This is a genomic window from Alicyclobacillus sp. ALC3, assembly GCF_028751195.1.
Lineage (GTDB): Bacteria > Bacillota > Bacilli > Alicyclobacillales > Alicyclobacillaceae > Alicyclobacillus_L.
Genome location: NZ_CP066784.1, coordinates 3,513,709 through 3,571,379 on the forward strand (window position 1 = coordinate 3,513,709; position 57,671 = coordinate 3,571,379).

Here is a 57,671-nt window from a genome sequence, read left to right on the forward strand (position 1 = left end):
GAACGTATGAAGTTGACGTATCACGTTGTTAGTGTGTTTGTCGGCACTGTGTTGTTCATGGGCCTGTCCGGCCCCGCTGCTACCGCCACCGCCACTGCCACCTCCAACGCCACCGGCGTTGTGCAGAAGCCGGTGGTGTACCGTGTGGCAGCGCAGCAGCGTGAGGTAGTTCAGGCGGCGCCGTCGCTGCAGTCCTGTACGCGGTTCTCACCAACCGGCCAAGAAGTTGTGGTGTACGCACAAAGGTTTCTTGGCACCCCGTACGTGTGGGGGGGTGAATCGCCGACAGGCTTCGACTGCTCTGGACTGGTGCAGACGGTGTACAGACACTTCGGCGTCTGTCTGCCTCGCACAGCGGCGCAACAACACGCTGCAACAATGCCTGTCAGTGTCCAGACACTCCAACCTGGGGACCTTGTTTTCTTCGACACGACGGGCGCCACTTATTCGCATGACGGGATCTACATAGGGCATGGCCAGTTTTTATCCGCCACGTCATCAAGAGGTGTCCGCATTGCAGACCTTCATGACCCATATTACTGGGGCGTTCGTTTTACAGGTGCCACACACCCGCTTCACCCGTAGCGTATGGCCTTGAGTCTGCTATCCTGTTGGTAACCGGGTGAAGAGGAGTGCAGACGAGATGAGCGCATCATACCACGCTGTGCTGCCGCGGGAACTTGAGATTGCGTGGCTGGACGAGTCTCGGGGTCAACAGGTCAACATGGACCTTGAAGACGAGTACGCCATGGAAGTGGCAAGCGGTCATCGCCCGCCACTGTTGCGTCTCTGGAGTGGCGGGAATGTGCGTGCTATCGGAGTGAGCCGCAAGGATATCCAAAAACCGGCGGGACAGCGTGCAGCCGCACAACTCGCAGAGGCTGGATGTAACGTGTTTGTCCGGCGAACGGGTGGGACCGCCGTTCCGCAGGGGCCGGGTGTGCTGCTGGTCTCACTGATGCTGCCACGCTTGCCGCTCCACGCTACAACTGACGATTACTACCGGATGCTTTGCGACCTACTAGCGAGTTGGTTGGACGGTTACGGCCTCAGAGCGACAACAGGCTCGCTGCCCGGAAGCTACTGCGATGGGAACTACAACGTTCTAGTCGGAGGACGTAAACTGGTTGGAACGGCGCAAGCGTGGCGAGGTGGTTTGGCAGGCACAGCGTCGAACCGTCCTGGCTACGTTCTGGCGCACGCCTGTGTACCGATTGCCATAGACATGGCTGACGCAAGCGCGTGCATCAACCAGTTTTACGCATGGTCGCAAGCGGATTATCGCGTGGACCCTAGTACTGCGGTGTCGCTTCGGGACCTACTGCCGAATTGGCCGGCACACGTTCTGCCGGGCGTCGAAGACTGTGAAAGGTCAATCTGCAGGTTGGCTGCAGATGACCTCATGGAAGCTGCTGTGTGCCACTTTACAGCACTCGGCGTAAACTGCCAGGTGGCCAGGTGGCCGGTCAAGCCGCAATCGGTAGACTGACAGTCACGGTTGTGCCTGCACCCGGGTGGCTGTCAATGTGGATTTTGCCGTGGTGTGCATCGGCAATCCACTGAGCGATTGAAAGACCGAGGCCGGTACCTTGCTCGTCCCCTCTGGCCCGGGCCTTGTCAGCGCGGTAAAAGCGGTCAAAGACGTGCGGCAGGTCTGCGCTGTCGATGCCGGGTCCATCGTCTGCCACGCGCAGCAGAACGTGGTTTTTCTGAACAGCAGTGGACACAATCACGTGTCCGCCGCTTCCCGTGTACTTGCACGCATTGTCGACCAGAATCACGATCAGTTGGAGCAGACGGTCATGGTCTCCGCGGACGGTAGCTTCAGCGAGGTCGCCTGTCTTAAGCTCCAGCCCCTGCATATCCGCCACCGGTTCAAACATGTCGACCACGCGGCGCACAACATCTGCTACTGCTACCGACGAAATTTGCAGGGGCGCCGTTTGCGCGTCACTGCGTGCAAGTGTAAGTAGGTCATGCACGAGGCGCGCCAAGCGCCTCGCCTCACTCTGCGCGTTACCGACCCACTCCAGGTTGTCTTCGACCGTTTGGTCTGCGTGATCGAGCACTAGGTCGAGGTTTGATTGGATCACGGCGAGCGGCGTCCGCAATTCGTGGGACGCGTCCGAAACAAACCGCAACTGTTTATCCCAGGCTCTACGAATAGGGTGCAGCGCCCGTCCCGCCCAGACGAAGCCGGCGCCGGCCGCGATCAGGCTTCCGGCGATGCCGACCAGTAACATGACGCGCTCCAGAGGAATCAGCACGCCTAACTGCTGGCTCATGTCTTCCGCAATTAACACCTGGTATGAACCGCCGCTGGGGGATTGCGGTAAAGAGTAAACCCGATACGGCTGCCTGTCCGGACCAATCCAGTTGGTAAACCAACCTGTGCTGGTAGAATGGCGAGATGCCAGACGCTCCATGCCATGTATAAACGTGGGGGGAGCATTCGTGATCACATTGTTGCCGATCTGTGCGTAAACGTACACGAAACGAGCCGCTGGCAGTTGTCCGTCTGCCTCCACGTGGCGCGCTATGTTGCGGATGTTTTGGTCGACAGTGATAATGGCGTGGTGCCTCACGATGGCATAGATTGCGGCGGAGGACAGGGCGTACAGTAATACGAACAGAGCCACTGTAATCAGGGTCAGTCGGACTCGCACACGTTGAAACACCGAAGTTGTCTCCTTTGCTGCACCTGTGGTGACGGGCTGCAGACTGTCGTGAAATCTCAAGAGTGAATCACCTTGTGCTCATCAACTGGCAGAGGTATCGTCAGACTGCCCCGCTTTAAAGATATAACCGACGCCGCGAACGGTTTCGATAAATGACGGTTGTCCGGTGACATCAATTTTTTTGCGCAGAAAGTGCACGTAATTTTCCACCGCGTTACCAATGACGGGTGCCTCTGGGCCCCATACACGGTCGAGTATAAGTTCTTTTGCCAGAACTCGGTTGTGGTTCCGCATTAGTAGCTCAAGCAGTTGGAATTCCTTGGCGGTGAGCGTCAAAGTGTGCTCTCCTCGCTTCGCCACGCGTTGGGTCATATCGATGGAGAAGGGACCTACTTCCATCACATCTGTTCCGGTCAGAACGCCCTGTCGCCGCGTCAGGGCCCGTATTCGGGCGAGCAACTCGCGGTTGGCAAACGGTTTGACAAGGTAGTCGTCCGCTCCTGTATCGAGACCAAGGACGCGGTCTTCCACTGCATCTCGCGCGGTTAGCAGCAAAATCGGCACGTCAAGACCCGCTTTGCGCACTTCCTTGACAATCTCCAGTCCGCTCATTTTCGGTAGCATGATGTCGAGCACCAATACGTCGTAGCTGTCTGTCAAGGCAAAGTCGAGCCCCGTTTCGCCATCGTGCGCGACATCCGACACATACTGTTGGTCTCGCAATACCTGCTGTAAAGCAGAAGCGAGTTTACGCTCGTCTTCCACTAACAAAACTCTCATCGTCTGCACCCCCGTACGGTCGTCACAGTGTTCACATGAGGCAAGCCGCCAGCTTCTAGCAACAGTTTCCTGCAAGGGGCGCTTGCCTGCAACTATCTGCCTCGCATTGTAGGCAGAATTTCTTGAGAGCGTATTGAAAGTGGAGTGGCAACTGTGTAGAGTACATTGGGCGTACGCGAAGGAGGAAGCCAACCATGAGTGCCATCCGAGTGCAACTTCGTGCAGGGCGCGAGCCGATTCCCGGACCTGTTTGGATGCTCGGCATTGCGTGTTTTCTCAATGTTGGCGGGCTCTCCTTACTGTGGCCAGTGAACGCGATTTACATCCACTTACATCTGCATCAGTCAATGACTGTGGTTGGCTTGGTGCTCATGGTGTATTCCGGCTTTGGGTTTATTGGTAGCTTTGTTTCAGGTTGGCTATATGATCGAATCGGGTACTTGCCCGTTCTGGCTGGCTCCATTCTGCTCTCTGCTGCTGTTATCATTGTTCCAGCTTTTTTGCAGGGATGGTGGGTGTACGTCAGTGTTATGGCGGTCTTCGGCGCTACTTGTGCTATGCCATTTCCTGTGTTCAACGCTCTTGCAGGGCACACGTGGCCATCCGGTGGGCGGCGGGCATTTAACTTCCTATATGTAGCGAACAACATCGGAGTGGCGTGCGGAACAGCCATCGGCGGTGTCGTAGCCGGCTGGTCGTTTCACGCGGTGTTCTACGGCATTGCGGCCGCATACCTCGTGCTGCTAGCGACAACAGTGTTTGGACTTAGACCAAGCCTATCTCGGGTGGCACCGACCGCAAAGACCGAGTTGCCTGAGAGCCGCGGCGAAAGTGTGGTCAGCAATGGGCCGCTCGTTGAAGTACCTCGGTCCATGTTGCCTACCGTGCCATGGGTGCCAATTGGCGTGCTGCTGTTGTCGTTCATAGCGAGTTGGGGTGTTTACGTTCAGTGGCAAAGCACGGTCTCTGTCTACATGCAGGCGATTGGCTACCCACTCACGGCTTACAGCTTGTTATGGACATTGAACGGGTTGCTGATTTTCTTTGGTCAGCCGATTATCGGGTGGGTTGTCAAACACGTGAACTCGTTATCGATGCAAATGGTCGGCGGCGTGACGCTGTTCGCTGTCGCCTTTATGATTCTCACCTCGACATTGCACTATGTCGCGTTTGTTGTCGCGATGGTGGTCACGACGCTTGGAGAGATGTTCGTGTGGCCTGCCGTGCCGGCCGCGTTGGCAAAAATGGCGCCCAGCCACAGAATGGGTCTGCTCCAGGGGATGGCGGGCGGCAGTGCGACACTCGGGAGAATGGTCGGACCACTCCTCGGCGGGTGGTTGTTCGACCGTGTCCCGATGCACAACCTGTTGTTGATATTTGCATTGGTTTGCAGTGTGCCGTTCGCTGGCTATTTGCTGTTTAGTAAACTGTCGCGCACGCCGCTTTTTCGGTGGCACGAGGTACCTGATTCATAGGCGTAAGAACGGGTCTTCCAGCAAGTCCCCATTGTTTGTCTCCTCAAAGTTTTCTACAATGTGAACATCCGGTTCGCAAATCTTGCTAGTTAGCAGACTGAGTTAGGAAAACCCGGAATTATAGTGTCGATTTGTGTCGTTATTTGTCGAAATTAGTCGATTTAATGCCAGGAAGCACTCTTTACAAATTGGAGATGCGGGCCATACAATGTTCTTCGGCATCGCATTGTTTGACGGCACAGGTTCCCATGTACTCACACACAATTCAGATAGAAGTCTTCTAGCAGAAGGTTACTTTGGGGAGGGCTCGTGATGGCTGAACCTCTTTTGGCAGTTCGCGATCTGAAAACCTACTTTATCAGCAAAGACGCCGAGGTTCGGGCCGTCGACGGCATTGACATCGACGTTTATCCCCGGCAAGTAGTCTGTATCGTGGGCGAGTCGGGTTGCGGCAAGAGCATGACATCGCTATCAGTCATGCGGTTAGTTCCGAAGCCGCGTGGGAAAATTGTCAGCGGTGAGATTAAGTTCAACGGCAAAGACCTGCTGAAATTGACCGAGCGACAGATGACCGACGTCCGCGGCAACGATATGTCGATGATTTTCCAGGAGCCGATGACAGCGCTCAACCCGGTGTTGACGATCGGTGATCAGATTACAGAAGTGTTGATTCGCCACCGTAACATGAACAAGCGGGAGGCCTTAGCGAAGGCAGTGGACATGCTCCAAGTCGTCGGTGTTCCACGTGCGGCCCAAATTGTTCACGAATACCCGCACCAGCTGTCGGGCGGATTGCGCCAACGCGTGATGATTGCGATGGCGATGGTGTGCGAGCCAAAGTTGTTGATCGCTGATGAGCCGACGACTGCTCTTGACGTTACCATTCAGGCTCAGGTGTTGGAATTGATGAAGAAAATGCGGGACGAGTTTGATACTGCCATTATCCTCATCACACACGACCTCGGCGTTGTCGCGGAAATGGCTGACCACGTGGTGGTCATGTACGCTGGACAAATTGTCGAGAGTACGAATGCAGACGATATCTTCCATGACCCGCAACACCCATATACAAAAGCCTTGCTTGCGTCGATTCCATCCCTGGAAGAAGAAAAGGAGACCTTGTACTCCATTCCAGGAACAGTGCCAGATGCGGCGGCCTATCCGGTCGGTTGCCGATTTGCAGACCGTTGCCCGATTGCCCAGGCAAGTTGCCGCGAGAAGGCTCCAGAACTGCGCGAAACCTCGCCCGGACACTCGATCCGTTGCGACTTGGTGTAGAGGAGGTGTGACAAGTGGCAGAGAATTTGCTGGAAGTCCGTGACCTTAAAAAGCACTTTCCAATTACAGCGGGTGTGTTCAAACACACCGTTGGTCATGTCAAGGCTGTGGACGGGATTTCGTTCAACGTCAAAGCAGGCGAGACGCTAGGTATTGTCGGCGAGTCAGGGTGCGGCAAGTCGACCGCTGGCCGGATGATTATGCGCGTACTCGAGCCAACTTCGGGTACGATACGTTTGGAAGGTCAGGACATTACGAAACTGGGCGGTTCTGCGCTGCGTAAAATTCGACCGAAGTTCCAAATGGTGTTCCAGGACCCGTACGCGTCGTTGAACCCGAAAATCGCCGTCGGCGACATCATCGCAGAGCCGCTCATTGTAAATGGAGTGGCGACGGGGAAACAAGCGCAAAAGCGCGTCGCAGATCTGCTTGAAACCGTTGGCCTGCGTGCGGAGGACCGCGTGCGTTACCCGCATGAGTTTTCCGGCGGGCAGCGTCAGCGCATCGGCATCGCGCGTGCTTTGGCGCTGAACCCGAAATTGATTGTAGCCGACGAAGCGGTTTCCGCACTTGACGTCTCAATTCAGTCCCAGGTCCTGAACTTGATGGTGGACCTGCGCAAGCAGTTTAACCTGTCCTACATCTTTATCTCGCATAACCTCGCAGTTGTGCGCCACATCAGCGACAGGGTAGCGGTCATGTACTTAGGCCACATTGTTGAGATCGCGGATAAACACGACCTCTACGAAAACCCACTGCACCCGTACACAACTGCACTGTTGTCAGCTGCGCCGGAACCCAAGCGGGAGGGTCGGCGGGAACGCATCATTTTGCAAGGAGATGTGCCAAGCCCAGCAAACCCGCCGACGGGCTGCCCGTTCCATACGCGCTGCCCGCAAGTGATGGATATCTGCCGTGTTCAACGCCCTGAACTCCGGGAGATCACGCCTGGCCACACAACAGCCTGCCATTTACACAACTAAGAGGCTGGCAATTCTGGAGGGTGCTGGTTTGCCGAGTGAAAGGTCGCTGAAATAAAAAAAGCTTCACGACATCTAAGGGGGTCACAGTATGAAGAAGCTGTCTAGGGCAAGCATAGCGACAATTGCTTTGGCGGGGTCGCTGACTGTTCTCGTCGCCGGTTGTGGCGCGGCAAACACAACAGGCGGCAGCGGTACAGGCGGCAACACCACGACGGCATCAGGCACGCCAGTGAACGGTGGGACGCTCAGCATTGGTCAGTTCACAAAGTGGAGCGACAACTTTATCCCAGGCATGGACAGCAGTTTGTACACGGCGAATGTCTACAGCTTTGTGTTCGATCCGCTGTTCAGTTTCAACAACAAGCTGGAACTCACGCCGTGGTTGGTTCAGTCGTACAGTTACTCGAACGGCAACAAGACCATCACGATGCACCTGCAGCCGAACGCCAACTGGTCTGACGGACAGCCCATTACATCGCAAGACGTACTGCTCTACATGAACTTTGTCGGTTCCAAGACGTACAACACGACATTGCAAGGACAGTACGGGTATCTCGTAGGTCCAGTCAAGGGCTCAGCCGAGTTGCTTAGCGGCAAGGCGACATCGTTCACGCAGACAGGCGGCTTCAAAATCATCAACAGCAAGACGTTCCAAATTAATTTGACAACTGCCGACGCATCGGCCCTTGCGGCTGATTTGTCGAGCATTACACCTGTTCCGTACCACATCCTTGGCAAGGTGCCGTTTAGCCAGTGGAAGACGAACGCTGAGAACACACTGCCGAAGGTTGTGAGTGGTCCGTACATCCCGACGGCTGCGGATGGCGCCGGCTCGCTCGTGCAATTGAAGGCAAACACGAAGTACTGGAAGGGCGCCCCACACATCTCGAACATCAACATTAAGTACGTCAGTCAGAATACTGAAGGCAGTCTGGTCATGAGTCATCAGCTCGGCTTCGCTCTGAACGGCTTGACACCGACCGACTATCTGACACTGACCAAGGCCAGTGGCGTATCCACCAAAACGTTGCCGGCGCTTGGTTTCGAGTACCTTGGGTTGCACGACAACAGTGCGCCGTGGAACAACGCAACGCTGCGCCAGGCTGTGATGTACGGCATCGACCACAAAGCCATCATCAACAACATCGAGAAGGGTCTCGCGAGCAAGATTGTCGGCCCCATTCCGTCTGTGAGTTGGGCTTATACCAGCCAAGGGATGAACCAATACAACTACAGTGTTTCGAAAGCAAAGTCCCTGATTCAGTCGCAGGGCTATAAGATGGGGTCGAACGGTTACTATCAGAAGAACGGTCAGACCCTTGGCTTCACAATTACGATTGGCCAGGGATCGACGACTGGCCAAGAAATTGCCGACTTGATTGCGAGTGACTTGAAACAAGTGGGTGTCAAGGTGACGGTGAACACGCCGCTTGCTTTCACCACTCTGATTACGGACCTGGAAAACAACAGCAAGAGCATTCAGGGCTGGATTGCCGGCTGGTCGCTCGGTACTGACCCAGACCCGCGCGGACTGTGGGGCTCCCAAGATGCTATGAACTTTGAACGTTGGGTCAACCCGCAAGATGATACGCTGATTAAGAACACGTGGTCTCTGCCGAGTGACTTCACGCAGGCTGGCCGCAAAGCAGCGTTCGCGCCATGGGAACGCCTAGTCAACCAGCAGGTGCCGCTGATTTTCCTGTATGAGAACAACAACAGCTATGCATTTACAAGCAAGCTGAACATCCCGGCAAGTGATTGGACATCGGCCGGTGAACTCCCACTCAACCCACAACAGTGGTGGCTGAGCAAGTAACAACTGGGTGGCTGCGGGACCTGCAGTGCGGGTCCCAGCAGTTCTTCACTGAACTTTGAAAACTATCTGCGACGTCAATATATTGTGTCGCAGTTGCGGATAGATGACGAGCTATGAATTGCCCACATGAATTAGGCCCACGGGGCTCAGTTGATTGAAAAGGAGGGACCGAAGTTGACGACGTATATCATTCGCCGCATACTCATCATGATCCCGATGCTGCTCGCGATTAGCATCATTGTTTTTCTCATGATGCATGCGGCCCCAGGAAGCGCTATAGATGCGGTTTTGAATCCGCACATTCAGAACCAGGCGCAGCTCATCGCAAACCTCAAAAAGCAGAACGGCTTGAATTTGCCGTTACCTGTCCAGTACGTGCACTGGGTCTGGGGCTTTGTCCGCGGGCAGTGGGGTTATAGCTTCGCACAGAGTGAGTCTGTCACGAAAGTCGTCTTTCCGGCCCTGAAGAACACCCTGCTTCTTGCCTCCATGGCAGAAATCATGATTCTCCTCTTCGGCATTCCGATTGGCATCCAGCAGGCCCGGCGCCCCTATGGTGCTTACGACAACACTGCGTCCGTGTTCTCGGTCGCCTTCTTCGCGATTCCGTACTTCATCGTCGCGATTTTCCTGCTCTTCCTGTTCGCAATTCACTGGCAAATTTTCCCACCTAATGGTGCGATTGGCACGGGGCCAAACAGCGGGTCCTTTCTTGACCACGTGCGTCATGCACTTTTACCAGCTATTTCGCTTGCCATTACTGCGATTGCAGTCTACAGCAGGTACACGCGGTCGTCCATGCTCGACGTCTCTCGTCGCGACTTTGTCCGCACCGCGTATGCCAAAGGATTGCGCGAAGGTGAAGTTTTTACCAAACACGTGTTTCGCAACGGGATGATTCCAATTGTCACCCAGTTTGGCTTGGATGTCGGCGGCCTCGCAGGTGGTGCGGTCATCTTGGAGGGGTTGTTTGCTTACCAAGGTATGGGGTACGTGACGCTTCAAGCGGCATCGCAACGCGACTACAACGTGATTATGGCGACCACCATGATCATTGCAATCATGGTGTTACTGGGTAACTTGCTTGCAGATATCATTTACGCGATGGTGGATCCGCGGATCCGCTACGACTGAGGAGGGGACTGGAGATGGCAAGTGAAATGGCCCTTCGGGACGCGCCAGACCAGAAACCATCGAGTGGTCGCGCGAGCAAGAGCCCGACGCAACTGGCGATTCGCCGCTTCATGCACAACAAACTTGCAGTGGCAAGCATGGTGGTGCTCGCTTTAATTGTGTTGGCTTGTTTAGGCGCGCCCCTGCTGACACATTGGGGACCGGTACAACTGGACTTCAACAACACGATGGCGCCCCCATCGGCACAGCACCTTCTGGGCACCAATGGTGAAGGCGCGGACTACTTTGCAATGGACCTCTACGGCGGCCGAGTTGACTTGCTGATTGGCCTCGTCGGCACGGTATTGATTCTAGCGATCGCGATTATCCTTGGTGGCCTTGCTGGCTACTACGGCGGTTGGGTCGATAACATCATCATGCGTGTCTGCGATGTGATGCTGAACTTCCCGTTCCTGCTGCTGATCATCGTCATTTCTTCGATTCTGCAGCACACCAACGTGTGGCTTTTGATTGCCGTGATTTCGGCGACAGGTTGGCCGGCCGTGACCCGTTTTGTCCGTGGCTTGTTCCTCTCCATGCGAGAGAGTGAGTTCGTCTTAGGAGCCAAAATCGCGGGCGCAGGCACGTGGCGCATTATTTTGAAGCACTTGTTGCCAAACGCGATTGGTCCACTCATCGTCAACGCGACATTCTTGGTTGCGAACCTGATTGGCGCCGAGGCTGCGCTGTCCATTGTCGGCTTTGGCGTGCAACCGCCGCAACCGTCTTGGGGAGACGTTTTAGCAGGCGCTGACGACTTCATTACGATGCAGACACAGCCGTGGGCGTGGTTGCCACCGGCGCTCGCCATCTCGGTTACAATCCTTTGTATCAGCTTTATCGGAGATGGCTTACGCGACGCGTTTGACCCAAGCTTCGAGAAGTAGTAGCAAATGTCTCGATCGCTCCGCTCACACCCTTTCGGTGGAGCGGAGCGGCCTTCGATATGTGCGTGGTTGTGCAAAGATTTCCTTTACAGTTTGGAGATTTTGTATATACAATAAGGTGCGGGATAAGAACCTATTTTGGTCAATAAACCGTAAAAAAATTTCACTTTTATTGTCGCGCTATTAAGGATTGTGAGAGGAATTAGACGGTAGGGACGAGCCTGATATCTCAGACAGACTTCTCTGTATTGTTGCAGGGGGATTCGTCACTGCTAGCTCAGCGGTCTTCAAGACGCCGCGGTTGCACGCGGTTAGGCTGCAGAACGTCCGCCCAACTGATGCACCCAAGGCGCTGAAGATAAATTGAAGGTCTATTTTTATCAAGGGGGCAAAGAAATGAAGAGAATGACGAAGGCAGGCGTGGCGACCATCGCGTTGACCGGAGCCATGACCATGCTGCTTGCGGGGTGCGGAGCTTCAACCAGCACTACCTCACCAGGAAGTACCACAGGCAACAGCACTACCTCGTCCGGCACCCCAGTGAACGGTGGGACGCTCACAATCGGTCAGACAACCAAGTGGACCGATCAGTTCATCCCTGGCATGGACGGTAGCTTGTACACGGCAAACGTCTACAGTTTTGCTTTTGATTCGATTTTGAACTTTAACAACAAGTTGGAACTCACACCGTGGTTGGTCAAGTCGTGGAGCTACTCCAATGGCAACAAGACCATCACGATGCACCTGCAGCCACACGCAAACTGGTCTGACGGCAAGCCCATCACTTCTCAGGATGTTTTGCTGTACATGAACTTCGTCGGCTCCAAGGTCTATAACACGACCTTCCAAGGTCAGTACGGCTATCTCGTACAACCAGTCGTGGGGTCCGCTCAACTCCTGAGTGGTAAAGCCACCTCTTTCACACAGACTGGCGGCTTTAAAATCATCAACAGCAAGACGTTCCAAATCAACCTGGCGACGGCAGATGCCTCGGCTTTGGCGGCTGACCTGTCTGGCATTACACCGCTACCGTACCACATCCTCGGCAAAATCCCGTTCAGCCAATGGAAGTCGAACGCCTTTAACACACTGCCTCAAGTCGTGTCCGGCGCCTACATTCCAACGAAGGCGGATAAGAGCGGTACACTGGTCGAATTTACGGCGAACAAGCACTACTGGAAAGGTGCCCCGCACATCTCCAACATTGATATCAAATACGTCAGCCAGAGCACAGAGGGCAGTTTGGTCGAGAGCGGCCAGTTGGGCTTCGCGCTCAACGGTCTGACGCCAACGGACTACTTGACGCTGAAAAAGGCGAGCGGCGTGACGACTAAGACTCTGCCGGCTCTTGGCTTCGAATACCTTGGCCTGCATGACAACTCGGCACCGTGGAACAACGCAACGCTGCGCCAAGCGGTGATGTACGGCATTGACCACAACGCCATCATCAACAGTGTTGAGAAGGGTCTGGCCAGCAAAATTGTCGGCCCGATTCCTTCCGTCAGTTGGGCATATACCACACAGGGTATGAAGCAGTACAACTACAGCGTCTCCAAAGCCAAGTCCCTGATTCAGTCCCAGGGCTATAAGATGGGGTCGAACGGTTTCTACCAGAAGAGCGGGCAGACCCTCGGCTTCACCATTACGATTCCGACGGGTTCTCAAACGGCGACGGAAAATGCCGACCTGATTGCGCAGGACATGCAAAAAGTCGGCGTGAAAGTGACCGTCAACACGCCAATCAATTTCACAACCATGATTACAGACCTCGAAAACAACAGCAAGAGCATTCAAGGCTGGCTCGCTGGTTGGTCGCTGGGTACCGACCCAGACCCACGTGGACTGTGGGGCTCGACAGACGCCTTCAACTTCGAACGTTGGGTCAACAAGACGGACGATACCCTCATCAAGAACACGTGGTCCTTGCCGAGTGACTTCACGCAGGCTGGCCGCAAGGCAGCGTTCGTGCCTTGGGAACAGTTGGTCAACAAGCAGGTACCGCTTATCTTCCTGTACGAGAACAACAACAACTACGCCTTTACAAGCAAGCTGAACATTCCGGCAAATGACTGGACGCCAGCTGGAGAGTTGCCGCTAAACCCGCAACAGTGGTGGCTCAGCTAATAAGGTTTGGCCAAGTGTTTTAAAGGGGTCCGCCGTGCGGACCCCTTTTTCTCGTTGTGGATTAACTTTCAATTTCAAGCTGACACGCTACTGGGATTAGCTGTGGGGAGTCACTTGCGCTGTCCACCGTTCCCAGGGAACCAGATTTTCAAGTAGCACGGAAAACAGGATTCCGACCAACATCCCGTTCGCACAGATGCCCTGCGCAAAGCCGGGCAGACTTTGAAAGACGGTTGCGGGCATGCTCAAAATCGCCAGTCCAATCAAGACGGGACCGGCGATACGAAACACCGTTCGAAAGTCGATCGTCAGTCCTTGCAGGTTATGCAGCGCTGAACCAAACAACTGAAAGTAGGCAATCACAAGGACCGCGTCGCCGATGCTGATGGGCAGTCGCGAGAAAAATCCGGCCAGTTGCGGGATCAGGCCAAGCAGTGTAAACAGAGCTGCCCCGACGATAAAGGGCGCACGGCTGAGCAGTCGTGTGGTGCGTAAAAAACCGATGGAAGATGTGTATGGGGCATACGGGACGACAGCGAGAGGGCCGCTTGTAAATGTCAACATCCCCGTTAGCAGAAACGACCTCCGAAACTGTGCGGAAGTCACGGCTGAATTGAACAATGGTTCACTCGCGCGCAACGTCGCAATCGTGTTCGTCGTGTTGATCAGTGCAGTCACGACTGTGGCCGTGACAATCCCGGCGTTCCACGCGGGATGACCCCAGGCGAAGGTTTGTGTCACATCCTGCAAGTTAGGCCGCACGACTGGCGAAGCAGCGTGGATGAACAGGTGGTAAGCGAACCAGCCAAGGGTAATCCCAATAAGAATCGAGAAGTTGCTGAGCAACCCCCGCCCCGCAATCGTCAACACGGCGACCAAAATAGATACCGCGATGGCTAGGCCGGCAACGCTTGGAGTCAGGTGCCCGTTGGCATCGATGCCGAGCATCCCGCGAAAGAAGATGTCCACGAGCTGAGAGGCGAGCAGCATCAGGAGCACGGCCATCACAATCGGCGTAAACAACCGGTTCAAGACTCTGTACAGGCCAAACACGCCCAACAGCACAATCGCCAGACCGCCAAGCATCATGCCGCTCTCCATGCTGCCGCCGACTGTAGTCAGTGAGAGCCCCGAACTGACGCCAATGTTGGCGAGACTGAGGATGAGCCCCCACCATAACCCGGACTGACCCTCCATGAGCGGGAGTTTGTGGCCGAACAGGACCTGCAGCAGACAGGCAATACCTGTGACGATGAAGGACCGTGCCATGTCACCGCTGACAGCCGGGTCTGACAAGTGAAACGCAGCGCCAATTGACAGTGGGATGACTACTGTGTTGGCGAACATAAAGCCGAGCCATTGCACACCAGCGAAGCCTGTGATGACAATGCCGCTGGCGCGAACTGAATTGTTGCGGGGAGTCGGGGCCAAACAGCGTCCTCCTTTTCATGTTTACTTCTCTATTTTACATTACGACAAGGCGTAGTACGATGATGAACAGGAGTGTGATGTGGTTGAAAGCATACGATGTCATCTTCTTTGATCTCGACCATACGCTGGTCGATACCCGTGGTCAGTACAAAGAGGGACTTGCCGTTTCACTCAAACAGGTGTACGCGGACAAAGCGCCGGCGGGGTTTGCGGACAAGTTTTTGCGCCACCACGAAGCATTGTGGGGCCAATACGACCGCCGTGAGATTACCATGCAGACGTTGCGCAGACAGAGGTTCTTGCGCGCCTGGCGCGACTACGGCGTCTCGAAGTCGGACGACGAAGCAGACCATTTTCACGAAGTGTACAATGCAACTTTTGAACACACGTTGCATCCATTTGCGGGAGTGCTCGACCTCGTGCAGACGCTTGCAGGCGACCACCGACTAGGTATTATCACCAACGGATCTCCGGACCTGCAGTGGCGCAAACTCGGCATTGCCGGGCTGCAGCCGTATTTTGCTCAGGATGCCGTCGTGATTTCCGAAAACATCGGCAAAGCGAAACCTCATCCCAGCGTTTATCAGGCCGCGTGTGACGCGCTTTCTGTGGCCAAACAAGACGCACTGATGGTCGGGGACAACTTTGTTGCCGATGTCCAGGGTGCCCGTAACTTTGGCCTCGATGCCCTCTGGTTTCTTCCGGATCCGCAGGAACCGTTGTCTGCCCTGACATGTACATACGGTGAAACCCCGATACTTCAGGCCACAGAGGTGGCTGCAGCCATTTCCGCCCTTGAGCGCCAGCGCAAAAGTTCCCCCCGCTGATTCTCTTCCCAGTATGAATTCGCACCGAATTGAAGATTTTCAAACAGGCGTATGATGCCAAACGAATCGGGGATCCTGAAACGCGAGAGACTGCGCTGGTTTGCCCAGCGCGGTTCGCTTCCGGATCGGCTGTCCTTTCTGGATGTCGGTAGAAAGGAGTGCTGCGATGTACGCCTCTTTCTGGTCGTTGTTGCCCTTTCTCATGGTGATCCCGATTGCGTTGTGGACGCGACAGGTGTTGCCAGGTCTGATGGTCGGCTTACTGGTAGGCTCGTACATGACTCATCCAACTCTGCTGGGTGGCATTTCTGCCACGCTCGGTTACATTCTCAAAGAGCTCGCCATCCCAGATAACCTGAGGTTGCTGGTGTTCCTGTACGGATTTGGCTCATTTGTCGGCCTTGTGCGAGTCACTGGTGGAGTGAGCGGGTTTGCAGCTTGGGTATCCAAGCGCATCCGCACGACCCGTGCTGCCTTTGCCATGACTTGGCTGTCGTCGTTCGCGACCTTCATGGCGCCGGATTTTCGAATCATCACGGTTGCACCCGTGATGAAAAGTGTCTTCGAGCGACTGCATGTGTCCACAGAGCGTGTCGCCTACGTAATCGACCTGACATCGACTCCGCTGATTGCCATTGTTCCGATTGGTACAGCGTTTGTCGGCTACATGGTGGGCCTGCTGCAGACGTCGTCGCGCCATCATGGACTCGCGTTGACATCCTTTCAGTTGTTCTTGCAAACCATCCCGCTGAATTTTTTCTCGATCGCGATGATTGCCTTAGGCCTCTTTCAAACGTTCTGGCGCAGCTCGCCGGAACGTGCGCCTGCTGCCGCTCAGAATGCAGCACCGGAGGAGCGCGAACAAACCAACCGCGACCAGACGGGGGCGGTTTTTGGACCCGCGCGCCCAACTGTGTACGCTCGCGGACTGGACCGGCGCGAGCGGCCCATTGGACGCCGCGGCTGGCGGGTGTCAACCTTCCGCGCAAAAGTGATTGGGTATGCCCCCGTAGAAGCAGGCGACGAGTTGACACCGGCCCGCAGTGCACCTGTCGCACAAGCCACGGCGGCCAGACAAAATTCGGAACGTCGTGCAGCTCAGACTGACACAAAACAAGCGGTCGCACAAGAAACAAAGACAGATGTCACTGCGGCCCCTCAAGTGACACCGCCTGAGGCTCTTGAAGTTCTGTCCGAACAGGCCCGGCCAAACGTCTGGAACCTGGCCGTTCCACTCGTCATCTTGCTGGTACTCACGCTGTGGTTGACGTGGTGGAATGGGCACTTTCACAGTCCGACCTTGTTCGGCGCCTTAGCTGCAGCCAACGCCTCGCAAGCCATGCTTCAAGCGCTCCTGATTACACTGGTCGTCATGGTCGTTTGGTACTCTGTAGGGCGCCTGCCAATCAGCCGGACGATGTTCGGGTTTGTCGCGGGCGGCAATGAAATGATGAGCGTACTGCTCTTGTTGGCATTGGTGTGGGCAGTCTCAGCCGTGTCGACGGACCTTGGATTCTCGGTGTATGTGCAGCGTGCTATTGGCCACTTGGTGCCAGGTGCGTTCATCGCACCCGCTCTGTTTGTCTTCGGTTGCCTCATCTCGTACGTGATTGGGTCGTCGTTTGGCACGTGGGGCATTTTGTTGCCATTAGGTTTTACGCTTGCCAACAGCACGCATGCCTCACTCGCCCTTGTCGCAGGGGCGGTGTTTGCAAGTGGGACGTTCGGCGGTTTCGCGTCTCCGCTCAGTGACAACACCGTTGCCATGGCAACCGTGATGAAACTGCCCACCATGGCATATGCGCACTACAAGTTAAAACCAGCGTTGCTTGCCGCCGGTGTCTCTACAGTGGCGTACGGGCTCGTTGGCTGGCTCGCACCGGGCGTGTAGTCTGTGAATTCAATGGAGGTGAACGACAATGGAGTTGACGGAAACCGCACGTCAAATCGGCGTTGAGGTGGACGGGCAGTCTGTGCTCGTTGCAGACAGGGCCACTGTGTTGGACGCCGTTCTCGCAGCGACGGGAGATTTTCCGCACGTCTGTTATCACCCTGCGCTCAGTCCGATTGAGACCTGTGACACGTGCATGGTTGAGATCGGAGGGAAGTTGCTTCGGGCCTGCTCGACGCCTGCTGCGGATGGTATGCAGGTGAGAAGCAAAGCTGTAGCAGCACGGTTTGCCCGCAAAGAAGCGATGGACCGCATCTTGCATAATCACGAGTTGTACTGCACAGTTTGCGACAACAACAACCAGAACTGTACGGTGCACAATACAGCAATGATGATGAGGATTGAACACCAGAAGTATCCGTTTGAACAAAAGCCATACGAACAGGACAACTCGAACCCATTTTACCGCTATGACCCCGACCAGTGCATACTCTGTGGCCGCTGCGTGGAAGCCTGCCAAAACCTGCAGGTCAGCGAAGTGCTGTCGATTGACTGGGAGCGGGAACGTCCGCGCGTCATTTGGGACGATGACCGGCCAATCAACGAGTCGTCCTGCGTGTCTTGTGGGCACTGCGTCACGGTCTGCCCGTGCAATGCGCTGATGGAGAAGAACATGCTTGGCGAAGCAGGCTTCTTAACTGCGATTGCCCCACCAGTGTGGGAATCCATGATAGACATCACGAAAGACGTCGAACCGGGCTATGGAGCCATCTTCACCGTCTCCGAAGTTGAGGCAGAAATGCGTCAGGCGCGCATTGAAAAGACGAAGACAGTCTGCACGTATTGCGGCGTGGGGTGCAGCTTCGACATCTGGACGAAGGGCCGAAAAATCCTGAAAGTAGAACCGCAGATGGAAGCGCCTGCGAACCAGGTGTCGACCTGCATCAAGGGGAAGTTCGGGTGGGACTTCGTCAACAGCCCGGACCGGCTGTTACAACCCCTCATTCGCAAAGACGACACCTTTATCCCCGTGTCGTGGGACGAAGCACTGGAGTACACCGCGACGCGGCTTGCCGAGATTCGCGACAAGCACGGTCCGAATTCTATCGGCTACATTTCCTCTTCGAAGTGCACGAACGAGGAGAACTACCTGATGCAGAAGTTTGCCCGCGCGGTGATGGGAACCAACAACATCGACAACTGCTCTAGATACTGCCAGACGCCAGCGACCGAGGGTTTGCGTCGGACGATGGGGCTAGGCGGCGATACGGGGTCGATCAAAGACATCGAGAACGCCGAACTCGTGATGGTGGTTGGCGCGAATCCAGCGGAGTCACACCCGGTGCTGTCGACACGCATCAGGCGGTCCCACAAGAAGCGGGGGCAGAAACTGATCGTCGCCGACCTTCGCAAGAACGACCTGGCGCAGCGGGCAGACATTCTCTTGCACCCGGCCCCTGGCAGTGACCTCATTTGGCTGTCGGCGGTGACCAAATACATCATCGACCAGGCTTGGCACGACAAAGGATTTCTGGCCCGACGCGTCGATGGGTTCGAAGACTATGCGAAGTCGCTCGAACAGTTCACACTCGACTACGCGGCCGAGCACACCGGCGTCCCGAAAGAGACACTCGTCGCGACTGCTGAGATGATTCACAACGCCGGGTCGGTTTGCATTTGCTGGGCGATGGGCGTGACCCAACACATGGGTGGCAGCGATACGAGTACCGCGATCTGTAACTTGCTGCTCGTTACTGGCAACGCGGGGCGGCCGAACGTTGGCGCGTATCCGCTGCGCGGTCACAACAACGTGCAGGGCGCTGGCGACATGGGCTGTGCACCAGCGTATTTCCCGGGTTACGAGCGTATCGATGACGACGACGTGCGGGCGAAATGGGAGCAGGCCTGGGGAGCAAAGCTGCCCACAACCCCTGGGTACGACAACCACCAAATGGTCGAAGGCATTCACAAGGGCGAGGTCAAGGCGATGTACCTGTTTGGTGAGGAGATGGCAATCGTCGACTCCAACGCCAACCACGTGCAACAGGCGTTCGAGCAACTCGAGTTTTTTGTCGTACAGGATGTGTTCTTTAGCAAGACGTGTGAGTTTGCCGACGTGATTTTGCCAGCGAGTCCGAGCCTCGAAAAGGAAGGGACGTTTACCAACACGGAGCGTCGCATCCAGCGGCTGAACCAAGTGTTTGAGCCGCTCGGTGAGTCCAAGCCGGATTGGCGAATCATCACTGAGTTGGCCAACAGATTGGGCGCGAACTGGACGTACACTCACCCCAGCCAGATCCTCGAAGAGGCATACAGCAGCACAGAACTGATGTCCGGCGTCACTTGGGAGCGTCTGGACGGGTACAAGAGCCTCCAGTGGCCAGTTGCCTCAGACGGTACAGATACCCCCGTGTTGTACCTTGACGAGTTTGCGCTGTCAGGGGGCAAAGCCAAGCTGTATCCGGTAGAGTGGACGCACCCGCTCGAGTTGGAGGCGCAGTACGACCTGCACTTGAACAACGGCCGGATGTTGGAGCACTTCCACGAGGGCAACCTGACCTATCGCGTACAAGGCATCAAGGAGAAGGTGCCGACGACGTACGTCGAGGTCTCACCGGAACTCGCGAAAGAACGAGGAATTGACACAGGATCGACCGTTCGCCTCCTCTCTCCGTATGGTAATGTAAAGGTACGTGCGGTCGTGACGGACCGAGTACAGGGCAAAGAGCTGTACCTGCCGATGAACTCGCCGAAGGACACCGAAGCCGTTAACTACCTGACGAGCAGTTACCACGACAAAATTACGCACACGCCTGCGTATAAGGAAATATCGGTGCGTATGGAGGTTCTTTGCGCGAAGGGTGAGTCGCCGATGAAACGCGGCAACTTCCGACTCGGCAACCCCAACCCGCAACCCGGTGTGAACGTCGACAAAAAGTGGGCGCGCAGTGACTACGATTCGCTGGTCGGAACAGCCAAAGGTGTCGCGGCACGTGTGGATTCGGTCGGTGTGGTGGCAGAATCGACGAATGCGTAGGGAATGGGAGAGGTTGGTGCCCGGATGCGGGCGATTCGTCTCCTAAAGCGTCCGCAATTTGCATGAGTGTATTTCAGGGGGGAAGCGAATGGCACGAGCAACTATGGAAATCGCAAAGCCGGAGGTCACACCTGAAGAGGCGCGTGCTCATGTGCTCGCACGCATTGAAGAAGCGCTTGCGAAGCATGAGGGCGGTTTCGTTCAATGGCTGGAGTTGATGGACGAACTGCACGAGAAGGGCCTGCTCGACATCGTCACGGCGTTACTTCGTCGCGGTGACCGGGTGCTGGAGATTGTCGTTCGCGTTGCGGAGGAACCAGGCGGGCTGGCCCTAATCAAAAACGCCATTGCGTTGGTTCAAGGCATGGGGCAACTCGATACGCAGGCGCTCGGGGACCTGTTCGGTAAAGTAAACGCAGGCTTACGCGGCATGACAGCGAGCGACCGTCCGGAGGTGACCGGCGCTTGGAGTGTGATGCAAGCCATGCGTGACCCTGATGTCAGCCGTGGGCTGAGCCTCGCATTCGGGTTCCTGAAGGGCCTCGGCCAAGCCGCTGGCGGTGAGAACGGAGTAGGCTCCGGGGCGTGACGGGGCGAGTTGAACAGAGAGAGGGGCTCTCCCAAGTGGCATTCGCTAACTGGGAGAGCCCCTTCGTTGTTTTGTAGGCTGGTCACGGGACATCCGGTGGGGGGTGGCCCCTGCGTGCGTTCAGCGAACGCGCGCGCCACCATCTACTGGGCCAGTTAGACTCGTGCTTCGTCGAGCTGTCACTGCCATGTATGCTCCGGCGGCCACGATGAACCCGACGTAGAACGTGAGGTCGGTGCCCCCTAAAGCTTTTGCGACAGGCCCTACATAGTACGGTGCATTCATGAACGGTACCGAAGCGGCGATACCGACCAGGAAACTAAGGAGCCCCTGCCACACGACTGGCTGTGTCTTGCGCCAATCAACCGCAGCCGCGCGGTGGCGACGCAGGAAGTAGTAGTCGGCGAAGAGGACGCCGAGCCACGGTGTAATCCAATACCCGAGCAACAGCAGAAAATTATCGTAATTCGTCTCAAAGTGTCCGGAGCCAAGGAGGCTCAAGGTCAGGCCAAGCGCGCCAGCAGCAACCGCCAGTAGCCAGCGCGGGACACGGATATCGAAGGCGCCTGCGGACAACGCGTTGGAGTAGAGGTTGAGCGCGTCCGCGGCCGTGCCACCGAGGATGATGGCGATGACCGCGACGGTACCGAATCCGCCCATGACGAAGTGGAGAGCCGCGATTGGGTCCGATGCGCGCGACCCGGCGAGGACTGCGACCATGAGCCCTACGAGTTCCAGCCACACGGAGGCGATAAACGAACCGAAGAAGGCGTTGCGAACAACTCGAGCCTTTGACACGTCCGCCCGCAGATAACGACTGTAGTCGGACGCGTACGAGCTCCAACTCCCGATATAGGAGAACGCGGCCGCGACCATGATCGCGAACATCGGCCAAAGCGCTGTCCCATGCGGGTGATACGCGGCGAGTGCAGATGGGTGGCGCAAGGCCATCACGGTTGCCACAATAAACAGCGCACCAAGGACGACGGAGATGATGCGCTCGTACATGTGAATCAAGTTGTGACCGTAGATGGCGAGCAATCCTTGGACAATCACGAGCAGACCTGCCCCTTGCCAAAACGCCAGATGCGGAAACAACACCTGCAGGCCGAACGTACCGAGAATGTTGTTGACGGTAAACCATCCGATTGTGCTGATGTAGTTCAGCGCTGCTGGCAAATATCCGCCCACGCGCCCAAACGTGTAGCGCGAGATAATCAACTGTGGTACGCCATAGGTCGGGCCCATCGCTGCGCTTAGTCCAAGCACGAGGGCGCCCATCGCGTTGCCCGCAAGGATGGCCACAATACTCCACGTCCAAGGCAAACCAAGGGATACAGGCAGGAAGCCGAGGGCAAAGTCCGCGATCGTCAAATTACTACCCAGCCACAGCGTGAACTGCTGCCAAGTTGCCCCGTGGCGCTCTGAATCTGCCACGGGATCGACGCCAAACGGTTCGACTGCCAGCACTCGGTCGCCGTACCTGGCCCCGCCCCGCTCAGTTTGCGACACAGCCTCGGACGCTGCACGAGTTGACATGAGATGTGAGCCCCTCTCCGCTCGCAATGAGATAATAGGTGTATATACACGCATTCAATGTGTATATACACCTGAATGAACAAGAGTGCAATAGTGCAAGCGAGGAAAGCACATGGGGGGTGTTCGTTCTCTCGGGGGCGTGGCAAGTGCCTAATTGGCGGTATTGTGGCTACTTTCGGGCTGATAGCGCCATTCTGGCGCTATCGGTGTGGGTCGCTCGGCCTGTTAACGCCAAATTGGCTGGGCAAGAAGAGGTCGAAAATGTCGCTAAAGACCACTGAGTTGGGGTGATAGCGACATTTTTGCACTTGTCTCGCCGTCCGTGGGTCAAGGATTGAAGGTTAGCGACGCAGGCGTCGCTAACCGACCAAATTGGCCGCAGCCAATCGGTTGCATCCGCCCCGTCTAGCACCAGTTTGGCTTCGCAGTCTAGGCGCTAAACTGGCAAGCCACCGCAAGCACAGCCTCTACTCGAACACTTGGATGCCGATGCGGCGCAGTTCCGCGATGGCCTCTTGCAGGCGTTGAAGGCTGGGATATGCGACGTTGTGCAGGTGGTGGCCATCGGTGAGCGATGAGAGGAACGTCGCGTTTGACTTCGCACACTGTTGCATAAACCACTCCACGTCTTTGCGCGAAGACAAGTGGAGCGACCCGTGCAGTTCCCCGTAGAGAGGATGTTCGACGGTGACATCGAGGACGCTGATGCCGTGATCGACAAGAGTAAACAGTTCGTCCGCCGTTTGATCCGGTCTGTGGCAGACGGCTAAAATGTGAGTGGGACGGACGTCTGCGTTCTCGGACGTCTGCAGCCAGTAACCGCGCGGTGTCGAGAGGATGTTGATTCCGGCCGCTCGAAGCACAGCAATGTCGTGCACGACGACCTGGCGAGTCACTTCACACGCTTCGGCGAGGCGAGTCCCTGTGATTGGATCGCGCTCGTCTCGGAGCATTTGTAACAAGCGCTGTCGTCGCGGTGTCAAGTCGGCCAATTCTCACCCCTCCATTCCACCTTTTCTGATTGAATATGATAGCATAAGCCCAACGAGGTGACAGACATGACAGAACTCATCCACTTAGATTTGACGCACGCACACCCCTTTGTTAATCCGGCTGACTGGCGGCACCCCTCTGCCTGGGCGGACATACAGGCACGCCTCTTGCGAGGCGATGTAGCGGGCGGCGACTTTCTCGGTTGGCTGCACTGGCCAAGCGACATCTTGAATGCAAGTCACACCGCCACCAAAGGTCCATCGTTGTCCGGCGCGAGCACGGCGAACCACTTCAACACAGCGAACGACCCAGGTGCGGCGGACCAGACCTTAGACACAACCCCGTCCGCGACTGTGCTCGATCGCGTACTCGAAGCAGGTGCAGACATTCGTAGTCGCGCGGAGGCGCTTGTCGTGATTGGCATCGGCGGGTCGTATTTAGGCGCGCGGGCGGCGTTCGATTGGTGCAAATCGGCATACTACAACCAATTGCCGCGAGAGCAGCGCGGTGGACCGGAACTGTACTTTGCGGGAAACCATTTAAGTGCGACCGAACTGCGCGATCTGATGGCGGTGCTCGAAGGCAAGTACGTGGTCCTCAATGTCATCTCGAAGTCCGGCGGAACGACAGAACCCGCGGTGGCGTTTCGAGTTCTGCGCGACTGGCTAGTCAATCAGGTCGGCCCGCAAGAGGCAAAACGCCGGATTTACGCCACGACTGACGCTGCGAAGGGCGCGCTGAAGCAGTTGGCGGACAAGGAAGGCTACGAAACGTTCGTGATCCCGGACGATATTGGCGGCCGCTTCTCCGTGTTGACGCCGGTTGGCCTCTTGCCGTTGGCCGCGGTGGGTGTCGATGTGGTCCAGATGCTGGCGGGCGCTGCCGAAATGGAGGCATACCTCACAAGGCCGATTCGTTCCGGTGTTAGCGGCAGACCGAACGACACAGGCGGGGCACTAGGCGAGGCCGGAAGACAGGACGAAACAGCCGAACAGCACCGTACAGGTAGGGATGACATCTCCGTAGGAGAGGAGTTCGCCGAGAATCCAGCCTTTGTTTATGCGGCTGTGCGCAACGCGCTGTACCAGGGTGGATACGGGACCGAAATTCTCGCCTTCTATGAGCCCGGACTGCGAAGCTTTGCGGAGTGGTGGAAACAGCTGTTCGGCGAAAGTGAAGGCAAAGATGGCAAAGGTATTTTTCCGGCGTCGGTTGGCTTTACGACCGACCTGCACTCGCTCGGACAGTTTGTCCAGGATGGCACTCGGAATCTGTTCGAAACGGTGTTGTGGGTGGAGAACGCACAGACGCACCAGACTGTACCCGCCGCCGCGGACATTGAAGACGGTCTCGAGTACCTCGCGGGACGGCCAATTGGCGAAATCAACGAGGCAGCCTACCTAGCGACGCAGGACGCGCATGTGTCAGGCGGAGTGGCAAACCTGACCCTGACTGTAGCTCGCCGGGACGAGCGAACACTTGGCGCCTTGTTCTACTTTTTCGAGTACGCGTGTGCAGTCAGTGCGCTCATGCTCGGTGTCAATCCGTTTAACCAACCAGGCGTTGAAGCGTACAAAGGCAACATGTTTCGGCGTTTAGGCAAGCCTGGGTATTAAGTGCGGTTCGCTGCGGGCAGATGTCCGACATCAGACTCGATAATAGAGCGTGTGATTCAGTACACCAGCAAGCGTGAGGTCGGCCCATAAGCAAGCTTGGAATTAAGCCATGGGCGCGTTACAGCAATGGTTGTTACAGAACTGGTTAACTGGTTGTTACAGAACTGGTTAACTGGTTGTTACAGAACTGGGTGTTACAGCAATGGAAAGAGGGGACGCGCGATCGACGACCCGAACAAGCTGTTAAAGGAGTTTATCTGGTCAAAAAAGTGGATTTATGGCGCCGGTATTTTCTCAATTCTCGTATCCGAACTCATTCTGGTGCAGTTTCCAAATATCCTCGGTCAATTCACGAACACCCTGTCGCAAGGCCAACTGACTATGCATGGGGTGGTCGTGTACAGTTTGAAACTTGCGCTCGTCGGAGTCCTCTACGTCATCCTCTACGGCGTTGGGCAGATGACGAACGGCCGTACCGGTCGGCAGTTTGAGTACTTGTTGCGTCGCCGCTTGTTCGCGCACTGGGAGACGCTGTCGACGGCGTACTTCCGCGGACGCAGTATCGGCGATTTACTGAACCACGCCATGAGCGACGTGCAAACCGTCCGTGAATCGCTGTCCGGCGGCATGAACATGATGAGCAACGCAGTCTTTCTGCTCGCGTCAACGTTGTTTATGACATTTCGCACCGTCAGTGTCACGTTGACTCTGGTCAGCATGATCCCGATTTTGTTCGTTCCGCTGTTCGTCATCTGGATGGGTCCAAAGGTTCGCAGTGCCTCACGTCAAGTACAAGAGTCGCTCTCCGATATGGCAGAACTGACCGAGGAGAGCCTGAGTGCAGTGCGCCTCGTCAAGGCGACGGCGAACGAGTCGATTGAGGCGAAGCGTTTTGAACGCCGCGTTGACGCCATTGTATCCAAGCAGATGCATTTGTTTCGCCGGAGCGCTATGTTTCAATCGTTAATCCCGCTGATGGGTTCAGTCAGTTTCGTGATCGCCCTAGGCTACGGTGGCTATCTTACACTCATCGGCGACATAAAACTGGGCGGCTTTGTCGCGTTCACGCTGTACCTCGGGATGCTGACGACGCCTTTGCAACAGATCGGCTTCGTGATCAACAACTTCCAGCGCGCCTCCGCTTCGCTCGCCAGGTTGAAGACGCTGTTGCTCGAGGCGCCTGACATTGTCGACCCGCAGCACCCGGTCGAGCTTGGCACTGTGCACGGGGCCATTCGCATTGACCTCCCTGAATACCACTATCCCGACGGCGATCACGCCGCACTCCGGGACATTTCCCTCCACGTGAGTCCGGGGGAGACGGTCGGGATTGTCGGCCGTACGGCGTCCGGAAAGACGACGCTCGTCAACCTGTTGTTGCGGATTTTTGACCCGCCGCCAGGCACAGTCTTTCTGGACGGTGTGGATACCCGCGAACTACGCCTGGCAGCGCTTCGCGAGGCCATTGCCTATGTCCCGCAAGACGGTTTTCTGTTCTCGACGACCGTTGGCGAAAATATCTCCTTTGGCCGTGAGGATGCGACCCCACACGAGATTGCAGAGGCCGCGCGCTACGCCTGCATGTATGATGAGGTCCAGGAGTTTCCGGACAAATTCAACACCGTCATTGGCGAGCGCGGCGTCGCACTTTCAGGCGGTCAGAAGCAGCGAACGGCGATTGCTCGGGCGTTTTTGAAGGAAGCGCCGGTGCTTGTCCTCGACGACAGCCTGTCAGCTGTTGACATGAACACAGAGAAGACAATTCTGTCGCACCTGCGCGAACTTCGTCAGGACAAGACAACGCTCATCATCGCGCACCGGTTGTCCGCAGTGCGGCATGCGGATCAGATTCTCGTCCTTGATGATGGTCAACCGATTGAACACGGCACGCATGACGAATTAGTGGCCGCAGGCGGCGTCTATGCCGAAATGTACGCCATGCAACAGGAGACAGAGGAGGTGACCGCATGAGCACCAGTCTGGATGCCATGCCTTCGGCACGGCGGGGGAACATGAAGAGTCTGTTCCAGTTGCTCCCGTATGCGCGGCCGTTTCTCTGGAACTTCATCGGCGTACTCGTCCTTGTGGCAATTTACAACGCGACGAGCGTATTGCAGCCGTACCTGGTGAAAATCGCGATCGACAGCGATCTCTCCGGCCATCATCCAAATTTACACGGCGTGTACCTCATTGCGGCAGTGTACGCAGGCATTGTGCTTGTCGGACTCGCGGCGAACTATGCGCAAATTCAGCTGCTCCAGTACTCTGGGCAGAGCATCATACGAGCCATTCGACTCGACCTGTTCACCCATATTGAACGGCAGAGCATGGCATTTTTTGACCGCAACGCCATTGGTCGACTCGTGACCAACGTCTCCAACGACACAGAAACCGTGAGCCAGTTCTTCACGCAATTTTTCCTCAGCATGGTGCGCGACGGCTTGGCGATTGTGATGATCGTCGTCGCCATGTTTGAACTCGATGGGCGCATTGCATCCTACGCGATGTTGATCATCCCGGTCATTGCGCTCATCTCTCTAGGCTTTCGCTCCGCGCTGCGGCGAGCGTACCAGACGACGCGATCACGGTTGTCAAACGTCGTCGCGTTTCTCGCCGAAAACCTCGCCGGCATGCGCATCATCCAGGTATTTCACCAGGAACCGCGGCAGAACCGCGCATTCAACCAACTGAACGAAAGTCATCGTCAGGCCAACGTCCACGAGTACACCGTCTCGGTCATGTTTAACCGTGTGCTTGAACTCCTTGGCAATGTCGCAGTGGCTGCAGTCGTGTGGGTCGGCGGCGGCGCTGTGTTGCACAAGGTGATTTTGTTTGGAACCCTGTATGCGTTTATTAGCTACATTCAACGCTTCTTTCAACCGATCAACGCCATCACGCAGCAGTGGAATACCTTGCAGTCCTCCATGGTCGCCGCAGAGCGCATCGGGCGAGTGCTGTCCGTCGTGCCAGCGATTGAGGATGCACTTCACCCGGTCGAAGTCGCAGACGCTGAGGCTGTGCAAGGACGGGTCGAGTTCAATCATGTCACGTTTGGCTACTCAGCTGATGCGCCGGTGTTAAAGGACATATCGTTTCTGGTCGAACCCGGTCAGTTTATCGGGTTCGTCGGCGCCACCGGGGCGGGTAAGAGTTCCGTTATGAGTTTGCTGGCCCGTTTTTACGAACCTCAGGACGGAACCATCACACTCGACGAGATAAACGTCCAGGACTACCGCCAGACGGACCTCCACCAACTTGTTGGGTTGGTGCAACAGGAAGTGAACCTGTTCACAGGGTCAGTGGCCGACAACATTCGGCTGTTTCGCGCGGATATCGACGACGCGTGGGTTGTGGAGTCTGCGAAGACAGTCGGGGCACATGACATCATTGAGCGCTTACCAGATGGCTACCAGACACGGCTCTATGCAAAGGGGACGAATCTTTCGATGGGTGAACGTCAACTCATCTCCTTTGCTCGCATCGTCTGCCTGAACCCACGCGTGTTAATTCTCGACGAAGCCACTGCTAATCTCGACAGCCAGACTGAAGCTCTCGTGCAGCATGGGCTTCAGGCGGTGGCAGAGAATCGTACGACGCTAGTCATCGCGCACAGACTTTCAACAGTCCGCCACGCGGACCGGATTATTGTGCTCGATAAGGGTCGCATCGTTGAGCAGGGCAACCACACCGAATTGATGGCGATGGACGGTCGCTACCGGAAGTTGGTGGAGAAGTCCGGGATCGAGTTAGAACCGTCTGTGATATGATGGGACCACGCGCACAAATGGGGAAGGAGGCGTCGGATGAGCTACCGAGATTTGGCAACGGTGTCCGGAGTGCAGAGCGTATGGGGGCTAATCGGTGCGACGTTTCGCCACTACGGTAGAGATTTTCCGTCAATCTTAGCGGCATCTGTATTCGTACAGGTTCCGTACTTTGTGCTCAGTTTCTTGTTTAACCACCAATCGACTGCGACTGCGCCAATTAACTTGGCAAAGTTGCAACATGTGACAAGCTTCCAGCAGTTGGTGAAACTCGAGCAACAGGCTGGTGTTGCTCCCCAGCCGATTACCTGGGTACTGATGTTCCTCAATTTGCTCCTTGTGACACCGCTTTTGTACGGCATCATTGTGCAGTTGGTCCTGCATGAACGTCATCGCGATTCCGGAGGAGTCAGACGTGTGCCCGCCTTGTTTTCGCAAGCCTTTCATCGACTTGCCAGCGCCGTCGGTAGCCTTGTCTTGGCATCGCTGTTGGTGATGTTTGCCGTTTTGGCTGGAATGGCCGTCATTGGTCTGTTTGTTGCCGTATTTGCAGCAGTTAACCTGCCGACCGGCGTCGTAGGCGCGGTTGTCGTATTGCTTATCATCGGTCTTTTCTGTGTCTTGATTTGGGTCGGGGTGAAAATCGTCGCTGTGATTCCTGTGGTGTATGCTGAAGGTGTAGCGGGCATTTCGGCCGTAGCTCGGTCGGCACGACTTGCGCAGCGCAACGCGTGGCACATCATTGGATTTGTATTGTGCATATATGTCATAACGACAGTTGTTCGCTTAGTCCTTTCAGCTCTTGCGCTAGGTCTGGTTCAAAATGCCACAGGCGCGTCTATCGTTGCAGATTTTCTGTCGCTGTTCACTGAGCCATTTATGTTGGTTGGAATGACGCTCCTCTACGTGAATCTGCGTATTCGCGCAGGTGTCTCTAAGGGAGCTCTGGAACGGTAAGGAGTCGAGAGAGCCCGTTCGGTTGGCAGGGGATTTGTCGTCCCGAAGCGAAGTGTACACTCACGTTTCTACGAAATCGTCCTACTGTTCGAATGACAGACTTGTGCTGCTAAACGTGACCATTTCACGCAAGCAGTGTCAGCAAAGGGGCGGGTCTGCGCATGAATCACTTTGTGTCTGAACCGCAGCAGTCATCATCGCACTTTGGCGAACGCCTGGGCCCTGCATCGGAGCGAGCGTCGGAGCGAACGGGCGATACAGGCGCCAAACCAAGTTCTGGCGACGTGATCTGGTTCTCGGTTCGCGCGGCCGGTGTGTCTGTGACGATTCGAGGCGTGCTGCCAACAAACTGGACGTTCCTCTTAATTGACTTCAAGAAGCGAATGCGGCCTATCCCGATTCCGACCCGACGTGAGCTAGTTCGCCATATGTGGCGCCAGTTTGCTGAGTTGCCAATGGTAGATGTTGTGAGGGATTTGCACAGTTCCCGGCGTGTTTCTATGTTCGGCCAGGCTACCGGTAAACAATGGCCCGCCGAACGACTTTCATCGGCGGTGGATTCTCCCCAGTTTGAGGTCTGTGACTATGTGTCGCCAGACGACATGTTGCGGATTCTTCACACGGTATCCAGGGCGGTGCGCCGTCGCACACGCTGGCCGTGGTAGGGGTTTGACATCATTAGTGAATGCAGAAGGGCTGGGACGCGGGTGAGTGAAGTGAGTTCAGGACCGAACAAGCGATCCGTGTGGAGGACATTGACCGCACACGATCCAGACGGTCCGTGGTGGCACAGGCTTCTGACCATCCAGACACTAGTGTTGTGCATCTGGTTGGTGGGCTTCGCAGTTTACGTCATCAGCCCCATCTCTGACCCCGACACTCCGTGGCACCTCGCGACCGGACGTTACATCTTGTCGCACCACACGATTCCAACCACGGACCCATTTTCGTGGTCCATGCGCGGCCATCCCTGGGTGACTCAGGAGTGGCTGTTTGAAGTAATGCTCGCCTGGCTTGTCAATCACTTTCAGTACGCTGGTGCTTGGTTGCTCTTGGTTGGCGTTGAGACCATCACGGTGTTCTTCATGTACGCGACAGGCGTGCGAGTCTCGGGCGGGAACCGCATCGTTGCGGCCATTACATCCGTGCTTGGGGTGTTCGCCGGGCTCGTGTTTTGGGTTATCCGTCCGCAAATCATCTCGTACCTCATGTTCGCCGTCTTCATGTGGGTACTGCAGAAGGTCCGCGATGGAGAATTCCGAGTGTTATGGTTTGTACCGCTACTGTTTGTGTTGTGGACAAACTCCCATGGTTCGGCAAGTATCGGCATCTTTATGTTGCTACTTGAAGTGCTCATCAGCTTTATCCCCCGACTGGGCCGCTTTGAGAAACTGCGGCTGCCGAAGGGGGCGCGTCGACGCTTGCTCGCCGTGATGGTAGTGGGCTTCTTCGCTGGTCTCCTCAACCCGAACGGGATGAAGGCTTATACATACGCGCTGTTATCAACCGATCCGTTGATGACCAACAACATCGTGGAATGGTTTTCCCCAAACTTCCACATGCAGTACTTTGAGTATGGCGTACTGCCGTTTATTATTGTCACCTTCTTCGTCATCCTCGCGCGCCGCAAGTCCATACCGATGCGAGAGACGTTGTATTTCGGCGGTGCTTTCGCCATGACCTTAATCCACCAGCGGTTCATGCCGTACGTCGCCATTGCCGCAAGCCCCATGCTCTCTGCAGCACTGTCTGATGCCGTGCCGCGTCTGTTGCGGCCCTCACGTCTCATCCGCATGGTGAACGGTGCGCTGTGCCTCGTCGCCCTCTTCGTGTTTGGAACTCGCCTGCCGCAAATTCAGGGGTCGTTTTCCAGTCACATGGACCGTGCGGCGTACCCGATTGCAGCGGTGAATTACATCGAACAGCACCACCTACTCAACCACAGAAAGTTGCTCAATCTCTACAGTTGGGGTGGGTACCTGATCTACCGGCACATCCCGCCGTTTATCGACGGCAGAACAGACATCTATTTGCAGAACAACACCTTTTCAAACTACCTCGCCATCCAAAACATGAACTGGAACGGCCCCCTCTTGATGAGTAGTTACAATTTCAGCATCGTGCTGTTCCCGCCAGGTTCGGTTCTAGCCACGTACCTCTCCAGTCAACCCGGCTGGACAAGCGTGTACCAAGATGGAACAGCTGAAGTCTTTGTCAAACAAAAGACCGTTTCGCCATAGTCGGTACATGGAACCACCTGTGCGCATATCATGCCCGTAACAGGCGCCTAGCCGCAGTCTGCGGCTGTGCCGCGCCGAATTGGTGCGGGGAGTGATAGCGAATGTGGATCCATACGGTTTCTGAAGGCGACACTGTGCAGAGCATCGCCGAACAGTACGGGACGACGACACGAGAAGTTAATCGTTTAAATGAAATCGGAACCCAGGACACTTTGGTGCCAGGCTTGCACTTGGTGGTACCAGGCCCGTCTGTCGGCGTCCGCCCCTATACGATTCAGTCCGGTGACACTCTCACGTCCATTAGCCGCAAAGCCGGCATACCACTCCCCCGCCTGCAGAGATGGACCGGCATGACGGCAAACACCGCCCTCATGGCGGGCCAGACACTCTACCTTCCTCAGGAGATCCCGCAAGCCGATCGCCCCACGATCGAAGCCAACGGATACTTGTTGCCATCGGGCACCACCAGTGATTCGAATATCCTGCGCGACGTGCCGTCGCTCACCTATGTTTCTATGTTCAGTTACCAAGCACGGGTGGATGGTTCGCTGCAACCACCCAAAGACACACTACCCTTGCAGACCGCTAAAGAACTAAACATAGCGCCGCTTCTGACCGTAACGAACTTTGACGGCAATAACTTCAACACACAGCTTGCTCACACCATTTTGGCCAACGGGTCGATTCGCCGTCGCCTGATCGACAATCTGGCGCGTACCATGACACAACAAGGCTTTCGCGGGGTCAATGTTGACTTCGAGCACATGGCTCCTTCCGATCGGCCACTGTATAACGCATTCATTCGGGATCTGAAGAACACGATGCGAAGCAGCGGCTTCTCCACATCCATCGCAATGGGACCAAAGACCTCCGACGAACCGTCGGCGTCCTGGATGGGGGCCTTTGACTACCGCACACTGGGTCAGGAAGTCGACTTTTTGATGTTGATGACGTATGAGTGGGGATGGGTCGGCGGACCGCCAATGGCAATAGCCCCTCTCAACCAGGTGCGGGCGGTGCTCGACTATGCTACATCTGTCATGCAAAACAACAAGATTCTGATGGGCATGGCGCTCTACGGGTACGACTGGCCACTGCCGCACACACCAGGCAAGCGTGCCTCGGGGCTTTCGAACCTGACCGCGCAGAAGCTCGCGATGGCGCAGCAAGTGCCGATTCAGTGGGACAGCGCGGCGCAGTCTCCCTATTTCCGCTATCGTGCGTCCGACGGCGTAGACCATGAAGTGTGGTTCGAAGACGCACTGTCGACTCTGATTAAGTTCCAGCTCGTGCAAGACATGAACCTACACGGACTAACATATTGGGTCCTCGGCCAGGAGTCACCGTGGACGTACTACCTGATGACAGACCGCTTTAATGTCCGGAAGCTTCCCGCCAGGTGAAGATCCGCATGGTCGAGCCAAATTGACTCCAACATAGGAGGTGGGCGCGATGCGTGATTCCGCAGGCCCTCATTTGACCGAGCACGTGACGAGTGCGAGAAGCATGGCTCCTGTTTCCGCCGATCCCGTTTCCCTCCCGGCCGAAGCGCCATGGACGGAAGGCAGTCACATCGCCGCGGTGCGCATGCACTACCGCCGCCTTCGCGTCGGTGACCGCATCCGAATTCGCCCGACGGCCAAGAGTCAGTACGCTGGCTGCGAAGGCGTGGTCACCTACGTGGGGCGAACAGTGTGCGACGTCAAACTCGAGTTCGGGAAGCGCAAACGGCGTACTGCGAGTGGTGGGAAGCAACAGGAGTACGTCGAGACAGCGTACGAGACCTTGCCGAAAGAAGAGATCGAGAGCATCAAGCCGCACGTGGAACTGATTCGGTTTGTCAGCGGCACAAGGCGGGGACAGTCGCGGACGTTGGCTTCGTACTTGCTCGCGGCAGCGTGTGTGGCTGCAGCGGTGTATTTCTTCGTGATTCACTGAACTACGATATGCCGCAAGTAGGTGCTCGTTGTGAGGACCCATATGTACTGCCCGCGGGGCTGCCCTCAGTGCGAATGTGCTGTTGGGGCAGTCCCGCTTTGCCTAGACCCCTGTAGGTCAATGGCTTTATTGCGTGCGATTTGCAATAGCCAAGCTCGTTGGTTACCGCTACGAAACTGATGGTCATCAGTTTGTTCAGTTCCGTACGGAGATCGTCAATCATCTGAAAATCCGACCTCGTGACCGCAACTGGGTAGACGAACAAGCAGAAAAAATCTCCATTCTGAATAATAGCCCTTGAGTACGACGTAACGTAATACTTTATGCTTCTTGAAGAAGGGGGCTTTCGATTGGCCCATCAGCTTTATCTTACTCATGAATTCGCCAAGAAATCGTCTGTTTCGGTACGTACACTCCAATTTTATGACAAGAAGGGGTTGCTATCACCTTCGGCGCATACGCGTTCAGGGTATCGGCTATATTCAGAAGACGATTTGGTTCGATTGCAGCAGATCCTAGCCCTGAAATATCTAGGATTCTCTCTGATGGAAATTAAGAACCTCATACGTCAGGGAGCAAATGAGCTCTCTTTCGCGCTCACAGTACAGAAGGAAATGTTGCTGGGCAAACGACAGCAGATTGACGCCATCATTACCGCCATCGAAAAGATAGAAAATGTGGAAACTAAAAGTTTAGACTATAAAGCCATCGTCAAGATTATTGAGGCGATTCAAGTAGATTTGAAGTCACAGTGGATAAGCAGATACTTGTCCTCTGAGGAAAGCAGAACGTTGGAAGAAATCGCCGAGAAATCCTTTTCGGATGAGGCGCTGCGAAAGTTAGCACAACAGGAATACACCGAAGAGATGCATCAACAGTACTGTCATTTTTATGATGAAGTCAGACGACTGGTTGCACAGGATACGGATCCAGCCAGTCAAGAGGCACAGGAACTTGCTCAATATTTGACTGACCTAAACAGGCAACGTTCCCAAGGGTGGAATCAGGAGTTGCTCACGGGAATGAAGAAGTCATGGGAAACGTTCAATTTGCTTCCCGAAGGCCAAAAACCTCAGGTGTTCGCCCTGACCGTGAAGGAAACAGAGTTCATCAGGCGAGCTTGTTCGATACTGTACGAGCAGAAGAGCCTTGATGGCTAAGTAGTCAATGAACCGTTCTGTGTGTCGGTTAGTGCGATCGGTTAAACAATTTGCGCGCACTGCATTCCACAATTGCACGGACCTTGCCTTCAGTTGCTCGCAAACAGTCTGTGTACAAGTAAATCGGAGGCTCTAATCATGGAACTCGGGATTTATCTAGTGTTAGGTGTTGTTATCCTTGTTGGGGTTATTTGGCGCATACGACGGCTGACGAAACCATCAAATAGACCTGTCACGGGTCGTAGGCTTTTTCTCACACTTGTCTTGGTGATTGTGCTGATTGGTATAGATTGGGGAGTCTCCGCTACATATATTCAATACCCACCAGTGTGGATGACTGTCGTAACGGCAGCCGTTGGTGTAGTTATGTCTCTGCCGCTGATCTTTACAACCAATTACGAGAGAAGAACTGATGGTCAAATTTATAGCCAACAAAATCTAATGTTTGTTGTGAGCTTCGTCTGCTTAATTGTCATCAGGTTGTTCGGAGATATTCTACTGCGGCGGTACTTTAATCCCGAGATTTTCGCCTATTTGACTTATGTTCTCGTCCTCGCCTACTTCGTTCCTTGGCGCCTAGTCTGTTGGATGAAGTTCCGTCGACTTGCTTCGAAGAACGCCAACAAGGCAGGCGTATCGGAGCCCTAGGTTCTTTCGACATCGAGCACGTAGTTCACCATACTCCTCCAACCCGTTACCTCGCGCCACAACAGCTAGACGGGACGACACAGAGTCCACGGTCTGTTCCGTCTATCAACCTATCAACCACTTGCCGTCATGCTCTTTTTGGGTGATAATGGTTATCCGAACCCAGGCTGACGTACAAGTTGCTCATGCAGAACTCATTGAATTCCATGAGCAACACATGGCGAGAACTGAACAGCATAACCATTCCATTTGGGGTTTTGGCTTCCTGTACTAGCGGAGAGCTGTCTTCAAGAGGGCGATTTTACCAAAAATCAAACCAAGTTGTAGTATGCTGAACTCTGGGGGTGAGTGTTAATGGCAAAACCTACGAGTTTCGAGTACCAAGTGTTCGATAGGAAATTGGTTTGCCCAGTGTGTGAGAATAACAAGTTCTACACACGAGAGACACTTATGAATACAGCGGGGATGGCGCTTTTTAACTTAGAGTTCATCAATAAAACGGCAAACAACTATATCTGCGATAAGTGTGGATATGTCTATTGGTTCATGGACGTATCGGAGAAATAGCAATCCCATGTTACCGGGTTTTATTAGGTCGGAGCCAGTCTGTCGAACTGAGCGCATTTTTTGATGTGTCGAGACAGACATACAATCATTTTTACTCGGAGGGGTTGTGGTGAAGCGGGCAGCACTTATAACTGGGGTTGTTTTCGTAAGCGTCGTATCCCTGAGCGCGTGCGGTTCGGCAGGAACATCAAACTCCATAACCTAACCATGTCCCTGGAACCGCACCCGATGGAACGTATGTGGACGAGGTGAGGTGGCACGGAAATTGGTACATCCCTGGTTCTGTAAACGTCGCAACGGTGGGGAGTCAGATTGGCACAGTTGAGCAACTTGTGAAGTCCTACCCGAGTGGCAGTCGAACCGTATCCAACTACGCCCCGGAAGGAACTAAGCTATATAGTCTTCCAGGAGTCAGCACGAGTAGGGCGATTGCCGTAGAGTACCCTACAGGTCACTATACCAAGGCCGTCACTTATCAAGCTACGTATGCGCAATTGCCATCGCGTAATTATATCTGAAAGCTCGTTAATTGGCTGAGTGATGAAACTGCAGGAACCGCTCTTCGTGTCCGACTGAGGAGACTCGAGTACAGTGGTCACCCAGTTTGCGTAAGCATTCATCTTTGACTGTGAGGACTTCTGTCGTTCTCGGATAGCGCAAGAACAAAATATTGATCTTGAGGGGGGACTTACGTCTCTCCTGATTGTGATCCCAAATATTAATTCACAAAAGTCCACAGCCGAACTGGATTTTTCCGAGATGAAGTGTGATATCGGATTCGTGTAACCGTCTAATCTTATGACGGCAATTGGAGGTGAGGTAGTGGCAGCAGTGGACGATATTCGACAGCTCTTTGAGGAATATGCCAATGACATTTTCCGTTACGCGAAAGTCTCACTCGCTCCTTCGCATGACCCAAACGACGCTGTGCAAGAGGTGTTTTACCGTGCGTTCAAGAGCTGGCACACGTTTAGAGGTGAATCAAATCCTAGGACTTGGCTGTTTACAATCGCGCGGAATTACATCTTTGACCTACAACGAAAGACACGCATGAGCACCGTGCTTATCAGCGACACTGACCTCTCATCGGTGACAGATCACCGCGCTACGGTGGACGGAAATCTGTTGATAATATGGGAGGCGGTCGCTGCACTGAAAGAAACGTACCGCACCGTGGTCGTCCTTCGTCACATCGAAGGTTTCACAGTCGCAGAAACGGCAACGATTCTTGGCTGGTCAGAAACCAAGGTCACCACGACTGACCATCGTGCGTTGGCAAGACTAAAAACCTTACTTAGCAATAATCATGAGGGGGTTGTGTGCGAATGACCGATGATGAACGCGTTATTGCAGAACTGAAAACGCTACGGAAAATCGAATGCTCCAAGCCTGATACGGAAATGATTTGGCAACGTTTAGAAAATCAAATCAGTGAAGATTACAGGAATCATAATGCGTTGGATTCTGACACGCTCATTCATTGTCCGCAATTTAATCGGAAGTCTCCCCATGACCATCCTCTTGACCGACTGTCTGCAAGTCGCCGCGATTCGATATCGATGAATGGACGACGCTTTAACCCGAATGGGGGGGATGGTCATGATTGAGCATTTATCGGAATCACAACTTCATGATCCTGCTGTCTGGGCAACTTGTGTCCAGGTTCGGAAATTATCTTTATGCCATTGCGTTGCCGTGGTATGTTTTTGAACTGACAAACTCCAAAACGGATCTGGCGCTCACTGGAATCGCACAGACTGTTCCCCTGATGGCAGGACTATTTGTTGGTGTTTTGGTGGATCGTTGGAACAAAAAACACACGATGATTATTTCGGATTTATTGCGTGGTGCCATTGCAATCACATTATTTTTCCTCGCATTGAAAGGCATGTCGTCAAGATCAAACCTTGCGGCGATGTTCATGTTGGTGGCGCTGATGCAACTTGTTGGGACAGTATTTACACCAGCACAATCGGCGCTGCTCCCCAAACTCGTTGACCCCAAGGATTTGACCAAGGCGATAGGCGTTAACCAGTCCAGTGGATCAGTCGCAGGGCTCGTCGGTTTATTCGGCGGTGGAACCTTGCTTGCCGTTCTTGGAGCGCCCCTGTTGTTTCTGTTCAACGGAATTTCGTTCTTCGTGTCGTCGTTGAGCCTTTTGCTTATTCGATCGACAGAGGAACGCATATCCAAGCATGCGAAAACTTCTTTGTGGCAAGATTGGCGAGAAGGTTTTATAGCAATATTTGAGTTAAACGGCATGCTGCGCGTATGTTTGTTGGCGTTGATTGCGAACTTCTCCCTTGCGGCATTCGACATTGTCATGGTGGCATGGGTGAAAGGCCCAATGAAGGGAAACGGCTTTGTTCTGGGGACACTGAATGGTGCGTTTATGATTGGGTCACTTGTAGGCGGTTTGCTCTTGAGCCGCATCGTAAAGCGTGTACAAATGCGCCACGTCTTGCTGTATGGATGTATCCTGCTGGGGTTCGTTGATGGCTCTATCGCCTTATTTGCATCAGTATACTGGAACTTGCCGTTAATGTTCATAGGTGGACTCACCATTGGGATAATCAATGGAACAATTGGCACTTCTGCCGTTCGGCTGATCCCAGAAGGAATGCGGGGACGTATCTTCTCCGTGCTCGGTGCACTGTCCACACTCTCCCAACCGCTCGGGATTGCTGTGTTCGGCACAATAATGTTACATGTTGCCCTGTCTGCTGTGTTTGTTCTAATCGCTGCCTTTGTAATCATTGGTGGGCTGTTGTTCATTAAGCCAGTTGCATTGAACGAGGCTGATGGTCGCAGTGCTTAACTCGGAATGTTGCTTTCCACATGGACTCACCTGGAAGGAGGATTTGTTTTCATTCCTACACAATTATTAACCAAGGGATTATCTGGACTGTGTCATTAACGATCAGGGGTGGGTTTATTGTCCATCGTCATGTGGGGGGGATGGGGAGTGTCTTTCGTTAAGGACCAATGATCAGTGCGTTGTAGGGAGCAAGACCAGAAAATCTCGTTTACCCGACGTCGCATGAATTTTCGCCTTTGAATGGGCATCGATATGGTGCTATCGGGCAGGAGTCCGACACAGTGAAGGTGGCTCAACAATATGAATTTCAACCGCTTAATCCCCGAACTGAGCGTGAATGGTATGGTCTGCACTGCGGGGAGGCATTTCACTTATGTATCGGCAACAAAAGCCAGCTTGTCAGACTAGAAATGGCCAGCTCATGGTACGTCATTGCCGACGGTATAGCTCTTGCTCTCATCGAGGGAAGAACATACAAAGTCAACATCGATGTCTAGTCTAAAATCTGCTGACGCTGGGGGAAGGGAAAGCTCTTCCCCTCTTTGTCTGAGGGAACGGACACTGACAGCGTCAATTCGCGGACAACTTACACCGTCAAGTTTTGGACACTATGCTCCGTCACTAACAGTATTGTGGAGGATGTTGTTACGACAGGTGGTCAAATCCTGTTGAGTACGGAGGACTTACGTGGGGGCGGAGCCATTGCACAGCACGTAGTCTGTGCAATTCAACGTGAGGAATCGGCAACTCAAAACTTGGCTGGTGGAGGGCTATCAATCCATCCGTTGTTTACGATGCAGGACTTAGTGGGAAGCACGCAATGGGGTAGTGGCGACTTATCTCGGCACACCAGCCTCCCTGGCACCTCTGCATAATCATTCATTGCCAATTGCTGACCTGCTATTGAACAGTTGAAGCAGCAATGCGACAGATGAGAGAGGAGGATCCGAAGACTATGAATGTGAAAAAGGGCATACTCGCAATCTCAATAATACTTGCAGTCGTAGTAGGGCTTATCATACTTTATACACTTCCTCGTAACGTGTCCCGTACACTGACGGGAGTGGAATACCAGCTTGGAACCAATCGAAACAAGGTGGTACCTGTAAAGATAACACTCCATGGGAAACTGCAACGCTCGTTGAACGGACATCTAAAATATCGTGGAAGTTTTGTTGTTACAGGGGGCACCGTCCCTAACCCAGACAATCAACGAACTGCCGACATTCATTTTGACTCAAATGGTCAAGGGCTAATCGTTTATGGCTACTGGACGAAAGCAGGAACTCCTGTCAATCATATATATGGCGCAATGTTCATGACAGATGCGTTCAAAACGTTAACAATTGAAGCATTTACACCAGCTGGTTCGAACAATAAGAGTTGGAATGGTGGAGATGGATTTATGATAACGGCACCAGCTCAAACTCGTTCACAAGCACTTAGTATTTCCAATGAACTGATGAAGAAAAATGTGGATGGTACTATGCTCAAGTGATTTTTTGTTATCGGGGGCACTTCAGGAAACAGACCCATTCAATCGTGAATGGATATACACGGTGCAGAGCAGTGTGCAATGACACGTCAATGCAGAAAATCGATAGTAGCGAACCTCTTCTAACATTTTTTCCTCAGTGAGTCCTCCCTAGAAAAAGTGAATCATCTGCAATTAGAGTTTCGTCTGTTTAAGTGAGGGGGCAATTGCGTGAACCAGTCGTGGTCATCAGAGCCAAATGTGCAACTTGACAGCCTAATCGACGCTTATTGGTCAGATGTCTGGAATTACGTCTTTTCCCTTACTCAAAACATAGATGTCTCAGATGATCTATCCCAAGAGTGCTTCATAAAAGCCTACACGCACTTGTACTCATTTCGAAGCGAATCAACGATAAAAACCTGGCTGCTAAAGATAGCGCGAAACCTTGCTTACGATTATCGCCGCTCCGCCTTGTTCCGCAAAGTAATCCTCACTGATAAAGACGCAGCAAACGGTTTCGTATCTTCTGCTGAGTCAGAAGCTCTGCAGAAAATCGTAACTGAAGAAGTTTGGACATTAGTTTTATCGCTGCCGAGGAATCTGCGTGAAGTATTGGTTCTTCACGGACATCATCAACTGTCTGTTGTAGAAATATCGGATGTTTTGCAAATCAATGAACGTGCTGTTCGGTCTCGACTACATCGTGCCCGAACACGGATGCGAACTCTATTGAAAGAGGGTGACATTTATGGGGGTGAATGATGAAGACTGGGAGAAGAGGCTGCTCCAACCGCCAGTCTCCCGTCACCTTTCCGACGAGATGAGACGAAACATACACAAGCGGATAGTTGCGGTTGAGAAAAAGTCTACAAATGGACGCTTCAATCGTGCGATGGCTGGATTGGCTTCGATTGCTGCCGTTTGTGTCGCAGTAGCGAGTGTGTACTTTATCACAGGTCACTCATTCACCCATTTGGTTGGTACGGCATCTCAGCCATCGGCTTCTAATGGCTGGTCTACCGCTGATGTTGAACAATTCATTATCCGAAATGAAAAGGGACATTCCGTTACCAATATAAAAGTAATCTACGCCTCATCATCCGATGGGTTTAAGCTTGCATTTGCTTCCTTCGACTTAGACGGGCAGTTAAAGTACGGAAGTATATTCGACTCATCAATTCAATCATTGGGCGTGTTTACAGTATCTCTGGATAAAGGGAATCCCTTGCAGTTTACAGAGTCCGTCGAACAAAATGGCTTTAATTTGGTCACAGGAGTTGTCGTTGGCGATCCACGCATAAGTAATGTTGTGCTAACCTTCAAAAACGGAACGATAAAAACTGTTCCTGTAGTAGGTGGAAAGTTTTGGTACGCTGGAAAAATCGGAGCAACTGATACTGTGAGTTTCACTCAACATGTGCTTGGGGTTACAGACACGGGGCAGATTATCGAAAATTCAACCCACTCAAAGTAAACTAAGGGTGCATTAATATGACGCTGCCTGTACTCTCGGGCAGTAGTGGTCAATATGACTTTTATCGAAGATTGTGATAGCACTGGAAGGGAGACTAGTGTGACTGAGCCTTTTCAAATAGACCATATGTATAACAGCGATTGAGAAGATGTTATGTAAATTTACTTGTAAATAACAAAAATGGTAATTTGAGTGGTGTGCAATTGCTCAAATTACCATTTGGCTTTAGCTCGCATTAAAACAGTCATGTCCCTGAAGCCTTTCTCTGCACACCAGTAAATTCAAACCAATCATGCAAACGAATTCGGATCGTTTGTTCTGCGTTTTCCTGTATCTACTCTGTTCTTGACGAGGTGGTTGCAATGTTTTCATATAAAAAATTAGGAATCGGTATTAACGTTCTTGCGCTCACGACCGTAGGGGTAGTTGGTTGCGCGACAAAAGAGAGTCAACAACCAGTCGGTGGAACGACGCCTCCATCAAATCAACGCAGCACGGCAGGACGCGCCCATCATCAGGCCACCCCGCTGCCCAAGCTCTACCCACCTGCCCAGGCTTCGACGGTCATCCCGCTCCGTCGCGGTCACGGCACCGCCATGTTACCCATCACCCAATTACAAGGTACGGTAACCATTGAGTTTGCCTGTCAAGGATCTGGACCGGTCGAAGTGCCGGGATGGATGGGCGTGGCGTCCTGCCATGCGGACCAAGCTATTCAAAACGTAAGGAAGAATCCTCCAGGCACCAACATATTTCAAAGCCAAGTGGAGGCACCCCCCAATACCCGCTGGGAGATTGCTGTTTATGATTTTCCGCACAAAAATGGGTCGGGGAATTGACTGGCGAAGGGGAGCATTAACGCAATAGCGCGCCTAGCTAAGCTAGGCACAACTTGTTGGTGAAAGTCCAACCGAGGTAGGGACCAAGCCGCCTCGTAGCTAGCAGGCGTCTGGTGACGAGAGTCTAAGGATGGAGCACCTGTGAAAAGCCTCTAGATTCAGAGGTCAAGCAAAACTGCAGGCTGTAACATAAAGTGAATCCTGCCGCATCGTCATTTGCAACCCGAAAGGGACAAGAGGGAGTCGAGCCTCGTATTGTAAGGCGAAGACCACGGAACGCGTGAAGAACTTGGACAAGCAGCGCGGAAGAACCCACCGGTGTACGGGGATCAGCATGTAGTCATAGTTGTGTCTGGAACTAGGGAGACCCTACCTCGCACGGCAACGTTGCCGTAAAGCGCAAACCTATAAGTCGGCGCGACGAAGTGGTAAGCGGCGAGAAGGGAGTCGGAGAGGGTGGTAGTACCAATGAACGCGGGACAAAACACACAACATAACCCGCAGGAGGAAAGCACCCTTACTTTGTTCACGGGTATCAATGGAGGTAAGAGCGAGTGAATGCAGTGAAACCTGCTAACTACACCAAAGTAAAAGTTCGAGAACTCCAAAGAACCCTCTACCTTGCTGCGAAGGCAAACGCCAAACGCAGGTTTCATGCTCTGTACGATAAAGTGTACAGGTCAGATGTCATGTGGGAAGCATGGAAACGAGTGAAAGCCAATCGAGGCAGTGCCGGTGTGGACGGGGTGACAATTGACCACATCGTGAGAGAGTACGGGGAAGTTAAGTTCGTCTGGGAGACCCAACAACAGTTAATCGAAGACACGTATCGTCCGAAACCAGTACGGAGAAAGGACATCCCAAAAGGCGATGGCAAAACCCGCCCACTCGGGATTCCTGCCGTCGCGGATCGCGCATTGCAAAGATGCACGACAGATGTACTGGCGGCCATATATGAGCAGGATTTTCTGAACTGCTCTTTCGGCGGTAGACCTGGCAGGGGACAGCACAATGCGCTTGCAACCCTGAACGAAGTTATCGGTGGCAAGAAAGTGGGCTGGGTACTGGAGGCGGACCTGAAGAATTTCTTCGGGAGCCTCGACCATGAGTGGATGATGAAGTTCGTGGAACACCGGGTCGGAGACCCGCGAATCTTGTGTCTGATTCGCCGCTGGTTAAAGGTTGGTGTCCTCGAAGATGGCGTCATCACAGCGAGTGAGGAGGGAACGCCACAAGGCGGGTCGATCAGTGTATTGCTGAGCAACCTATATCTTCACTACGTGCTGGACCTCTGGTTTGAAAAGGCCATCAAACCCCGATTGCAGGGGGAAGCCTACTTAATCCGTTACATCGATGATTTCGTCGTGTGCTTTCAGTACCGAAGGGACGCGATACGGTTTCAGGAAGCGCTGCGAAAGCGACTGAATAAATTCAAACTGGAGCTGGAACCAAGTAAGACCAGGCTCATTGAATTCGGTCGGTTCGCAAGCAAGTATGCGCAGGTGAGAGGCAGGAAGAATCCAGAGACGCTGTATTTCCTGGGGTTCACGCATTATTGCACGCGAAACCGTCAGGGAAATTTTATGGTGGGAAGGAAAACAGAGAGGCAAAGATTGAAGCGGAGTATTGGGAAAGTGCAGGAGACGATGCGGAAAACCGACACCAGTCGCTGGAGGAGCAAGCCCGGCAAATCAACCAGATACTTCAGGGACACTACGCCTATTACGGGATGGCCGGTAACATGAAATGGCTAATCAAGGTCTATGTGGCAATCGAGAGGTACTGGCGTAAGATGCTCAGCAGCCGGAGTCAAAAGAGTCGGGTGACGTGGGAGGAGTTCCTTAAAGTCAAGGCGTTGTTTCCGCTAACGCGACCAAAGATTTTCATTCCATATTCACGGTTGAAAACCTACGCGATGCTGTGAAGCCAATTCTGAAGAGCCCGGTGCGGGAAATCCGCACGCCGGGTTCCGTGGGGGTTCGGGCCACCAGTGGGTGGTCCTTCTACCCGGAGGCTGGGAACCCAGTCCTCTACTCTACTCCAGGTTATGGATAGAAAGGGTATGCGGCGTATGAAGTGGTGTGAGGGGGCAACGCCTTGAATGTTTACAAGTCGAGATTAATCCAGGTTTGTCTTGAAAGATCATGCGACCGTATGGTTCGGACTACTGGATAGGCATAACGTGCTAGGTCCGTGTGTCATTGGGACACTCCTGGTCTTCTGCGTCGTCTACAGGCTCCTGTTATTAGCTAAAGACACTCATTTATGTGTAGAGCACCATGCGAATAACTAAAAACAGTGAACTGCTAGGAGGAAAAAAATCATGGCTTGGTCAAAAACCGTCGTAACAACCTTAGGGTTTATCGTCGGTGAAGGGATTTATTTCGTTTTAATCTCTCATGTCTGGAAAGTCGTGGGATGGAAACCAACCACAGCAGAGATATTCGTGAGCTTACTGACCTTTGTCACAGGGTGTGCATTCGCATGGTCCTACTTAGCAAACGAGATGACCTACAACAGGGAAGTCACTTTTGCTGTCACTGTTTCCATTATCCTTTTTGCGGTGGTGCTTGTATGTTGTCAGATTGATCAGCAAATATACTTGAATTCAAGCGGATTCGTCTATTACTTAGTTTCAGGTGCTAAATTTCCGGGTGAGGAACGGGTTGGGCTTGAGTTGAAAGGTACCTTTCAGTTGCTGCTTTCCGGCGTTGTTTTCGTCGTTAGCTATCGCCTCTTTGCAAACAGACGGCACAAGATTTCGGTGGGTAAAGAGTCGGCATAAGTCCGATCAGTCATTCAAATCCAAGCTTGAATTGCTAAGCCAGAGGTAGGTGGGCAGGGTTGCCCGGAAGCAAACTTTATCCTCTGTGATCAAGGGAACACGGGATGGATGAAGTGTAGCCACCTGTGCGGGTTTTAGAGGTGATAGGGAGCGTGTCGGTCAAATGAATAGCGCCTGAGAGGTGATGTTTTCGACCGGAACGCGGAACTACACTGGGAGGGCAAACGAAACGGACTTGTTGAAAGCAGAGCAGTAGTCTGCAGGCATCCGTGCATCAATATTCAGTTTGGAAGTGGAAAACGTTGTGTAGCTATGGGGCAGAATAGTTAAATAACGATGTAGTTGGATTGGCGTACTTGAATGGAGTGATAACATGTTCATCGTTACTTTTTCGATATCAATTTTTGTATTTGCATCAGTATTCACACTGGCCACACTGGCATTCTCCAAACGTCTGAAACAGCGAAGCAGATCGACAATCTTTTTTGTTCAATCAGCAGTTATGGGTGCATTTGCGATATTCCTTTTGACTCTTGGGCGCGTTGTTATTGGTCTCATGTTCTTTATCATTGTAATCCTTTCGTCTTGGAGAGGTCTTAAGGCAAAAGGGACGTCGGGAGGGGTCGGAAAAGGATGAAAAAGTCGACACGAGTTTGGCTCTCGGTGCAATTGTTGTATTGACGCTCATCGTCTCTCTGCTTGTGCACAACAATATCTTACGTTCGTTGGCAGATGGTGCTATGGTTTTTCTAGTTCTTGTTACAATGGGTCGTATCGGCAGAAAGCGGTAAGCATAGCACTTGACTACTGCTTTTGTGCGTCGGCTGGCGAGTTCATGTCAATGTGCTCTGTCGCTAAAGGGCAGAAGTGTGACAGACGCCTTCCGTGAGAGGAGATGGAAATTCTGAAACGTGTGCTCGGCTTGGTAGGAATGAGTGTGTTCACATTGACAGCCGTGGTCGGGTGTGGTCACGCTCGGTATTGGGTGTCCTATGCGCTTGGACCCAACACCTCTTATTACGTCATATCTTCAAACAAGGTTTCCACATCTGGCACAATTCTGTATGATTTTCGCAAGAATCATCCCATGAATTACGGACCGATGTACTGGACAACAAACGACAGTGGTGCAAAAGTTGTATATTCCGTACCTGGAGTCCAACAATCCAACGAGGTCGCTGTAAAGTTGGATACAGGAATGTACATTGCAAAATCTGTAGGGCAAAAGAAGCCCTAGACCAGTAAATTATCTGTCGCTAACGGGGGCGTAAGTTGAGCAGCAATGGAGCAACCGTCGCCGCATGTTTACACAGGGCAATCGGAGGAAGCTTATGTCGCATAGGGGCAGCAATGCTGAAGAGCGGGATGAATAACGCGTAATGTATCGCTTGGGGGTATAATGTGGAAAATGGGTGATATGTGTAAAAGGCGGTGCTGTCTAATGGCATTATCTCGTGAGCAGCTTCATCGCGTAATTGACCATCTCCCTGAGAACAAACTGCCAGCTTTAGCTGACCTTATTGACAAATTAATCGACGAAGACGAGGAGTCCGTATCCGAGGCAGCAATTGTGGAATACAAGCGTATTCGCCAGGAGATGCGACAGGGAGACTTTGTTTCCTTTGATGAAGTCTTCGGTGACAACTGAATGTATAGCCTCATCTTCAGCAAAGACGCTCGGAAGTTTATAGAGAAACAAACCCCACAGACAAAACAGCGAATTCGTAATGCCCTGCTACAATTGGCGGAAGACCCGTTTTCTAACCGGCAGGTCAAGCGCTTGAAAGGTACTGAAGACATTCTCAGATTACGAGTGGGCGACTTACGAGTTGTGTTTTCCATTGAAGACGAAAAACTGGCTATCCTCGTTATTTCGATTGGGAGTAGAGGGGACATCTACAACAGGCTCTAGGTCCCTCCACTCGATGTGGAATGGAGTCATAAAAGCCACGAATCTTTCATGTGAAACCCAGAGCGACTTGGTGCTGAACCTGCATAAACATGCAGAATGTAGCTCGCAGGTCTTGTTGCACGTAGGGGCAGGAGAGTGACACATTGGTTATTGAAAGCGGTGGGTTAAATGTTAAGGGCTATTCATATATTTCCTTATTTTGATAACTTACACTCCATAAACGCGATTCGAGCAAAATACGACCCACTCGCTGATCTCATTCCGCCGCATGTGACCTTGGTGTTTCCGTTCGAAAGTAACATTTCTAAAGAAGTTCTAGAAGAACATCTTCATGAAGCAACGGTTGGATCGCACCCATTTCGAATCGCTATGACAGGTGTAACTGGTGCTGAAGGGGAGTATTTATTCCTCAATGTGAAAGTTGGAAACGACCACATTATCCAACTACATGACAAACTGTACTCTGGGCTGTTGAAGCAATATCTTTATCGCTCTCTGACCTATACACCTCACTTAACCGTCGGGCGAATTATGGACAAGCGAATGTTCGAAATCGCCTTGGCAAAAACAGAGGAATGGAACGAAGTATTTGAAACAACAGTTCGTGAGATTACTGTTGAGAGTATAGACGAGCGTAAAAACTACACTGTTGAAATGACTGTTCCGCTCCCCTTCCGTAGTTAGTAGGCGTTTTTTCAGTGACTGACGCTGTGCCTATGGACGCCAGATGATTATGCCGTTTGATCCGTCAATCATTCAAAATGTACCGCTATTGCTGGATCGGGGGAGCCGTCTTTGAAATATGAAGTATACACCGAATTACAGGTCGAACAGCCGTGGTATGAGGGCATGTGCAAGCTACATGATCTCGTCTTTGGTAAGAACGATTCATACATAATCGGAGAAGAGTTGTCTCTTCAGCGTCAGTTTCTAATACTTGTCACTGTACACGAGGGTCAGGTAGTGGGGTACAAGATTGGTTATCAGGAGCGTACAAGTCGGTTCTACAGTTGGCTCGGCGGGGTACACCCGGAATTTAGGAATCAGGGTATAGCCGGTGAATTGATGAGTAGACAGCATAACTGGTGCAAGAGCTGCGGTTACAATGTGATTCGCACTCAGACCAGAAACACTTGGCGTGAAATGCTAGTTCTGAACTTACATAATGGATACGATGTTGTCGGCACACGGACGGAACAAGGCGAAACAACGATTCTCCTTGAGAAATGTCTCTCTGAGGACGAGGACCTGCCCGGCGAATCCAGTTCGTAATTGAATGGGTATACAGCGGAGAGCATCGTGCCCTCTTGCGCATCAGGGCAGCATAATTTCATATCAGTCAACTCGGGTGAATATCTGCTAATGGACTGTATGACGCAGAACTGGGAGTGACGTCGGTGAAGGCCTATACGACTATCCTTTTTGACCTAGATGGGACGCTTACAGATCCCAAAGTGGGTATAACAAAATCAGTTCAATTTGCCTTAGCTAAGCTCGGGATCGCCGAACCGGACCTGGAGAAATTAACTCCTTTCATTGGTCCTCCGTTACACGTTAATTTTCAGCGCGTGTACCATTTCAGTCCCTCACAAGTACAACTAGCCGTAGAGTATTACCGTCAGTACTTTAAGGAGGGTGGAATGTACGAAAACGTGCCGTACGATGGCATTACCAGGTTGTTGAAATCCCTTAAAAGACAATCTCGACGTTTAATAGTTGCCACATCAAAACCAACCGTATTTGCCGAGCAGATTCTCAACCACTTTGATCTTTCACCATTCTTCGACTGCGTCATCGGAAGCAATCTTGATGGAACACGGTCAGATAAGTCAGAGGTAATAAGTTATGTCATGAGTCAATATGGTGACATCCCTAAGGCGGACTTCGTGATGGTGGGAGACCGAGAGCATGACATCATTGGAGCCCATTCCAGTGGTATCCATTGCGTGGGAGTCACGTACGGATACGGTTCTAGAGACGAATTAATGAGGGTAAACCCAACACATGCTGCAGACACCGTCTACGATTTGTTTGAGATATTGGGTTGCTAAAGAGTTTTATGGAACTGTGCATAAGCATGCAATGAGAGGGCTGATACCTTGCTGCGCATTCGGGCAGCAAAGTGCAAGTAGCTCCTTTCGAATTGGTAAGAGGACGAGGAGGTAGAGAAGTGAAAGATTCGGGGTTCATGTCGAATTCGAATATGCGAGTACAAACTGAAAGACTGGTTCTTCGTATACCATGTCTTGAAGATACGGCAGATGTATTCTCTATCCATTCCAACCCGGAAACCAACAACCATAATCCTGCTGGTCCAATGAAGCATTTAGATGAAGCACGGGAACGAGTAGCCGGATGGGTCAATGACTGGACGAGGAATGGTATTGGATACTGGACTGTTATCGAAGGACTTCATAATAAAGTTATCGGTGTTAGCGGAGTACGAGTGATGGAATGGTCTGGACGAAAAATATTAAACCTGTATTATCGTTACGGTCCAGAAGCATGGGGCAAGGGATATGCAACTGAAGTTGCACAGGAAGCGCTAAGAGCCGCTCAGTCTTATCAACCCGACTTACCAATTGTTTCGCGCACACGTCCTACAAACGTTCCAGCAATGCGAGTTGCGGAGCGGATTGGGCTCCACCGTCGTCCGGATTTGGACACGGAGCACGCCGTGTATGTGTCAAGATGGTAAAACATCCACAGTGTTTGGTCATTCCTTGTTGTACGTTTGGGGCTTGAGTTGAGCAGAGACGAGGCAACCTCCGTCGCATGAATATACAGGGCAAGTCACTGGATGTTTGTTGGACATAGGGGCAGGAGTGTTTAATAGCCAACCTTTCGATTGTCCGAATAGTGCTATGATTACTGGGCGGATAAATTTGGAGGACTTTCGACCATGGATATGACGGTGGAGATTGGTCACGTACAGGCAAACAACGATTTTTCTGGGACTGTATTAGTTAAAGATAGCACAAGTACTTTGGTGGAGCTAAGTTACGGCTATGCCAATCGTTCCGAGCAACTTAGGAATAATTCGCTCACACGGTTTGGTATTGGTTCAGGATGTAAGATCTTTACCGCTGTAGCCATTTGTCAACTTGTCGAAAGCGGAAAACTGTCCTTTGAATCAAGGCTCAAAGATTGCGTTGATGTTTACTTCCCCAATTTCAACGAAGAAGTGACCATTCATCATCTTCTGACGCATACATCAGGTATCCCAGACTACTATGATGAAGAGGTCATGGGCGTGGGCGACTTCGAAGAGTTGTGGCGAGAGAGACCGATGTATCACATAAGAACACTGAAGGACTTCTTGCCATTGTTTCAAAAAAGCGCAATGAAATTCGAACCAGGGGCTCAATTTAGCTACAACAATGCTGGATATATTTTGTTGGGCTTGGTTGTTGAGGCAGCAAGTCAGCAAAGGTTTACAGACTATGTTCAAGAAAACGTGTTTAACAAGGCTGCCATGAGTAGGTCTGGCTATTTTGAGTTTGATACGCTTCCAGGGAATACAGCACAAGGGTATATCGACTTCTCGGATGGTAGCTGGAAGACAAATATTTATTCACTGCCTGCCAAAGGCGGCTCAGATGGTGGGGCATTTGTAACCGTTCACGACATGGATAAATTCTGGGATGCCCTGATGAACCATCAGTTAATTAGTCCCGAGCTTACTCAGCGAATGCTTAAGGACCATGTTCGAGCAGATGATGAGGATTGCTACGGCTATGGGGTCTGGGTTACAAAGACCCCAGAAAGCATCGTTAAATATCACGTTATGGGCTACGATCCAGGCGTGAGCTTCCACTCTGCGTACTACTCCGACAAAGCCATGAAAGCAATTGTATGCTCAAACAGGTCCACGGGCGCAGCTGATATTGTGAGGTGTATCGAGGGCGAAATTCTATAATTGGCACGATGGGTATTCCTCAGGCATGGGGCTACCTCCCTCACCACAGTTGGATGCAATTTCTGCATATACATACAGCGGGGGCTAGACAGGTGTTGTGGAACAAACGGGCAGAAGAGTACGATAAGGGGGGAGCAAATGGAACGATATTTGGCGTCTGTATATTTAAAGTATATGTTGCCCCATTTCATAGGTAGTACTCGGGTTCTTTTGGTAAGAAGCCTTCCAACTGCAGCAAGCTCTCTTTCAATAGCAGCCTTCCCCGGTAACCCGTCAAATTACCGTCCTTCCCAATTACGCGATGGCACGGGATAAGAAACGGGATCGGATTAACGCCAATGGCATGGGCAACAGCCCTCACGGCATCTTGTCGACCGATTCTTTCGGCGATATCGCTGTAGGTTCTTGTTTGTCCAGCAGGGATGTCAATTAGTGCTTGCCAAACCGCGATTTGAAAATCCGTTCCTTGTAAATCTAGCGGCAATTCGTGAATATCTACACGTCCGTACTCTAAATATTGATGCAAAGCATCCTTGTAGGCTTTCACTTTCAACGGATCGCGGGTCAGCACACGCCCAGGCAGACGATTTTGAACAAAGTCTTCGACAGCTTCAAAAGACTCGTCTGGCCAAGAAACCAACGCCAACCCCAGATCTGTTGCAACGAGGTACAAAATACATTCCTTGAACTTTACGGTGCCCCAGTAAACTCGTTCAGCCATTGCTATACCCCCTTCGAGACATTAGAATTTTGAATCGAACTTCGATACACAGAAGGTGATTGTCCGAATTGCTTACGGAACACGGTTGAAAAGTGAGATGCACTTATGAATCCTACAGACACTGCAACTTCGGTCACATTCAGGTCTGTATCCTCGAGTAACTCATTGGCTTCCGTCAATCGTTTATGCAGTAAATATTCCGCAGGCGTCAAACCTGCCATCCGCTTGAAAACATGGTGCAAATGATACTGATTGATGTGTAACGCCTTCGAAATTCCGCCGAGCGTGAGCGGTTCACTGTAATGGGCCTCAATGTATTCCTTTGTCCTATGCACGAGTTCCTCCGCTGGCCAGCGAAACTGATCCGGCCGACAACGCTTGCAGGCGCGAAACCCGGCTTCGATGGCTGCGTCCACGGTCATGAAAACAAGGACATTGTCCTTCTTCGGTTCTCTGGACTTACAGGACGGTCTACAGAAAATTCCTGTTGTCTTCACCGCGTAAAAGAATTGTCCATCACAGGACGAATCGCAATGAATGATGGCATTCCACTGTTCATCCAGCACATGCGTTCCCCCCTCTGCCTTTAGTATAGTACCCCTTCTGAAGCGTGATAAGGCCAGTCGGATGAGACGACAAGATTACGAAAGCCAAGAAGCGGGTCAACTGTTACAACAGATGATGAAGTCATCAATTCGAGGAGGAACATCTATGAAAGTAAGAGACATAATCATGCTATTGATTTTAGCCGCCTTGTGGGGCGGATCCTTCCTATTTATGCGCATCGGCGCACCGGTTTTAGGGCCTCTTGTCCTCATTGAACTACGTGTCCTTTTTGCCGCCATCACGCTCGTGATTTTTGCACTGGTAACCAGACACCGAATTCGCATCCTTCATAAGTGGTGGCAGTATTTCGTGCTCGGCGCGACCAACGCTGCGATTCCGTTCACGTTGATTTCATACGCTGAGCTTCGCCTTGACGCGGGTTTGGCGGCTACCCTAAATGCAACCACACCTATGTTTACGGCGATAGTGGCATGGCTATGGACCAAGGAACCGTTTACGTTAAAGAAGTTTTCTGGCGTCGTCATGGGCATTGTCGGAGTTGGCATTTTGGTCGGCTGGGATTCCGGCGCGCGCGGTTCGCAACTTTGGATATCGGTTTCATTCTCCCTGCTTGCGGCGGTTTTCTACGGGATCGCAGGTGTCTTTTCTTCCAAGCATTTCAAAGGGGAAAAACCGATGGACATGGCGATTGGTCAACAGTTGGCCGCCAGTCTTCTGCTGATACCGTTCAGTCTCGCAGTGCTTCCGCACACCATGCCCTCCAAAATCGTCATTTTTTCTGTTCTTGGGTTGGCCATACTCTGTACGGCAGTCGCCTATCTGTTCTATTTCGCTTTAATCCACAGTGTTGGCCCAGTGAAAACATTGACTGTCACGTTTTTAGTGCCGGTGTTCGGAGTGATTTGGGGCGGACTATTCCTTGGGGAAGCGATTACAATCCGGCTTATCATTGGGCTGCTCATCATCTTGGCGAGTGTGGCGCTTGTTGCCAATGTTCGCCTCAAGAAGCCGCAGAGCAATCGTTCAATATCATCGAAAATCTCTTAATCTCGATTTATTGGAGGTTTTCAAATGATGCACCCTGTTGAGGAACACTTATCCTACGGTGTGATAAGTACAGAAAACGTTCTGTCGCTAACGGGGGCGTTAGCGACACAAGCATGCTTGGTCTCTATGCATGATTATGCGGATTATCTGTATATAGTTAAGGAACTGTGAAGTCGATACCGTGTTTTGCATCGCTGTGTCCGTTTTTCTTCTGCGTGAGCGGATATTTAGTTACTGATCCAATCGAACTCGAGACAACTTATCGGGCCATTGACTCGCTACCCGTTAATCAGCGTACGAATGTCGTTGACATGGACATCCCAATCACTTGAGTTCACTGCAGATGAGACAATCCTGCTAACTCGTAGCGCTACAACTTGCGAAGTTCCTCCAAATGTACTTCAGAGTTTGTAAAGCACTATTCAACCGGCGTCGAAATCGTCCTTTCTTCAACCCCTCATAAATACCACTCAATCGCGGTTGTCTGTGTACTCTAATGCGGGTCGGCGGACCCCCAATGGCAAATAGCCCCTCTCAGCGGTGCTCGACTTCGCTACATCTGTTATGCAAAACAACAAGATTCTGATGGGCATGGCGCTCTACGGGTACGACTGGCCACTGCCGCACACACCAGGCACGCGTGCCTCGGGGCTTTCGAACCTGACCGCGCAGAAGCTCGCGATGGCGCAGCAAGTGCCGATTCAGTGGGACAGCGCAGCGCAGTCTCCCTATTTCCGCTATCGCGCGTCTGACGGCGTAGACCATGATGTGTGGTTTGAAGACGCACTGTCGACTCTGATTAAGTTCCAGCTCGTGCAAGACATGAACCTACACGGACTAACATATTGGGTCCTCGGCCAGGAGTCACCGTGGACGTACTACCTGATGACAGACCGCTTTAATGTCCGGAAGCTTCCCGCCAGGTGAAGATCCGCATGGTCGATCCAACTTGACTCGAAAATAGGAGGTGAGCGCGATGCGTGATTCCACTGGTCCCCATTTAACCGACAATGTAAGCAGTGCGGGCACAATTGACACTGTTTCTGCCGATTCAGCTTCTCTCCCGCCCAAAGCGCCATGCGCGGAAGGCAGTCACACCGACGCGGTGAGCATGCACTACCGCCGCCTTCGCGTCGGTGACCGCATCCGAATTCGCCCGACGGCCAAGAGTCAGTACGCCGGCTGCGAAGGTGTGGTCACCTACGTGGGGCGAACAGTGTGCGACGTCAAACTTGAGTTCGGGAAGCGCAAACGGCGTGTGCAAGGAAGTGCGCGAGAAAAAGAATGCGTGGAGACGGCCTACGAAATCGTGCCGAAGGACGAAATTGAGAGTATCAAGCAGCATGTCGAACTGATCCGCTTTGCTGACGGGCCAGTCTCGGGCCAAACCGGTCGTTTGTCGCGTATGTGTTGGCCGCGGCGTGCGTAGCGGCGGCGGTGTGTTTGTGGGTGATGCACTGAAGGCTGCCATATGGGGATGCAGGCAACATGTTTTTGTAGGGACCGCGGTCAGCGAACAGTGCTGCTGGCTGGTCCCGTCTGTTTGATGAGTTACACGGTTCCAAGGAGAAGGTGCCAATTCGTCTCTTATGCTTGAAGTTCGACAAGGAAATGGGCGTCCGTCAAGCGCTGCACGGTCTTCAGTTCGGCACCTGGTTGCAACTCAATCAACGCCAGGTCGGTTCGGCGAACTTCGAACACAGCTAGGTCGGTGACGATGAAGTTCACCCGACGCTCTGCAGTGACGGGAAGCGTACAGCGCTTGACTAGCTTTGGTGTGCCGTCCTGAGCAGTATGCGTCATGGTGACAATCACCTTTCTGGCTCCGACCAGTAGGTCCATCGCGCCGCCAACCCCTAGTATTGGCTTTCCAGGTACCGTCCAATTTGCGACGCGACCCTGCTCATCCACTTGCAGGGCTCCGAGGATCGCCACGTCGATGTGCCCACCGCGAATCATCGCAAACGAGTCTGCGCTCGAAAAGAAGCTGCTGCCAACGACTTCAGTCACCGGCACCTTCCCGGCATTGATGAGGTCTGGGTCCACGTCTTCCTGGGAGGGTGATGGACCGACACCGAGTAAACCGTTCTCTGTGTGCAGGTGTACTGTTACTGTGTTCGGGACATAGTTTGCAACTAAGGTGGGGATGCCGACACCGAGGTTTACTACGTCTCCGTCGCAGAGCTCCTGTGCGGCCCGCGCTGCAATGGCGTGTTTTACGTCAGGCACCAGTACCGCTCCTTTGCACAATGAGATCTACGTACAAATGCGGCGTCGTGATGCGCTCTGCGTCCAACCTGCCCGGTTCCACAATATCGTCGACTAGGGCTATCACTAGCTCGGCTGCGGTCGCCATGACAGGGTTGAAGTTGCGCGCAGTCTTACGGTACACGAGGTTCCCGAAATGGTCCGCCTGATGCGCGCGGATGAGCGCAACATGTGCATGGAGCGGCTTCACGAACAGGTACAGTTCTCCGTCGATGTCGCGAAGTTCTTGGCCCTCTGCGAGTAAGGTTCCGACCCCGGTTCTTGTGTAGAAACCGCCCAGTCCTGCTCCGGCCGAGCGCATGGCTTCCGCCAGTGTGCCTTGAGGCATCAATTCTACCAACAACTCGCCTCGATCTCTTGCCCTGGCGACATTTGGGTTGCTGGTGAAAAACGATCCGATGGCTTTGCGGATGCGCCCGCTTTGCAGCAGTACGTCCAGTCCTTTTCCTGGTTCACCGATATTGTTGCTGACAATGGTCAGTTCAGTCTGCCCCTGCCGATGCAGTTCTGCCACTAATTCGAGCGGACAACCAACCAGGCCGAAGCCCCCAACCATGAGCGTCATGCCGCTGTGCACCTTGGCAATGGCCTCTTCCTTGGTCGCGATCTTACTTTTCATCGTGTTTTATTCCGTCCTTTACGCGTGTTTTTGCTCCTGTGTGCTGCAAGACACTTAGTACCTTGTTGCATACGTGTTGACTGTGACGCTGGGCAGCTTCACTCGCGCCGGCCCCGTCGTGGCGCAGGCAGGCTTCGTACATTTTCCGATGCTCTGCCCAGGCTTCTGACTTGTACCCAGCGTCCAGGTATAGGCGGTAGTACGCTGCCAGCTTGTTGTGGATCCGTTGAATCATTTGTGCTAACTGCGGTCTCTGACACGCGGTATAGATGGTACGATGGAAGTCTTGATTGAGTCCCAGAATGTACTCGAAATCAGAGGATGACTCCGCTTCTTGGAGGATCCGGGCGAGTGTCTCAATCTGGTCGTTGGCGATGTGGTCGATGGCGGCACTGAAGGCGGCACCTTCCAGAATGCCGAGAATGAAGTGGAGTTCTTCAAGTTCCTCGGGTGTGCGTTCTGTGACGAACGCTCCTTTGTGAGGAACCAACGAGACTAAGTCTTCCGCAGTCAGCGTGCGGATGGCTTCGCGGACGGGAATGATGCTGACGCCCATTTGTTGCGCTATCAAGCCTTGGTCCAGCTTTTCTCCAGGCAGAAAGTGACCGACAAGGATGGCTCTGCGTAATCGATCGGCGACGAGTTCCTCACGGGTCTGCGGCACATAATCTCCGGCAGGCCCTGCCTGACTGACAAGAGACTCGCTTGAATTCGGATACCGGCCTGCATCGGGACTCATTGCTGCCACCCTCTCCAAACGTCGTTGGCTGTTCTTGCGTGTAATAAATAATGTGACAACGTGTTGACGATTTTATATTTTATAATTTATATTAT

The 57,671-nt window shown here is 53.1% G+C and carries 54 protein-coding genes; 44 read left to right on the top strand and 10 right to left on the bottom strand.

Features of this window, described 5'->3' with window-relative positions; translation table 11 throughout:
* Positions 1-6 precede the first annotated feature (6 nt).
* Both JC200_RS16135 and JC200_RS16140 read left to right on the top strand, forming a co-directional pair.
* Positions 7-585: a C40 family peptidase gene (locus tag JC200_RS16135; protein ID WP_274432709.1), complete on the top strand. Its 579-nt coding sequence runs from the start codon at positions 7-9 to the stop codon at positions 583-585.
* A gap of 58 nt (positions 586-643) precedes the next feature.
* Positions 644-1,489, top strand: a complete 846-nt coding sequence (locus JC200_RS16140) for a lipoate--protein ligase family protein (RefSeq protein WP_274432710.1) — start codon at positions 644-646, stop codon at positions 1,487-1,489.
* Here the strand turns inward: JC200_RS16140 and JC200_RS16145 are convergent.
* Together JC200_RS16145 and JC200_RS16150 are read right to left on the bottom strand one after the other, a co-directional pair.
* Positions 1,467-2,738 carry a sensor histidine kinase gene (locus JC200_RS16145; RefSeq protein ID WP_274432711.1) on the bottom strand — a complete coding sequence of 424 codons (1,272 nt, stop codon included), beginning with the start codon at positions 2,736-2,738 and terminating at the stop codon, positions 1,467-1,469. The two genes, JC200_RS16140 and JC200_RS16145, sit on opposite strands and share 23 nt — an antisense overlap.
* A gap of 21 nt (positions 2,739-2,759) precedes the next feature.
* On the bottom strand, positions 2,760-3,458 hold the full coding sequence (locus tag JC200_RS16150) for a response regulator transcription factor (RefSeq protein ID WP_274432712.1): 699 nt from the start codon (positions 3,456-3,458) through the stop codon (positions 2,760-2,762).
* A 194-nt stretch (positions 3,459-3,652) separates the two neighbouring features.
* Between JC200_RS16150 and JC200_RS16155 the strand changes: the two genes are divergently transcribed.
* The 7 genes from JC200_RS16155 (at position 3,653) to JC200_RS16185 (ending at position 13,194) form a co-directional block, all read left to right on the top strand.
* Positions 3,653-4,933 (top strand): MDR family MFS transporter, encoded by a 1,281-nt coding sequence (locus JC200_RS16155; RefSeq protein ID WP_274432713.1) that lies wholly within the window; start codon positions 3,653-3,655, stop codon positions 4,931-4,933.
* A 312-nt stretch (positions 4,934-5,245) separates the two neighbouring features.
* A complete protein-coding gene (locus tag JC200_RS16160; protein ID WP_274432714.1) occupies positions 5,246-6,211 on the top strand; it encodes an ABC transporter ATP-binding protein in 966 nt (321 codons plus the stop codon).
* A 14-nt stretch (positions 6,212-6,225) separates the two neighbouring features.
* Entirely contained in the window at positions 6,226-7,194 is a 969-nt protein-coding gene (locus JC200_RS16165; RefSeq protein WP_274432715.1) for an ABC transporter ATP-binding protein, read from the top strand.
* Between the two features lie 88 nt (positions 7,195-7,282).
* Positions 7,283-9,010, top strand: coding sequence for an ABC transporter substrate-binding protein (locus tag JC200_RS16170; protein WP_274432716.1), 1,728 nt, complete (start codon positions 7,283-7,285; stop codon positions 9,008-9,010).
* Between the two features lie 174 nt (positions 9,011-9,184).
* Positions 9,185-10,144, top strand: coding sequence for an ABC transporter permease (locus JC200_RS16175; RefSeq protein ID WP_274432717.1), 960 nt, complete (start codon positions 9,185-9,187; stop codon positions 10,142-10,144).
* A gap of 14 nt (positions 10,145-10,158) precedes the next feature.
* The gene (gene opp4C, locus JC200_RS16180) at positions 10,159-11,070 is read left to right on the top strand and encodes an oligopeptide ABC transporter permease (protein ID WP_274432718.1); all 912 of its coding nucleotides are present in this window, start codon (positions 10,159-10,161) and stop codon (positions 11,068-11,070) included.
* Positions 11,071-11,466: 396 nt separating this feature from the next.
* Positions 11,467-13,194: an ABC transporter substrate-binding protein gene (locus JC200_RS16185; protein ID WP_274432719.1), complete on the top strand. Its 1,728-nt coding sequence runs from the start codon at positions 11,467-11,469 to the stop codon at positions 13,192-13,194.
* A gap of 96 nt (positions 13,195-13,290) precedes the next feature.
* On the opposite strand, the gene JC200_RS16190 is transcribed toward JC200_RS16185, so the two are convergent.
* Positions 13,291-14,625 carry a uracil/xanthine transporter gene (locus tag JC200_RS16190; RefSeq protein ID WP_274432720.1) on the bottom strand — a complete coding sequence of 445 codons (1,335 nt, stop codon included), beginning with the start codon at positions 14,623-14,625 and terminating at the stop codon, positions 13,291-13,293.
* 83 nt (positions 14,626-14,708) lie between these two features.
* Between JC200_RS16190 and JC200_RS16195 the strand changes: the two genes are divergently transcribed.
* From JC200_RS16195 to JC200_RS16210, 4 genes are all read left to right on the top strand, one after another.
* Complete coding sequence (locus JC200_RS16195) at positions 14,709-15,452, top strand: HAD family hydrolase (protein WP_274432721.1); 744 nt, start codon at positions 14,709-14,711, stop codon at positions 15,450-15,452.
* A gap of 166 nt (positions 15,453-15,618) precedes the next feature.
* The gene (locus tag JC200_RS16200; RefSeq protein ID WP_274432722.1) at positions 15,619-17,343 is read left to right on the top strand and encodes a Na+/H+ antiporter NhaC family protein; all 1,725 of its coding nucleotides are present in this window, start codon (positions 15,619-15,621) and stop codon (positions 17,341-17,343) included.
* A gap of 28 nt (positions 17,344-17,371) precedes the next feature.
* Positions 17,372-20,380 carry a formate dehydrogenase subunit alpha gene (fdhF, locus tag JC200_RS16205; RefSeq protein WP_274432723.1) on the top strand — a complete coding sequence of 1,003 codons (3,009 nt, stop codon included), beginning with the start codon at positions 17,372-17,374 and terminating at the stop codon, positions 20,378-20,380.
* A gap of 88 nt (positions 20,381-20,468) precedes the next feature.
* Positions 20,469-20,969 carry a helical membrane plugin domain-containing protein gene (locus JC200_RS16210; RefSeq protein ID WP_274432724.1) on the top strand — a complete coding sequence of 167 codons (501 nt, stop codon included), beginning with the start codon at positions 20,469-20,471 and terminating at the stop codon, positions 20,967-20,969.
* A gap of 120 nt (positions 20,970-21,089) precedes the next feature.
* Here the strand turns inward: JC200_RS16210 and JC200_RS16215 are convergent, their stop codons facing one another.
* Together JC200_RS16215 and JC200_RS16220 are read right to left on the bottom strand one after the other, a co-directional pair.
* Positions 21,090-22,508: a purine-cytosine permease family protein gene (locus tag JC200_RS16215; RefSeq protein ID WP_274432725.1), complete on the bottom strand. Its 1,419-nt coding sequence runs from the start codon at positions 22,506-22,508 to the stop codon at positions 21,090-21,092.
* Between the two features lie 467 nt (positions 22,509-22,975).
* Entirely contained in the window at positions 22,976-23,500 is a 525-nt protein-coding gene (locus JC200_RS16220; protein ID WP_274432726.1) for a transcription repressor NadR, read from the bottom strand.
* Positions 23,501-23,566: 66 nt separating this feature from the next.
* On the opposite strand from JC200_RS16220, the gene JC200_RS16225 reads away from it, so the two are divergent.
* From JC200_RS16225 to JC200_RS16360, 28 genes are all read left to right on the top strand, one after another.
* The gene (locus JC200_RS16225; protein ID WP_274432727.1) at positions 23,567-25,117 is read left to right on the top strand and encodes a glucose-6-phosphate isomerase; all 1,551 of its coding nucleotides are present in this window, start codon (positions 23,567-23,569) and stop codon (positions 25,115-25,117) included.
* Positions 25,118-25,243: 126 nt separating this feature from the next.
* On the top strand, positions 25,244-27,088 hold the full coding sequence (locus tag JC200_RS16230; protein ID WP_274432728.1) for an ABC transporter ATP-binding protein: 1,845 nt from the start codon (positions 25,244-25,246) through the stop codon (positions 27,086-27,088).
* Positions 27,085-28,884 (top strand): ABC transporter ATP-binding protein, encoded by a 1,800-nt coding sequence (locus JC200_RS16235; RefSeq protein WP_274432729.1) that lies wholly within the window; start codon positions 27,085-27,087, stop codon positions 28,882-28,884. Before JC200_RS16230 ends, JC200_RS16235 begins: the two co-directional genes overlap by 4 nt.
* 36 nt (positions 28,885-28,920) lie before the next feature.
* On the top strand, positions 28,921-29,838 hold the full coding sequence (locus JC200_RS16240) for a hypothetical protein (RefSeq protein ID WP_274432730.1): 918 nt from the start codon (positions 28,921-28,923) through the stop codon (positions 29,836-29,838).
* Positions 29,839-29,999: 161 nt separating this feature from the next.
* Positions 30,000-30,503, top strand: a complete 504-nt coding sequence (locus JC200_RS16245) for a hypothetical protein (RefSeq protein ID WP_274432731.1) — start codon at positions 30,000-30,002, stop codon at positions 30,501-30,503.
* 42 nt (positions 30,504-30,545) lie between these two features.
* On the top strand, positions 30,546-32,078 hold the full coding sequence (locus JC200_RS16250) for a hypothetical protein (protein ID WP_274432732.1): 1,533 nt from the start codon (positions 30,546-30,548) through the stop codon (positions 32,076-32,078).
* 101 nt (positions 32,079-32,179) lie between these two features.
* Positions 32,180-33,481 carry a glycoside hydrolase family 18 protein gene (locus tag JC200_RS16255; RefSeq protein ID WP_274432733.1) on the top strand — a complete coding sequence of 434 codons (1,302 nt, stop codon included), beginning with the start codon at positions 32,180-32,182 and terminating at the stop codon, positions 33,479-33,481.
* A gap of 49 nt (positions 33,482-33,530) precedes the next feature.
* Complete coding sequence (locus tag JC200_RS16260; RefSeq protein WP_274432734.1) at positions 33,531-34,016, top strand: hypothetical protein; 486 nt, start codon at positions 33,531-33,533, stop codon at positions 34,014-34,016.
* A gap of 350 nt (positions 34,017-34,366) precedes the next feature.
* On the top strand, positions 34,367-35,176 hold the full coding sequence (locus JC200_RS16265) for a MerR family transcriptional regulator (RefSeq protein ID WP_274432735.1): 810 nt from the start codon (positions 34,367-34,369) through the stop codon (positions 35,174-35,176).
* A gap of 138 nt (positions 35,177-35,314) precedes the next feature.
* Entirely contained in the window at positions 35,315-35,824 is a 510-nt protein-coding gene (locus JC200_RS16270; protein ID WP_274432736.1) for a CcdC protein domain-containing protein, read from the top strand.
* Between the two features lie 1,389 nt (positions 35,825-37,213).
* Positions 37,214-37,720: an RNA polymerase sigma factor gene (locus JC200_RS16275; protein ID WP_274432737.1), complete on the top strand. Its 507-nt coding sequence runs from the start codon at positions 37,214-37,216 to the stop codon at positions 37,718-37,720.
* The gene (locus JC200_RS16280) at positions 37,717-37,998 is read left to right on the top strand and encodes a hypothetical protein (RefSeq protein ID WP_274432738.1); all 282 of its coding nucleotides are present in this window, start codon (positions 37,717-37,719) and stop codon (positions 37,996-37,998) included. Before JC200_RS16275 ends, JC200_RS16280 begins: the two co-directional genes overlap by 4 nt.
* Positions 37,995-39,209 (top strand): MFS transporter, encoded by a 1,215-nt coding sequence (locus JC200_RS16285; protein WP_274432739.1) that lies wholly within the window; start codon positions 37,995-37,997, stop codon positions 39,207-39,209. The genes JC200_RS16280 and JC200_RS16285 overlap by 4 nt, the downstream gene beginning before the upstream one ends.
* Before the next feature lie 281 nt (positions 39,210-39,490).
* Positions 39,491-39,706, top strand: a complete 216-nt coding sequence (locus tag JC200_RS16290) for a DUF5348 domain-containing protein (RefSeq protein WP_274432740.1) — start codon at positions 39,491-39,493, stop codon at positions 39,704-39,706.
* Between the two features lie 458 nt (positions 39,707-40,164).
* Positions 40,165-40,707 (top strand): hypothetical protein, encoded by a 543-nt coding sequence (locus JC200_RS16295; protein ID WP_274432741.1) that lies wholly within the window; start codon positions 40,165-40,167, stop codon positions 40,705-40,707.
* 207 nt (positions 40,708-40,914) lie between these two features.
* The gene (locus JC200_RS16300) at positions 40,915-41,448 is read left to right on the top strand and encodes a sigma-70 family RNA polymerase sigma factor (RefSeq protein WP_274432742.1); all 534 of its coding nucleotides are present in this window, start codon (positions 40,915-40,917) and stop codon (positions 41,446-41,448) included.
* Positions 41,435-42,160 (top strand): hypothetical protein, encoded by a 726-nt coding sequence (locus tag JC200_RS16305; protein ID WP_274432743.1) that lies wholly within the window; start codon positions 41,435-41,437, stop codon positions 42,158-42,160. Before JC200_RS16300 ends, JC200_RS16305 begins: the two co-directional genes overlap by 14 nt.
* 362 nt (positions 42,161-42,522) lie before the next feature.
* Entirely contained in the window at positions 42,523-42,999 is a 477-nt protein-coding gene (locus JC200_RS16310; RefSeq protein WP_274432744.1) for a hypothetical protein, read from the top strand.
* A 554-nt stretch (positions 43,000-43,553) separates the two neighbouring features.
* Positions 43,554-44,744 carry a group II intron reverse transcriptase/maturase gene (gene ltrA, locus JC200_RS16315; RefSeq protein WP_274432745.1) on the top strand — a complete coding sequence of 397 codons (1,191 nt, stop codon included), beginning with the start codon at positions 43,554-43,556 and terminating at the stop codon, positions 44,742-44,744.
* Complete coding sequence (locus JC200_RS16320; RefSeq protein ID WP_338000177.1) at positions 44,741-44,923, top strand: hypothetical protein; 183 nt, start codon at positions 44,741-44,743, stop codon at positions 44,921-44,923. The genes ltrA and JC200_RS16320 overlap by 4 nt, the downstream gene beginning before the upstream one ends.
* Positions 44,924-45,322: 399 nt before the next feature.
* On the top strand, positions 45,323-45,784 hold the full coding sequence (locus JC200_RS16325) for a hypothetical protein (RefSeq protein WP_274432746.1): 462 nt from the start codon (positions 45,323-45,325) through the stop codon (positions 45,782-45,784).
* 1,441 nt (positions 45,785-47,225) lie between these two features.
* Complete coding sequence (locus tag JC200_RS16330) at positions 47,226-47,432, top strand: hypothetical protein (RefSeq protein ID WP_274432747.1); 207 nt, start codon at positions 47,226-47,228, stop codon at positions 47,430-47,432.
* On the top strand, positions 47,433-47,696 hold the full coding sequence (locus tag JC200_RS16335; protein ID WP_274432748.1) for a type II toxin-antitoxin system RelE family toxin: 264 nt from the start codon (positions 47,433-47,435) through the stop codon (positions 47,694-47,696).
* A 168-nt stretch (positions 47,697-47,864) separates the two neighbouring features.
* Positions 47,865-48,380 carry a 2'-5' RNA ligase family protein gene (locus JC200_RS16340; protein ID WP_274432749.1) on the top strand — a complete coding sequence of 172 codons (516 nt, stop codon included), beginning with the start codon at positions 47,865-47,867 and terminating at the stop codon, positions 48,378-48,380.
* Positions 48,381-48,491: 111 nt separating this feature from the next.
* Positions 48,492-48,968, top strand: a complete 477-nt coding sequence (locus JC200_RS16345; protein WP_274432750.1) for a GNAT family N-acetyltransferase — start codon at positions 48,492-48,494, stop codon at positions 48,966-48,968.
* A 125-nt stretch (positions 48,969-49,093) separates the two neighbouring features.
* On the top strand, positions 49,094-49,747 hold the full coding sequence (locus JC200_RS16350; RefSeq protein WP_274432751.1) for an HAD family hydrolase: 654 nt from the start codon (positions 49,094-49,096) through the stop codon (positions 49,745-49,747).
* A 119-nt stretch (positions 49,748-49,866) separates the two neighbouring features.
* The gene (locus JC200_RS16355) at positions 49,867-50,394 is read left to right on the top strand and encodes a GNAT family N-acetyltransferase (RefSeq protein ID WP_274432752.1); all 528 of its coding nucleotides are present in this window, start codon (positions 49,867-49,869) and stop codon (positions 50,392-50,394) included.
* Positions 50,395-50,598: 204 nt separating this feature from the next.
* Entirely contained in the window at positions 50,599-51,615 is a 1,017-nt protein-coding gene (locus JC200_RS16360) for a serine hydrolase domain-containing protein (RefSeq protein ID WP_274432753.1), read from the top strand.
* 187 nt (positions 51,616-51,802) lie between these two features.
* Here the strand turns inward: JC200_RS16360 and JC200_RS16365 are convergent, their stop codons facing one another.
* Together JC200_RS16365 and JC200_RS16370 are read right to left on the bottom strand one after the other, a co-directional pair.
* The gene (locus JC200_RS16365) at positions 51,803-52,336 is read right to left on the bottom strand and encodes a methylated-DNA--[protein]-cysteine S-methyltransferase (RefSeq protein ID WP_274432754.1); all 534 of its coding nucleotides are present in this window, start codon (positions 52,334-52,336) and stop codon (positions 51,803-51,805) included.
* 2 nt (positions 52,337-52,338) lie between these two features.
* Positions 52,339-52,902 carry a bifunctional transcriptional activator/DNA repair enzyme AdaA gene (locus JC200_RS16370; protein ID WP_274432755.1) on the bottom strand — a complete coding sequence of 188 codons (564 nt, stop codon included), beginning with the start codon at positions 52,900-52,902 and terminating at the stop codon, positions 52,339-52,341.
* A 145-nt stretch (positions 52,903-53,047) separates the two neighbouring features.
* Between JC200_RS16370 and JC200_RS16375 the strand changes: the two genes are divergently transcribed.
* The 3 genes from JC200_RS16375 to JC200_RS16385 all read left to right on the top strand — a co-directional run bounded on the left by JC200_RS16375 (position 53,048) and on the right by JC200_RS16385 (position 55,379).
* Positions 53,048-53,950 carry a DMT family transporter gene (locus JC200_RS16375; protein WP_274432756.1) on the top strand — a complete coding sequence of 301 codons (903 nt, stop codon included), beginning with the start codon at positions 53,048-53,050 and terminating at the stop codon, positions 53,948-53,950.
* 564 nt (positions 53,951-54,514) lie between these two features.
* Entirely contained in the window at positions 54,515-54,877 is a 363-nt protein-coding gene (locus JC200_RS16380; RefSeq protein WP_274432757.1) for a glycosyl hydrolase family 18 protein, read from the top strand.
* A gap of 49 nt (positions 54,878-54,926) precedes the next feature.
* Positions 54,927-55,379: a hypothetical protein gene (locus JC200_RS16385; protein ID WP_274432758.1), complete on the top strand. Its 453-nt coding sequence runs from the start codon at positions 54,927-54,929 to the stop codon at positions 55,377-55,379.
* A 158-nt stretch (positions 55,380-55,537) separates the two neighbouring features.
* On the opposite strand, the gene JC200_RS16390 is transcribed toward JC200_RS16385, so the two are convergent.
* Genes JC200_RS16390 through JC200_RS16400 form a run of 3 tightly spaced genes read right to left on the bottom strand, consistent with a single transcriptional unit; the run spans position 55,538 to position 57,576 of the window.
* Positions 55,538-56,182 carry a 3-oxoacid CoA-transferase subunit B gene (locus tag JC200_RS16390; protein ID WP_443111917.1) on the bottom strand — a complete coding sequence of 215 codons (645 nt, stop codon included), beginning with the start codon at positions 56,180-56,182 and terminating at the stop codon, positions 55,538-55,540.
* Complete coding sequence (locus JC200_RS16395; RefSeq protein ID WP_274432760.1) at positions 56,172-56,837, bottom strand: CoA transferase subunit A; 666 nt, start codon at positions 56,835-56,837, stop codon at positions 56,172-56,174. Before JC200_RS16395 ends, JC200_RS16390 begins: the two co-directional genes overlap by 11 nt.
* Positions 56,827-57,576: a GntR family transcriptional regulator gene (locus JC200_RS16400; RefSeq protein ID WP_274432761.1), complete on the bottom strand. Its 750-nt coding sequence runs from the start codon at positions 57,574-57,576 to the stop codon at positions 56,827-56,829. Before JC200_RS16400 ends, JC200_RS16395 begins: the two co-directional genes overlap by 11 nt.
* Positions 57,577-57,671: the final 95 nt, after the last annotated feature.

Excerpts from the sequence above, each read along its gene's own strand:
- JC200_RS16135 (WP_274432709.1), top strand. The coding sequence starts at position 7 with ATGAAGTTGACGTATCACGTTGTTAGTGTGTTTGTCGGCACTGTGTTG.
- JC200_RS16140 (WP_274432710.1), top strand. The coding sequence starts at position 644 with ATGAGCGCATCATACCACGCTGTGCTGCCGCGGGAACTTGAGATTGCG.
- JC200_RS16150 (WP_274432712.1), bottom strand. The coding sequence starts at position 3,458 with ATGAGAGTTTTGTTAGTGGAAGACGAGCGTAAACTCGCTTCTGCTTTA.
- JC200_RS16155 (WP_274432713.1), top strand. The coding sequence starts at position 3,653 with ATGAGTGCCATCCGAGTGCAACTTCGTGCAGGGCGCGAGCCGATTCCC.
- JC200_RS16160 (WP_274432714.1), top strand. The coding sequence starts at position 5,246 with ATGGCTGAACCTCTTTTGGCAGTTCGCGATCTGAAAACCTACTTTATC.
- JC200_RS16170 (WP_274432716.1), top strand. The coding sequence starts at position 7,283 with ATGAAGAAGCTGTCTAGGGCAAGCATAGCGACAATTGCTTTGGCGGGG.
- opp4C (WP_274432718.1), top strand. The coding sequence starts at position 10,159 with ATGGCAAGTGAAATGGCCCTTCGGGACGCGCCAGACCAGAAACCATCG.
- JC200_RS16185 (WP_274432719.1), top strand. The coding sequence starts at position 11,467 with ATGAAGAGAATGACGAAGGCAGGCGTGGCGACCATCGCGTTGACCGGA.
- JC200_RS16200 (WP_274432722.1), top strand. The coding sequence starts at position 15,619 with ATGTACGCCTCTTTCTGGTCGTTGTTGCCCTTTCTCATGGTGATCCCG.
- fdhF (WP_274432723.1), top strand. The coding sequence starts at position 17,372 with ATGGAGTTGACGGAAACCGCACGTCAAATCGGCGTTGAGGTGGACGGG.
- JC200_RS16210 (WP_274432724.1), top strand. The coding sequence starts at position 20,469 with ATGGCACGAGCAACTATGGAAATCGCAAAGCCGGAGGTCACACCTGAA.
- JC200_RS16215 (WP_274432725.1), bottom strand. The coding sequence starts at position 22,508 with ATGTCAACTCGTGCAGCGTCCGAGGCTGTGTCGCAAACTGAGCGGGGC.
- JC200_RS16225 (WP_274432727.1), top strand. The coding sequence starts at position 23,567 with ATGACAGAACTCATCCACTTAGATTTGACGCACGCACACCCCTTTGTT.
- JC200_RS16230 (WP_274432728.1), top strand. The coding sequence starts at position 25,244 with ATGGTTGTTACAGAACTGGTTAACTGGTTGTTACAGAACTGGTTAACT.
- JC200_RS16235 (WP_274432729.1), top strand. The coding sequence starts at position 27,085 with ATGAGCACCAGTCTGGATGCCATGCCTTCGGCACGGCGGGGGAACATG.
- JC200_RS16240 (WP_274432730.1), top strand. The coding sequence starts at position 28,921 with ATGAGCTACCGAGATTTGGCAACGGTGTCCGGAGTGCAGAGCGTATGG.
- JC200_RS16245 (WP_274432731.1), top strand. The coding sequence starts at position 30,000 with ATGAATCACTTTGTGTCTGAACCGCAGCAGTCATCATCGCACTTTGGC.
- JC200_RS16255 (WP_274432733.1), top strand. The coding sequence starts at position 32,180 with ATGTGGATCCATACGGTTTCTGAAGGCGACACTGTGCAGAGCATCGCC.
- JC200_RS16260 (WP_274432734.1), top strand. The coding sequence starts at position 33,531 with ATGCGTGATTCCGCAGGCCCTCATTTGACCGAGCACGTGACGAGTGCG.
- JC200_RS16270 (WP_274432736.1), top strand. The coding sequence starts at position 35,315 with ATGGAACTCGGGATTTATCTAGTGTTAGGTGTTGTTATCCTTGTTGGG.
- JC200_RS16280 (WP_274432738.1), top strand. The coding sequence starts at position 37,717 with ATGACCGATGATGAACGCGTTATTGCAGAACTGAAAACGCTACGGAAA.
- JC200_RS16295 (WP_274432741.1), top strand. The coding sequence starts at position 40,165 with ATGAATGTGAAAAAGGGCATACTCGCAATCTCAATAATACTTGCAGTC.
- JC200_RS16305 (WP_274432743.1), top strand. The coding sequence starts at position 41,435 with ATGGGGGTGAATGATGAAGACTGGGAGAAGAGGCTGCTCCAACCGCCA.
- JC200_RS16310 (WP_274432744.1), top strand. The coding sequence starts at position 42,523 with ATGTTTTCATATAAAAAATTAGGAATCGGTATTAACGTTCTTGCGCTC.
- JC200_RS16320 (WP_338000177.1), top strand. The coding sequence starts at position 44,741 with ATGAAATGGCTAATCAAGGTCTATGTGGCAATCGAGAGGTACTGGCGT.
- JC200_RS16325 (WP_274432746.1), top strand. The coding sequence starts at position 45,323 with ATGGCTTGGTCAAAAACCGTCGTAACAACCTTAGGGTTTATCGTCGGT.
- JC200_RS16330 (WP_274432747.1), top strand. The coding sequence starts at position 47,226 with ATGGCATTATCTCGTGAGCAGCTTCATCGCGTAATTGACCATCTCCCT.
- JC200_RS16335 (WP_274432748.1), top strand. The coding sequence starts at position 47,433 with ATGTATAGCCTCATCTTCAGCAAAGACGCTCGGAAGTTTATAGAGAAA.
- JC200_RS16340 (WP_274432749.1), top strand. The coding sequence starts at position 47,865 with ATGTTAAGGGCTATTCATATATTTCCTTATTTTGATAACTTACACTCC.
- JC200_RS16360 (WP_274432753.1), top strand. The coding sequence starts at position 50,599 with ATGGATATGACGGTGGAGATTGGTCACGTACAGGCAAACAACGATTTT.
- JC200_RS16365 (WP_274432754.1), bottom strand. The coding sequence starts at position 52,336 with ATGGCTGAACGAGTTTACTGGGGCACCGTAAAGTTCAAGGAATGTATT.
- JC200_RS16375 (WP_274432756.1), top strand. The coding sequence starts at position 53,048 with ATGAAAGTAAGAGACATAATCATGCTATTGATTTTAGCCGCCTTGTGG.
- JC200_RS16380 (WP_274432757.1), top strand. The coding sequence starts at position 54,515 with ATGCAAAACAACAAGATTCTGATGGGCATGGCGCTCTACGGGTACGAC.
- JC200_RS16385 (WP_274432758.1), top strand. The coding sequence starts at position 54,927 with ATGCGTGATTCCACTGGTCCCCATTTAACCGACAATGTAAGCAGTGCG.
- JC200_RS16395 (WP_274432760.1), bottom strand. The coding sequence starts at position 56,837 with ATGAAAAGTAAGATCGCGACCAAGGAAGAGGCCATTGCCAAGGTGCAC.
- JC200_RS16400 (WP_274432761.1), bottom strand. The coding sequence starts at position 57,576 with ATGAGTCCCGATGCAGGCCGGTATCCGAATTCAAGCGAGTCTCTTGTC.